This window comes from Paenibacillus amylolyticus, assembly GCF_003719335.1.
Lineage (GTDB): Bacteria > Bacillota > Bacilli > Paenibacillales > Paenibacillaceae > Paenibacillus > Paenibacillus amylolyticus_D.
The window spans coordinates 56,835-114,505 of record NZ_RIAS01000015.1; the positions used below are offsets into that span (position 1 = coordinate 56,835).

48 protein-coding genes, 1 pseudogene and 2 riboswitches (2 of these 51 cut by a window edge) are annotated in these 57,671 nt (G+C 45.8%); of the genes and pseudogenes, 39 read left to right on the plus strand and 10 right to left on the minus strand.

The genetic code is table 11. The annotated features are described in order from the left end of the window. The 11 genes from EC604_RS22720 to EC604_RS22770 form a co-directional block, all read left to right on the plus strand. On the plus strand, positions 1 to 848 hold the 3' portion of the coding sequence (locus EC604_RS22720; RefSeq protein ID WP_090915541.1) for an AI-2E family transporter. Its footprint begins 220 nt before the window's first position; 848 of the gene's 1,068 nt are visible here — the last part of the coding sequence; the start codon falls outside the window, past its left edge; its stop codon occupies positions 846 to 848. Positions 849 to 1,354: 506 nt separating this feature from the next. Next, a complete protein-coding gene (gene alaS / locus EC604_RS22725) occupies positions 1,355 to 3,976 on the plus strand; it encodes an alanine--tRNA ligase (RefSeq protein ID WP_123066320.1) in 2,622 nt (873 codons plus the stop codon). Between the two features lie 129 nt (positions 3,977 to 4,105). Next, a complete protein-coding gene (locus EC604_RS22730; protein ID WP_090915537.1) occupies positions 4,106 to 4,366 on the plus strand; it encodes an IreB family regulatory phosphoprotein in 261 nt (86 codons plus the stop codon). 125 nt (positions 4,367 to 4,491) lie between these two features. Continuing rightward, positions 4,492 to 4,908 (plus strand): Holliday junction resolvase RuvX, encoded by a 417-nt coding sequence (gene ruvX, locus EC604_RS22735; protein ID WP_240037125.1) that lies wholly within the window; start codon positions 4,492 to 4,494, stop codon positions 4,906 to 4,908. A 12-nt stretch (positions 4,909 to 4,920) separates the two neighbouring features. Then, on the plus strand, positions 4,921 to 5,220 hold the full coding sequence (locus tag EC604_RS22740; protein ID WP_090915532.1) for a DUF1292 domain-containing protein: 300 nt from the start codon (positions 4,921 to 4,923) through the stop codon (positions 5,218 to 5,220). After that, positions 5,221 to 5,535 (plus strand): DUF1292 domain-containing protein, encoded by a 315-nt coding sequence (locus tag EC604_RS22745; protein WP_090915530.1) that lies wholly within the window; start codon positions 5,221 to 5,223, stop codon positions 5,533 to 5,535. A 75-nt stretch (positions 5,536 to 5,610) separates the two neighbouring features. Then, a complete protein-coding gene (gene mltG, locus EC604_RS22750; protein WP_275670050.1) occupies positions 5,611 to 6,651 on the plus strand; it encodes an endolytic transglycosylase MltG in 1,041 nt (346 codons plus the stop codon). Positions 6,652 to 6,665: 14 nt separating this feature from the next. Next, the gene (locus tag EC604_RS22755; protein WP_123066322.1) at positions 6,666 to 7,595 is read left to right on the plus strand and encodes a peptidase U32 family protein; all 930 of its coding nucleotides are present in this window, start codon (positions 6,666 to 6,668) and stop codon (positions 7,593 to 7,595) included. Between the two features lie 17 nt (positions 7,596 to 7,612). Next, positions 7,613 to 8,941: a peptidase U32 family protein gene (locus EC604_RS22760; RefSeq protein ID WP_123066323.1), complete on the plus strand. Its 1,329-nt coding sequence runs from the start codon at positions 7,613 to 7,615 to the stop codon at positions 8,939 to 8,941. A 239-nt stretch (positions 8,942 to 9,180) separates the two neighbouring features. Next, positions 9,181 to 11,463: a methyl-accepting chemotaxis protein gene (locus tag EC604_RS22765; RefSeq protein ID WP_123066324.1), complete on the plus strand. Its 2,283-nt coding sequence runs from the start codon at positions 9,181 to 9,183 to the stop codon at positions 11,461 to 11,463. 128 nt (positions 11,464 to 11,591) lie between these two features. Then, entirely contained in the window at positions 11,592 to 13,385 is a 1,794-nt protein-coding gene (locus tag EC604_RS22770; protein ID WP_345789276.1) for a peptidoglycan D,D-transpeptidase FtsI family protein, read from the plus strand. Positions 13,386 to 13,418: 33 nt separating this feature from the next. On the opposite strand, the gene EC604_RS22775 is transcribed toward EC604_RS22770, so the two are convergent. After that, positions 13,419 to 14,567: an AI-2E family transporter gene (locus EC604_RS22775; protein WP_123066325.1), complete on the minus strand. Its 1,149-nt coding sequence runs from the start codon at positions 14,565 to 14,567 to the stop codon at positions 13,419 to 13,421. Positions 14,568 to 14,739: 172 nt separating this feature from the next. Here EC604_RS22775 and EC604_RS22780 point away from each other — a divergent pair, with 172 nt between their 5' ends. Next, a complete protein-coding gene (locus EC604_RS22780; RefSeq protein ID WP_123066326.1) occupies positions 14,740 to 16,158 on the plus strand; it encodes a polysaccharide deacetylase family protein in 1,419 nt (472 codons plus the stop codon). Positions 16,159 to 16,366: 208 nt separating this feature from the next. Here the strand turns inward: EC604_RS22780 and ilvD are convergent, their stop codons facing one another. The 3 genes and pseudogenes from ilvD to EC604_RS22795 form a co-directional block, all read right to left on the minus strand. After that, positions 16,367 to 18,052 carry a dihydroxy-acid dehydratase gene (gene ilvD / locus EC604_RS22785; protein WP_123066327.1) on the minus strand — a complete coding sequence of 562 codons (1,686 nt, stop codon included), beginning with the start codon at positions 18,050 to 18,052 and terminating at the stop codon, positions 16,367 to 16,369. A 327-nt stretch (positions 18,053 to 18,379) separates the two neighbouring features. After that, positions 18,380 to 18,613, minus strand: a pseudogene (locus EC604_RS22790) (KGG domain-containing protein); the annotation flags it as partial. A 135-nt stretch (positions 18,614 to 18,748) separates the two neighbouring features. Further along, on the minus strand, positions 18,749 to 19,789 hold the full coding sequence (locus EC604_RS22795; protein WP_123066329.1) for an acyltransferase family protein: 1,041 nt from the start codon (positions 19,787 to 19,789) through the stop codon (positions 18,749 to 18,751). A 236-nt stretch (positions 19,790 to 20,025) separates the two neighbouring features. Between EC604_RS22795 and EC604_RS22800 the strand changes: the two genes are divergently transcribed. The 6 genes from EC604_RS22800 to mgrA all read left to right on the plus strand — a co-directional run bounded on the left by EC604_RS22800 (position 20,026) and on the right by mgrA (position 25,318). Then, entirely contained in the window at positions 20,026 to 20,991 is a 966-nt protein-coding gene (locus EC604_RS22800; RefSeq protein WP_123066330.1) for a sugar kinase, read from the plus strand. Positions 20,992 to 21,081: 90 nt separating this feature from the next. Further along, the gene (locus EC604_RS22805) at positions 21,082 to 21,747 is read left to right on the plus strand and encodes a bifunctional 2-keto-4-hydroxyglutarate aldolase/2-keto-3-deoxy-6-phosphogluconate aldolase (protein ID WP_123066331.1); all 666 of its coding nucleotides are present in this window, start codon (positions 21,082 to 21,084) and stop codon (positions 21,745 to 21,747) included. An 86-nt stretch (positions 21,748 to 21,833) separates the two neighbouring features. Continuing rightward, the gene (locus tag EC604_RS22810; protein ID WP_429349652.1) at positions 21,834 to 22,607 is read left to right on the plus strand and encodes an alpha/beta fold hydrolase; all 774 of its coding nucleotides are present in this window, start codon (positions 21,834 to 21,836) and stop codon (positions 22,605 to 22,607) included. A 26-nt stretch (positions 22,608 to 22,633) separates the two neighbouring features. Further along, on the plus strand, positions 22,634 to 23,401 hold the full coding sequence (locus EC604_RS22815; protein ID WP_123066333.1) for an HAD family hydrolase: 768 nt from the start codon (positions 22,634 to 22,636) through the stop codon (positions 23,399 to 23,401). A gap of 49 nt (positions 23,402 to 23,450) precedes the next feature. Beyond that, the gene (locus EC604_RS22820) at positions 23,451 to 24,191 is read left to right on the plus strand and encodes an NAD-dependent protein deacylase (protein WP_123066334.1); all 741 of its coding nucleotides are present in this window, start codon (positions 23,451 to 23,453) and stop codon (positions 24,189 to 24,191) included. Positions 24,192 to 24,301: 110 nt separating this feature from the next. After that, positions 24,302 to 25,318: an L-glyceraldehyde 3-phosphate reductase gene (gene mgrA, locus EC604_RS22825; RefSeq protein ID WP_123066335.1), complete on the plus strand. Its 1,017-nt coding sequence runs from the start codon at positions 24,302 to 24,304 to the stop codon at positions 25,316 to 25,318. Positions 25,319 to 25,487: 169 nt separating this feature from the next. Here the strand turns inward: mgrA and EC604_RS22830 are convergent, their stop codons facing one another. Further along, positions 25,488 to 26,453 carry an AraC family transcriptional regulator gene (locus tag EC604_RS22830; protein WP_123066336.1) on the minus strand — a complete coding sequence of 322 codons (966 nt, stop codon included), beginning with the start codon at positions 26,451 to 26,453 and terminating at the stop codon, positions 25,488 to 25,490. A gap of 165 nt (positions 26,454 to 26,618) precedes the next feature. Here EC604_RS22830 and EC604_RS22835 point away from each other — a divergent pair, with 165 nt between their 5' ends. The 16 genes from EC604_RS22835 (at position 26,619) to EC604_RS22910 (ending at position 45,095) form a co-directional block, all read left to right on the plus strand. Beyond that, complete coding sequence (locus tag EC604_RS22835) at positions 26,619 to 27,800, plus strand: galactokinase (RefSeq protein WP_123066393.1); 1,182 nt, start codon at positions 26,619 to 26,621, stop codon at positions 27,798 to 27,800. A 1-nt stretch (position 27,801) separates the two neighbouring features. Continuing rightward, entirely contained in the window at positions 27,802 to 28,791 is a 990-nt protein-coding gene (gene galE / locus EC604_RS22840) for a UDP-glucose 4-epimerase GalE (RefSeq protein ID WP_123066337.1), read from the plus strand. 14 nt (positions 28,792 to 28,805) lie between these two features. Next, complete coding sequence (locus tag EC604_RS22845; RefSeq protein ID WP_123066338.1) at positions 28,806 to 30,404, plus strand: UDP-glucose--hexose-1-phosphate uridylyltransferase; 1,599 nt, start codon at positions 28,806 to 28,808, stop codon at positions 30,402 to 30,404. A 131-nt stretch (positions 30,405 to 30,535) separates the two neighbouring features. After that, positions 30,536 to 31,123 (plus strand): MSMEG_1061 family FMN-dependent PPOX-type flavoprotein, encoded by a 588-nt coding sequence (locus EC604_RS22850; RefSeq protein WP_123066339.1) that lies wholly within the window; start codon positions 30,536 to 30,538, stop codon positions 31,121 to 31,123. A 92-nt stretch (positions 31,124 to 31,215) separates the two neighbouring features. After that, a complete protein-coding gene (locus EC604_RS22855; protein WP_123066340.1) occupies positions 31,216 to 32,379 on the plus strand; it encodes an iron-containing alcohol dehydrogenase in 1,164 nt (387 codons plus the stop codon). Between the two features lie 306 nt (positions 32,380 to 32,685). After that, the gene (locus EC604_RS22860) at positions 32,686 to 33,222 is read left to right on the plus strand and encodes a protease (RefSeq protein WP_123066341.1); all 537 of its coding nucleotides are present in this window, start codon (positions 32,686 to 32,688) and stop codon (positions 33,220 to 33,222) included. Positions 33,223 to 33,306: 84 nt separating this feature from the next. Further along, positions 33,307 to 34,860 carry a flotillin family protein gene (locus EC604_RS22865; protein ID WP_123066342.1) on the plus strand — a complete coding sequence of 518 codons (1,554 nt, stop codon included), beginning with the start codon at positions 33,307 to 33,309 and terminating at the stop codon, positions 34,858 to 34,860. Positions 34,861 to 35,024: 164 nt separating this feature from the next. Next, positions 35,025 to 35,879 carry a glucose PTS transporter transcription antiterminator GlcT gene (gene glcT, locus EC604_RS22870; RefSeq protein ID WP_123066343.1) on the plus strand — a complete coding sequence of 285 codons (855 nt, stop codon included), beginning with the start codon at positions 35,025 to 35,027 and terminating at the stop codon, positions 35,877 to 35,879. 288 nt (positions 35,880 to 36,167) lie between these two features. Then, positions 36,168 to 38,222, plus strand: coding sequence for a glucose-specific PTS transporter subunit IIBC (ptsG, locus tag EC604_RS22875; protein ID WP_123066344.1), 2,055 nt, complete (start codon positions 36,168 to 36,170; stop codon positions 38,220 to 38,222). Positions 38,223 to 38,299: 77 nt separating this feature from the next. Next, positions 38,300 to 38,575 (plus strand): HPr family phosphocarrier protein, encoded by a 276-nt coding sequence (locus tag EC604_RS22880; protein ID WP_036617010.1) that lies wholly within the window; start codon positions 38,300 to 38,302, stop codon positions 38,573 to 38,575. Then, positions 38,568 to 40,280: a phosphoenolpyruvate--protein phosphotransferase gene (gene ptsP, locus EC604_RS22885; protein WP_123066345.1), complete on the plus strand. Its 1,713-nt coding sequence runs from the start codon at positions 38,568 to 38,570 to the stop codon at positions 40,278 to 40,280. Before EC604_RS22880 ends, ptsP begins: the two co-directional genes overlap by 8 nt. Before the next feature lie 206 nt (positions 40,281 to 40,486). Next, the gene (gene sunA / locus EC604_RS22890; protein WP_161557016.1) at positions 40,487 to 40,705 is read left to right on the plus strand and encodes a sublancin family glycopeptide; all 219 of its coding nucleotides are present in this window, start codon (positions 40,487 to 40,489) and stop codon (positions 40,703 to 40,705) included. Positions 40,706 to 40,871: 166 nt separating this feature from the next. After that, positions 40,872 to 42,992, plus strand: coding sequence for a peptidase domain-containing ABC transporter (locus EC604_RS22895; RefSeq protein WP_123066347.1), 2,121 nt, complete (start codon positions 40,872 to 40,874; stop codon positions 42,990 to 42,992). Continuing rightward, positions 42,985 to 43,401, plus strand: a complete 417-nt coding sequence (locus tag EC604_RS22900) for a thioredoxin family protein (RefSeq protein ID WP_123066348.1) — start codon at positions 42,985 to 42,987, stop codon at positions 43,399 to 43,401. Before EC604_RS22895 ends, EC604_RS22900 begins: the two co-directional genes overlap by 8 nt. 24 nt (positions 43,402 to 43,425) lie before the next feature. Further along, entirely contained in the window at positions 43,426 to 44,706 is a 1,281-nt protein-coding gene (locus EC604_RS22905; RefSeq protein WP_123066349.1) for a SunS family peptide S-glycosyltransferase, read from the plus strand. A gap of 14 nt (positions 44,707 to 44,720) precedes the next feature. Beyond that, entirely contained in the window at positions 44,721 to 45,095 is a 375-nt protein-coding gene (locus EC604_RS22910) for a disulfide oxidoreductase (RefSeq protein ID WP_345789277.1), read from the plus strand. A gap of 102 nt (positions 45,096 to 45,197) precedes the next feature. Here EC604_RS22910 and gcvPB read toward each other — a convergent pair whose 3' ends face one another. From gcvPB to gcvT, 3 genes are all read right to left on the minus strand, one after another. Continuing rightward, positions 45,198 to 46,706 (minus strand): aminomethyl-transferring glycine dehydrogenase subunit GcvPB, encoded by a 1,509-nt coding sequence (gcvPB, locus tag EC604_RS22915; protein ID WP_123066394.1) that lies wholly within the window; start codon positions 46,704 to 46,706, stop codon positions 45,198 to 45,200. Between the two features lie 86 nt (positions 46,707 to 46,792). Continuing rightward, the gene (gene gcvPA, locus EC604_RS22920) at positions 46,793 to 48,148 is read right to left on the minus strand and encodes an aminomethyl-transferring glycine dehydrogenase subunit GcvPA (RefSeq protein ID WP_123066351.1); all 1,356 of its coding nucleotides are present in this window, start codon (positions 48,146 to 48,148) and stop codon (positions 46,793 to 46,795) included. Then, a complete protein-coding gene (gene gcvT / locus EC604_RS22925; RefSeq protein ID WP_123066352.1) occupies positions 48,145 to 49,287 on the minus strand; it encodes a glycine cleavage system aminomethyltransferase GcvT in 1,143 nt (380 codons plus the stop codon). The genes gcvPA and gcvT overlap by 4 nt, the downstream gene beginning before the upstream one ends. Positions 49,288 to 49,518: 231 nt before the next feature. Further along, a riboswitch (glycine riboswitch) is annotated at positions 49,519 to 49,620 on the minus strand. 3 nt (positions 49,621 to 49,623) lie between these two features. Beyond that, positions 49,624 to 49,746: riboswitch (glycine riboswitch) on the minus strand. A gap of 346 nt (positions 49,747 to 50,092) precedes the next feature. Between gcvT and gcvH the strand changes: the two genes are divergently transcribed. The 5 genes from gcvH to EC604_RS22950 all read left to right on the plus strand — a co-directional run bounded on the left by gcvH (position 50,093) and on the right by EC604_RS22950 (position 56,144). Continuing rightward, the gene (gcvH, locus tag EC604_RS22930; protein ID WP_123066353.1) at positions 50,093 to 50,485 is read left to right on the plus strand and encodes a glycine cleavage system protein GcvH; all 393 of its coding nucleotides are present in this window, start codon (positions 50,093 to 50,095) and stop codon (positions 50,483 to 50,485) included. 442 nt (positions 50,486 to 50,927) lie between these two features. Further along, entirely contained in the window at positions 50,928 to 52,391 is a 1,464-nt protein-coding gene (locus EC604_RS22935) for a PTS mannitol transporter subunit IICB (RefSeq protein ID WP_123066354.1), read from the plus strand. 66 nt (positions 52,392 to 52,457) lie between these two features. Then, positions 52,458 to 54,566 carry a BglG family transcription antiterminator gene (locus tag EC604_RS22940; RefSeq protein ID WP_123066355.1) on the plus strand — a complete coding sequence of 703 codons (2,109 nt, stop codon included), beginning with the start codon at positions 52,458 to 52,460 and terminating at the stop codon, positions 54,564 to 54,566. Between the two features lies 1 nt (position 54,567). Continuing rightward, entirely contained in the window at positions 54,568 to 55,002 is a 435-nt protein-coding gene (locus EC604_RS22945; protein ID WP_123066356.1) for a PTS sugar transporter subunit IIA, read from the plus strand. Further along, on the plus strand, positions 54,999 to 56,144 hold the full coding sequence (locus EC604_RS22950) for a mannitol-1-phosphate 5-dehydrogenase (RefSeq protein WP_123066357.1): 1,146 nt from the start codon (positions 54,999 to 55,001) through the stop codon (positions 56,142 to 56,144). The genes EC604_RS22945 and EC604_RS22950 overlap by 4 nt, the downstream gene beginning before the upstream one ends. Positions 56,145 to 56,435: 291 nt before the next feature. Here the strand turns inward: EC604_RS22950 and EC604_RS22955 are convergent, their stop codons facing one another. Together EC604_RS22955 and EC604_RS22960 are read right to left on the minus strand one after the other, a co-directional pair. Beyond that, entirely contained in the window at positions 56,436 to 56,666 is a 231-nt protein-coding gene (locus EC604_RS22955) for a cysteine-rich CWC family protein (RefSeq protein ID WP_192895146.1), read from the minus strand. Between the two features lie 183 nt (positions 56,667 to 56,849). Next, positions 56,850 to 57,671, minus strand: the 3' portion of a protein-coding gene (locus EC604_RS22960; RefSeq protein ID WP_123066396.1) for an endonuclease MutS2. Its footprint extends 1,200 nt past the window's final position; the window shows 822 of its 2,022 coding nt (coding positions 1,201-2,022); its start codon lies off the right edge, out of view; it ends in the stop codon at positions 56,850 to 56,852.

A 57,671-nucleotide genomic window follows, 5' to 3' on the forward strand; every position in this document is an offset into this window, starting at 1 on the left:
CGGTTCTGTTAATCTATGCTTTTTTTCTGACCTGCATCGGAGTCATCTTAATGAATGTTATCCCTGTCTTGATTGAACAGCTGGAAGAGTTAAATGAACACATGCCGGAATTGTCCATGCGGGCGCAGAACCTAATGAACAATATGGATCACAAATTAATGCCGCCAAGCATACGCACAGGCATGAACAGTTGGTTTTTCCAGATGGAAGACCGGCTTACGCAGGGGATTACCGTGCTAATGGACAATATCGGTGCGACGATAAATGTGCTGTTTAACGTATTTATTGTGCCGTTTCTGATTTTTTATATGTTAAAAGATTTTGATGTATTTGAACGCACAGTTGTAGCTTATCTGCCTCGTTCTCGCCGTAAAGCCATTGTTTCTGTGATGAAAGAGATCGACACCGCACTCGGCAATTACATCCGGGGACAATTTATCGTCTGTGTAATTGTGGGGATCTTTGCTTATATCGGATATATTGTGATCGATATGCCTTATGCTTTGCTTCTGGCAAGCATCGTGGCTGTGTTCAACATCGTGCCTTATCTGGGACCTTTTCTGGGAGCAGCACCAGCGGTGGTGATGGCTTCAACAGTTTCTTTCAAAATGGTATTGCTGGTCATCGCGGTGAACACACTCTGCCAGGTGCTGGAGAGCAATGTAGTTTCCCCGCAGGTGGTGGGACGAACGCTGCACTTGCATCCACTCTCCATTATTTTTGCGCTTCTGGTCGGTGGAGAGCTGGCGGGTATCGTCGGTCTGATTTTGGCAGTACCGGTCTTTGCTGTTTTGAAGGTGATCGTGCAGCATTTTTTCGCCTATTACATCAAACGGAGAACCGAATGAACAAGTAGGCCAAGAGAGGCAGGGAGTCATCTGGAACCGCCTCAGAAGGCGCGTTGACACTCGCTGACTCTACCGATATAATGAGGGTGTATGTTTATTAAATTAAAATCGATGATGAAATGAAGTATGCCGAGGGTTCCTTTCCTCAGAGAATAGACTTCTTCGAATTCAGACATGCTCTGAGTTCGCTGGCTGGGAGAGTCTAGAAAGTTGAAGCGGCAGAAAGCTGATTTCGGAGTGCAGGACAACCCTGCCGGGCGCGACCGTTACTCGCATGAACGAGGCGATTGTTCGTTTATCCTTTCAATGATGGGAGATGAACCCTTTCAATAAGGGGAGATGAACAATAACCAGGGTGGTACCGCGATAACATCGTCCCTGATCATTCAGGGGCGTTTTTTGTGTTTATTTTTACAGACGCGTTACCAAAAAAATGTGCAAAACAATCTGTTAACCAACCGGGGCGATCTCGCTGCGGAACTTATAATTTGATGGGGGCAACCAGTATGAAAGCTAGTGAAATCCGTTCGAAATGGATCGAGTTTTTTGCAAGTAAAGGCCACAAAATTGAACCGAGTGCGTCGCTCGTGCCACACAATGACCCTTCCCTGCTGTGGATTAATGCGGGTATGGCACCGCTGAAACCTTACTTTGACGGACGGGAGAAGCCGGAGAACCCACGCCTGGCGAATTCGCAAAAATGTATCCGTACCAACGATATCGAGAATGTCGGCAAAACGCGCCGTCACCATACGTTCTTTGAAATGCTCGGCAACTTCTCTATCGGTGATTACTTCAAAGAAGAAACGATTACCTGGGCTTGGGAATTCCTAACGAGCAAAGAGTGGATCGGATTTGATCCGGATCGCCTGTCCGTTACCGTATACCCGGAAGATGAAGAAGCCTTCAAGCTGTGGAATGAAAAAATTGGACTGCCAGCTGAACGTATCATTAAGCTGGACGAAAACTTCTGGGATATCGGTGAAGGCCCATGCGGTCCTTGTACCGAAATCTTCTATGACCGTGGGGAAGCTTACGGTAACGATATGAACGATCCTGAAATGTACCCAGGCGGAGAGAACGAGCGTTATTTGGAAGTGTGGAACCTCGTATTCTCTCAATTTAACCATAACAAAGACGGTAGCTACACACCGCTTCCGAACAAAAATATTGATACAGGTGCGGGGCTGGAGCGTTTTGCTTCCATTCTGCAAAATGTAGATTCCAACTTTGACACCGACTTGTTCCAACCGATGATTCAGAAAACGGCTGCGCTTGCGGGCGTAAAATATAACGACAGTGTTGAGATCGATGTTGCGCTCAAAGTCATTGCCGATCATATCCGTACGGTGGCATTTGCTGTAGGTGATGGGGTACTGCCAAGCAATGAAGGCCGTGGATACGTTATTCGCCGTTTGCTGCGCCGTGCCGTTCGTTACGGTAAAGTGTTGGGTCTGGATCGTCCGTTCCTGTATGAACTGACAACTACTGTTGGTGAAGTGATGGGAATGTACTATCCAGAAGTGGTGGACAAGCAGGAGTTTATTGCTAAAGTGATTAAAACCGAGGAAGAACGTTTCCACGAAACGTTGTCAGACGGACTTGCCATTCTGGCTGATATCAGTGCTACAGCCAAATCCGAAGGACGCACAGTGATTAGCGGACCGGAGGCATTCAAACTATACGATACGTACGGATTCCCGTTTGACTTGACTGAGGATTACGCGTCTGAACATGGTCTGACCGTAGATCGTGAGGGCTTCGATGCATCCATGCAAGAGCAACGTGATCGTGCACGTGCAGGGCGTCAAGAGAATGAAAGCATGAAGATTCAAGGCGGACCGCTTGCTGACCTGGAGGTTAAAAGCGAGTTTGTTGGATATACTGACCTGTTGACGGAAGCAAAAGTGGTAGCGATTGTTACAGGAGATGCTCTTGCAGATTCTGTAGGAGAAGGGCAGACTGCTCAAGTTATTCTGGATCAAACCCCATTTTATGCAGAAAGCGGTGGTCAAGTCAGTGACCAAGGCTTGCTTCGCAGTGCAAGTGCGGTAGCAACTGTTCAAGGTCTGTTCAAGGCTCCGCAAGGGCAGCATGTGCATGTGGTGACGATTCAGTCTGGTGAGCTTCGTGTGGGCGATGTCATTCAAGCAGAAGTGGATGCAACCAAACGCGGAGACATCATTAAAAACCATACGGCAACACACTTGCTGCACAAAGCATTGAAAGATGTGCTGGGTACCCATGTTAATCAGGCTGGTTCCTTGGTGGAACCGCAGCGTCTGCGTTTTGACTTCTCTCACTTCGGCAGTATCACACCAGAAGAGTTGACCGAAATTGAACGCCAAGTGAATGAGCAGATCTGGAATCGTCTGAACGTAAACATTGAGCTGAAAGGCATCGATGAAGCGAAGGAAATGGGAGCTATGGCTCTTTTCGGCGAAAAATATGGAGATATCGTGCGCGTCGTGCAAATTGGAGATTACAGTTTGGAACTTTGTGGCGGCTGTCACGTAAATAATACTTCAGAGATTGGTATTTTCAAACTGGTAAGCGAAAGTGGAATCGGCTCCGGTGTACGCCGGATCGAAGCTGTAACAGGCCGCGGTGCTTATCTGTATGTGGAAAGCCAGTTGGAACTGCTTAAACAGTCCGCAACCCTTCTTAAAGCGAATGTAGCGGATGTGCCGAAGCGGATTGAAGGTCTGAATCAGCAACTGAAAGAAGCTGCGAGAGAGACTGAATCGCTGCAAAGCAAACTCAGTGCGATGGAAGCAGGTCAGCTGACGGATCAGGTGGTACAAGCAGGTAATACGCAATTGCTGGCCGCTCGTGTAGATGCACCGAATATGGATGCACTTCGTACCGTTGCAGATGAGCTGAAAGTAAAACTGCCAGATGCAGTTCTCGTACTCGGCGCGCCGGCTGATGGCAAAGTGAATTTTGTAGTCGCAGTACCTGCCGAGCAGGTAAAACAAGGTCTGCACGCCGGCAAGATTGTGAAGGAAGTTGCTGCAGTATGCGGCGGCGGCGGCGGCGGACGTCCGGATATGGCTCAGGCCGGAGGCAAGGACGCAAGTAAGCTGGATGAAGCACTGAAACTGGCAATTTCCATTGTCAGCCAGTAAAGGACAAGCAAAAAACACAATTGCCTTATCCTTTGTGTACTTGTGGCAGTCAGAATATGTTATTATATAAACAGAAATCAATTCGGCAGGACATGGTCCCCATGTTCATGCAGGAGCGAGGTGTCATCAATGGACTCCATGGATAAGACGGTTAAATTTAATGTGAAAGGTGACGAACAGGAGGCATCTTCACAAGAGATTCTTCTCACGGTATATGACGCACTGGTCGATAAAGAGTATAATCCCATTAACCAGATCGTTGGATATCTGATATCCGGCGACCCCGCGTATATTCCGCGTCACAACAACGCACGCAGTCTGGTCCGGAAAAAGGAGCGCGATGAGCTGATTGAAGAGCTTGTTCGTTCCTATCTGGCCAATCACCGGTAATATACGCCACTTCCGTTTGTCTGCAGCCGTGCAGGCAAACGGGCAATGAACCGACAGAAGACAGACTGAAGTCTGCACAGACGATTGCATATCGTTCTGAACAGGCTGCAGGATGGGAGAGCATGATGAAAAAATTAGGTTTGGACTATGGGGACCGCAGAATCGGGGTTGCCGTGAGTGACGCCTTCGGTTGGACTGCCCAGGGATTGGAAGTGCTTGAACGCCGCCGGGATGAAGGTGAGTTCACACGAATTGCTGAACTGGTGCGTGAGCACGAGATCACCGAAATTGTGGTTGGACTCCCCAAAAACATGAACGGCACCGTAGGGCCGCGTGGTGAAATATGTATTGCTTTCGCTGAACGCCTGCGGGGCGAACTGAATTTACCTGTTCACCTTTGGGATGAACGGCTGACAACGATGGCAGCCGAACGTACGCTGATTGAAGCGGATGTCAGTCGCAAAAAACGCAAACAGGTTGTGGATAAAATGGCCGCAAGCCTGATTTTGCAAAATTATTTGGATGCCAATAGTACAAGGTGAGGGGGATCAACAATGGCTGAAGATCAACTGGGTATGGAAGAAGAAGCTGAGATCATTTACATTGCAGATGACGAGGGTAACGAAGAGGAATTCGAAGTCATCATGAAATTCGAAGTGGACGGTTCGGAGGCCAAGTATATGATGGTTGCTCCGGTTGAACCTGAAGATGGCGAGACGGATGTGTATGCATTCCGTTATGAAGAAGATGGCGATGATATCAAACTTTTTGTGATCCAAGATGATGCCGAGTGGGATATCGTCGAGGAGACCTTTAATACATTTCTTGCTGAAGATGAAGAGGAAGCGAACTAAATGACGGAATATAATCGCAAAGACCTGAAATGGACAGATTCGCTGCGTCTGGCATTCGGTGCTCATGTGGAGCTCGAGGAAGAGAACGGTAAATCACATCCGTATGAATTGCTCGCTGAATTTGAGGTACATGGGCAACAGTACGCGGTGCTCCGCAGTTCATTGCGTCCGTATGATGAGGTTGAACTGCTACGGGTTGTACCTGGCAGCGAGGACCAGATCATGCCCGAATTAGTTACGATTGATGATGACGATGAGTGGGAGAGCATCTCGGAGCTCTATGATGAGTGCACACTCCCGATTGACGAGGATTAATCAGCTTCAAATTGAAAAAACCGGAAGGGCGGAGAAGTCCGCTCTTTTTGGTTGTGTAAAGGAGTTGTGTCTCTGTTGAAAGGCAAAGTCATAGGGATCTTACTGCTCGTACTGCTCATTCTGGCCGGAGGAGCTGGCGGGTATGTATGGAACATGATGCGTCCGGTTGAAGCTTCTTCTGAGCCAGTCGTATTTGAAATCAAGAGCGGCTCGGGTATATCCCAAATTGCGGATCAGCTGCAGCGGGAAGGACTTATCCGAAACAGTCTGGTGTTCAAAGGTTATTTAAAGTGGAAGAAGCTGGGCAGTAATTTTATGGCGGGTAAATATGCCATGAACCCAGGTGTGACGTACGATGAGATCATTCACAAACTGAGTAGCGGCGAGGTTGTCCCTGAGGAGATGGTGAAGTTTACGATCCCGGAAGGTTACACCGTTTTACAGATGGCGGACAAGCTTTCAGCTGAGGGTATTGTGGATAAAAAGGAGTTCCTTAAGCTGGCCAATGATCCTTCAGCCTTCGATGTGGATATCATCAAAAGCATCCCGGTGGATGAAGAATTGAGATATGTGCTGGAAGGTTATCTTTTCCCTGAAACCTACGAAATGAAAAAAGGCAGCAACACGCATGATGTGATGCAGCGAATGCTGGAAGAGTTTCAGACGAAAGTGAATTCCATTCCAGATTTGCAAGCGGGACTTGATGAAAAGAAACTTTCGTTGCATGAACTGCTGACGATTGCATCGCTGGTGGAACGGGAAGTTGTCGTAGATCAGGAACGTGCACTGGTAGCAGGGGTAATCTATAATCGGATTAATAAAGATATGAAGCTGGAGATCGATGCTACGGTGCAGTATTTGCTTGATAAACCGAAGGCAAGGTTGTTGTTTAAGGACCTTAAGGTACAAAGTCCGTATAATACGTACTTAAACAAGGGTCTACCACCTGGCCCGATTGCCAGTCCGAGTCTTGCGTCCATCAAGGCAGCATTGAATCCGGAAGCTTCGGAATATCTGTTTTATGTAACGAAAAAGGATGGAACTTCAGGGCATCTGTTTGCCAAGACATACAAGGAACATCAGCAAAATATAGCCAAAAGTAAGGCTGCGCAATAAGCGGAGGGGATTAGATGAGTACAAAACATGAACTGCTCGTGACAGCAGCAAATGTAAGAGAAGCAGAAGCATTGCTTCAAGCCGGAGCTGACGCTTTATTAATTGGGGATGATCGCTTTGGCATGCGTCTGCCGGGCAACTTTAGCCTGGACGAGACTGCAGAGGTGGCGGCCATGGCTGCCAAACATGAGGCTCGGATTATTGTTTCTATGAACAACCTGATGTCGAATGAATTATTGAAAGAATTGCCTGAATATGTGCAAGCTTTGGGCCGAATTGGCGTGCACGCGGTCGAGTTTAACGATCCATCCGTACTGGCAGCGATTAAGGAGCATGCACCGCATATTCATTTGCATTGGAATGCAGAGATGACGTCCACAAACTATGCAACAGCTAACTACTGGGGAACCAAAGGGGCCAGCCGCGTTGTCCTTGCCCGTGAGTTGAACATGGACGAAATTACGGAGATGGTTCCATTTTTAAAAGTGGAGGCGCAGGTGCAGGTTCATGGCATGACCAATATTTATCACTCCAAGCGCAGCCTGGTTCAGAGTTACATGGCTCATCAAGGACGTCCTGTGGAGGGAAATCTCGGTAAGGAACGCGGTTTGTTCCTGATTGAAGCGGAGCGACGGGATGAGAAGTTTCCGATCTATGAGGACATCAATGGGACGCATATTATGAGTTCTGAGGACATTTGCATTTTGGAAGATCTTCATCTGATGATGGAGGCAGGTGTACACAGCTTCAAAGTGGAGGGAATCCTCAAGCCCTTGGCATACAACGAAGCGGTCATTCGTGCTTACCGTAAAGCAATAGATCTGTATGAAGCAGACGCAGAGGCTTATGCATATGACGAAGAATGGTTGCGTGAGGTTCGTGAGCTGCAGGACCCTGAGCGGGAATTGTCATTTGGATTTTTCTATAAAGAACAAGTGTATTAATAGACGAGGTGAACAAGATGGAAACAGTGGCGGTCAAACGGAAGTTTTCTGGTAAACGTAACCGTCTGGATAAACCGGAGCTCTTGGCTCCGGCGGGAAATCTGGAAAAATTAAAATTTGCGATTCACTATGGGGCTGACGCCGTATATATCGGCGGACAGGCTTATGGACTTCGTTCGAATGCGGATAACTTCAGTTTTGAAGAAATGCGTGAAGGTGTAGAATTTGCGAAAAAATATGGAGCTAAAGTATTCGTAGCAACGAATATCTATGCCCATAACGAAGATGTGGCAGGTATTGAAGAGTACTTGCAGAACCTGTATGATGCAGGCATCTCCGCGGTTATTGTTGCCGATCCGGCTATCATTGAAGTGGCTTTGCGTGCAGTACCGGGCCTGGAAGTGCATCTTAGCACACAACAATCCACATTGAACTGGCAAGCCGTGAAGTTCTGGAAGGACGAAGGACTGCCACGGGTTGTGCTTGGTCGTGAGACAAGCTTTGAAGAGATTGAAGAGATCAAGGCGAATGTGGATATCGAGATTGAGGCCTTCATTCACGGAGCGATGTGTTCCTCCTATTCGGGACGTTGTGTATTGTCTAACCATTTTACAGACCGAGACTCCAACCGTGGAGGTTGCTGTCAGTCTTGTCGCTGGAAGTATGATCTGTTTGAAGATGCGAGAGAAGATACGGTCTGGGTAAGCGAAGAGGAAATGCAGATGAAGGCTCCTGCACCCTTTAAACTGGGAGATAATCAACTGCCTTTGTTCCAGGAACAGGATAATTCTTTCTCCATGGGCTCGAAAGACCTGTGCATGATCGGTCATATCCCGGAATTGATTGATGTGGGTGTAGACAGCTTCAAAATCGAAGGACGGATGAAATCGATTCACTACGTTGCGACTGTTGTGAACGTATATCGTCAGGCTATTGACTCTTACATGGCTGATCCTGAAAATTATGTGCTTAAACCGGAGTGGGTGGAAGAAATGAATAAAGCGGCGAACCGGCCGCTGAATACCGGTTTCTTCTACGATACGCCTGATCATGAAGATCATATCTATGAGCCGGAAGAGAAAGCAGTGCCTTACGACTTTGCTGGTCTGGTTATGGGATATGATGAAGAAACGGGCATGGCAACGATTCAGCAGCGTAATCACTTTAAGCCGGGACAGGAAATCGAGTTCTTCGGTCCCAAAGGTACTTTTTTCAAACAAGTGGTAGGTGAAATTCAGGATGAACAAGGCAATATTCTTGATGCTGCCAGACATCCGTTGCAGCTGGTGAAGATGAAAGTCGATCAGCCAGTCTCTTACTTTGACATGATGAGAAAAAAGAAGTAGGCTTATTTACCTAGTGTGAAACAACATAATGTTAATGAATCACAAATTTGTGTTATAAAGTGCAGAAATGGACCTCCGTATATCGGTATATGGGGGTCTTTTTTTTATAGAAAAATAGGAAAAAAGTTGTAATATATTTCTGAGGAATTGGAGGGAAAGCAGGAAAGCTGTCGAATACTACATATTTATAGGGGAGAGATTGAAAAATCTAACAAGAAAATTACTGGCAGGTGATTGGGATGGTACAAAAGAAGGATAAAGACAGTGGGGAACACATTACACAACCCGAGCAGGCTAAGCCTGATAAGACACAGAATGTAAAAAAAATTAAACCGGTCAAAATCAAAAAAGAAGGGATACATAAAAAACCTTTCAAATTTGATCGCAGTAAGATCCGGTTTGATTGGATCAAAGTGGATTGGTTGAAGAAGCAACTGAAGAATCGTGATTGGAAAGGACTTGGAGGCAATTCCTTCAAACAGATTAGAAAGGTGAATCCAGTCAAATCTGTAGGAGTTAAACTTTTTTTGATCTTTTTTGCAGCCATTATGATTGTTGTTATTAGTCTGGGCCTATTATCCTATTCCAAGGCTAAAAATACAATCGAGGCTAATGCATCCAGAGCAAATCAGGAAACGATTGATCAAACCAAGCAGAAGCTGGATATTATTTTGGAACGTTTTGTGGATACGTCCACACAGATCTTTTTTGATCCAGAGATGCAGTCATTGCTTCAAAAAATGTCTGATCCGAATCTGACAGCATATGATACGTTCGTCAATTCGAGTTCAATTAATAAACAGTTATCGAATGTAGCTTTTACAAACAAATCTATGGAAGCGATTTATTTGGTGCCAACAGATGAATCAAAATCCGTTATGGGAACTGGGAACAGCAGTTCAACGATGGGAAGCATTCGCCAGGAAGCCTGGTACAGTGATCTCATTGCACAGGGAGGATATCGCTGGCTCCCAACAGAAGAGAAAACGGATGGTACGACACCGACTTTCCGAATTGCACGTTCTATGAAGAACCTGCAAGGTACGACACAGTCTTACGTACTGATCATTGAATTGAAACTGGAAGTGCTGGAAGAGCAACTGAAATCACTGGATCTGGGGGCAGGTGCGGTGCTTCAATTGATTGCTCCCGACAACAAAGTGGTTGCATCATCCATTGCGGGGCGTACAGGAAAAGAGACAGATCTTGCCTTTGTTAAAGATTTAAAGGAACCGGCAGGAAGTACAAATACCGAATATGATATCGAAGGCAAGTCGACGAATATGCTGGCTGTATATAGCACGCTGGATTCATCCGCGTGGAAACTAATCGGTATGGTTCCAACTTCAATGCTGGTTAAAGATGCAAAAGGCATCTTAACGATGACCTTGTGGATGGCGCTCGCATTTGCAGCCCTTGCTGTGGTAATCGGTGTCTGGATGGTTCGTATGATTGCTCGTCCGCTCAGCGGATTGAAAGATCTTATGCAGGAGGGTGCAAAAGGAAATCTGAAAGTACGAACTCCGTATAGTTCCCAAGATGAGATTGGGCAACTATCCGCTGCATTTAATACGATGATGGAACAAATTACGAAGCTGGTCGAGCAGACCAATCGTTCTGCACAGGAAGTATTGGATACAGCTACAGAACTGAGCAATGCTTCGAAGAAAACAGCCGTATCTGCTTCTGAGATTGCTGTAGCTACTGAAGAAATTGCTGGTGGTGCAGGTAGTCTGGCAACGGAAGCGGAACGTGGCAATGAGTTGACGGATAATATCTCTCGTCAGATGGAAAGTGTGATTGCAGCGAATGAAGAGATGGGCAGTTCTGCCCGTCATGTTGAAAAATCCAGTCAAACAGGAACACAGCATCTGAATCAGTTGATGACCAAAACGCAGAAGACCGAAGAAATGATTGGAGCGTTGGTTAACAAAGTTGATTCGTTAAAAGAGAGCACATCCTCTGTATTGAAGGTGCTCGATGTTATGCAAAATATTACGAAACAGACCAATATTTTGTCTCTAAATGCAACGATTGAAGCAGCGCGGGCTGGTGCAGCTGGACGTGGTTTTATGGTCGTAGCGGACGAAGTACGTCAACTTGCTGCACAGTCCAGACAGTCCATTGATATGGTTGGGGAGATTACCGACAAAATCATGTCAGAGATGAATGAAACGGTAAAAGCCCTGTCCGATGCATATCCTTTGTTTAAGGAACAGATGGATGCTGTAAAAGATACGAATGTGATCTTTGCTTCTGTACAGGACCAAATGGGTGCTTTCGTTGAACGTCTGGGTATGGTTACAGGCTCCATTGGAGAGTTGAGCAAATCGCAAGCAACCTTGTCTGAAGCGATGAGCAATGTCAGCGCTGTTGCTGAAGAGTCCTCGGCAACTTCAGAGGAAGTGGCTTCTTTGAGCAGTGAACAGCAAAACATCAGTAATCAACTCGTTAGCCTCTCTGGCAAGCTGGAGAATGTGTCGACTGAACTGAAAGAAACACTCTCACGTTTTACCGTGTAACCAGCAGACAACAAGCTGCAAATTACAAACGAACCTGCCTCTTCATCGAGGCAGGTTTTCTTTGGCTTTCCGGATAATTCCAGAGAGGACAACGCATAATACACGAAAAAGGTGAGGGTGGAACAGGTGTGCAGTTGCAACTTGTGTGGAAACGTCGTATAGCCATAATTAGCGCCGGACTTACTCTTCTCTTCGCAGTGTTGGTGCTGAGGCTAGGCTGGATTCAAATGGTTCAAGTGAACCGAATCATGCCCGGGTTTCAGCGAACCGTGCGTGAGATGTCAGTGCTGCAACGTGAACATGGTGTGATGCTGGATTCTGGACGTGGGCAGTTTACGGATGTTCACGGCCGTCCATTAACAGGGAAGATGCAATGGGGGCTGGTGCTTTATCCATCCATCGGGAAAAGTGAGCATGATTTCAAGCTCAAACAACTAGCCTCCTTCCTTCATACAGATGTGAACCAGTTAAAAAGGGAATGGCACAAGGAGAACACGCCACATCTTTGGACTAGAGGCGGTTCAGAGCCTATTTTGTTAACGGATGCTCAAGTTGTAAATGTGCGGAACCTGCACCTCCAAGGAGCGGATGTGTATCCTGTCATGACCAGGTATTTCCCGAAGGCTAGTGGAAGCCAGTGGCTGGGTTATTTGAGTGAGCATTCCGAAATTTATGGAGGAAATCACAGGCATCAAGATGAAGTAAAACAACCTTTTGCCATGAAATCGGGAGCAGCTGGACTGGAAAGAACGCTGGAGCCGTTGCTAAGAGGTGTAGGACCGACGTTAATAACGCGCATGGTATCAGGGAATGGACAGGTTATCCCTGAGATGGATCCGCGCGTGATTGCACCTACAAATTCGCACTATCCATTAGTGGTGGAAACCACCATTGATGCACGTATACAGCAGGGCATTGAAGAATTGTCAGAAGCATCCGGTCTAGAGGAAGGAGCCATAGTAGTTCTTGATGCTGCAAATGCAGATGTACGCGCAATGGTATCACGTCCCTTTTATCAACCGCAGCATGTCGATCCACAGCACTCCTCCTGGGGGAACAGAGCTATACAAGCGGTTGCACCAGGCTCTATATTCAAAATCGTAACGGCTGCAGCAGCCCTGGAAAATCAGGTTGTTTCTCGTGATGAGAAGTTTCACTGCGAAGGAGCTTATGGAAAATATGGCCTTTCCTGTTGGAAGGAGCATGGACATGGTGAATTGAATTTGGAAAAGGGATTCGCGGAGTCATGTAACGTTGTTTTCGCTGAAACTGCACGTAGGCTTCACATGGAGCAGTTGGAACAAACTGCGGATCGCCTAGGGCTTTCACGTTCTGTTGGCTGGCAGGCACAACATATTGCGGGGATGCCGGTTTTAAAACATTTTGACCATGAAGAACCGGGGCGTATTCGGACAGAAGCCGTGAAGTCTGCAGATGAAGGCGCCAAAATCCAGACAGCCATTGGACAGCGGGATGTACGGGTCACTCCGCTACAGGCAGCGAACTTGATTGTGACACTGTTACATGATGGAAAGGTAAACGCTCCCCGGCTTGTGCAACGAATCAGGTACGCGGATGGAGACACGATGTTAGATATGCCTTTGCATGCATCTCCTTCAGCAGCAGGACAGATTTCTCCGACCACAGCTCACCTGCTGTTAAGCTGGATGAATACCGTAGTACGGGAGGGAACAGGAAAATCCCTGCAACACGCGAGATGGCACGTCGCAGGGAAGTCAGGGACAGCTCAGGTACAACAAAAAGGGAAAGCCAAAAACAACCAATGGTTCATAGGATATGGGCCCGTAGAGAAGCCGAGATATGCTGTTGCTGTGTTGGTACAGAATGTCTCTCCGGAAGCTTCCCATCAGGCTACAGCTCTATTTCGCAAAATTACGGACTATCTGGCAGAGTTCTCGTGATTTGTTCACATGAGAGGATCACGAGTATGTCATCTACTGATGTTCTGTCCTCTCTGAAACATCAGGAGCAGGAGGATCAACCACTAATGGTGACGATTCGAATTCGTCAGTGGGCAGATGAATCCATTTTTGCAGATAACCTTGCTGTAGTAGTTCTTTTAACAAAATCAGAAGCACAGGAGATAACACGACACCTGCGAGTCCGAAGATCGACAGGGAAATTAACATAAACGAAAGCATCAAATAAGCAGAGGAAACACCAATGGAATTCCCTGAAATTTTCGGTTCAAGCAGTTGTCTTGTTAGCATGGTCACAGCTAAAACCACAATCAAGCCAATGGCGAGCGTACTATTGCCTACGATAAACAAATAAACAATCCACGGAATAAATATCACTGGAACACCGAGTAGCGGCACCAGATCAAAAATGGCGCAGATCGCTGCGATTGTAAAGGCATTGGAGGTTCCCAGAATCAATAACCCCGCATATATCAATACAAATGTAATGAGCATCATGATCAATTGTGCCTTCATATAGGAACGGATCGTTTTGAACACGTGTGTGCGCATAAATTCATTCGCCGTTTTTAATGTTTTGGGCGTTTTGGCACGAGCAAATTTGCGCCAGGATTCAATCTCAATACTGAGAAAAAATGCTAGAATGATCGCAATCCCGAAGTTTGTAATGAATGTGGAGAATGAGCTGAGAAAGCCGATGATGAATTGTGCTCCACTAGTGACCCAACGGGAAAGAATCCCGGATAGTGTGGCGAAATATTCGTTTACTTTATCCAGTATTCCGTCAGGAAGGGCATTGGACTTGTCCTGGATGAGCAAGACCAGATCCGTGAATTCACGCTGGATCATCTCAACATACACCGGGAAATTGAGCTGAAGATCGGAAATCTGTGAAATGATAAAAAAGCCTAGACCAAAGAAGGCAGCCACAATGAGCCCGAGAAACAACAACACGGATATGGCCGTTCCGGCTGTTTTGGGCAATCCTTTTCGGTGAAGGAATTTGGCTAACGGCTCAATCATCCAAAAGACAATAAATGAAAGAAAAACGGGTGCAGCGATATGATACAATTTACTAAAGGCAAACATGATCACATACACGGTTAACACAAGCAGAGCGATATCAAAGACGGTGCGCCCATACTTTTTATAAAGCGGCAACATGGACATAGACTCCTTTACAGGCAGAAATTAGATTGTATTCATTGTACATGATAGTGGGGATTTGAGGAAACAGCATTTAATAAAAGAACTAACTATGATAAAATTAAAGGCGGTTTATTTTAGAAAGTGCCATATGGCCGTAAATTAGCAGGAGAAGTGGGGAATCGACATCATGACAACGATGCTTCAGAGTATTTTACTGTGGTTATTGTATCTGTCCTCTTTTTATGCTTTTATTCCAAGTCTGATCAGCCGACTGTTCGGATTTCGTGTGTTCAGGAGGGGGAAAAGTGAAGCACACTATGCCCTGACATTTGACGACGGGCCTGACCCTATTTATACGCCCAGGTTGCTTGAACTGTTACGTAAGTACAATGTCAAGGCAACTTTTTTCGTTGTGGGGGAGCATGCAGCAAGTCATCCGGAGTTAATCAGACGTATGCATGAGGAAGGCCATTTAATCGGAATTCATAATTATATTCATAAAACAAACTGGTTGATGCGTCCACGAACGGTTCGGGATCAGATCCATCGAACAGGTCAGATCATTCAAGAAATCACGGGTGAGAAAACTTGTTATTATCGTCCGCCATGGGGCATTATGAACCTGTTTGATTTTTTCAGCAAAAAAGATCGTAAGATCGTTCTGTGGTCCGCCATGTTTGAGGATTGGAAATGCAGTGTAGGTGCCGAACAATTAAAAAAACGTATGCTGAACAAATTAAAGGGCGGAGAGGTTATGCTGCTCCATGATCGCGGCACAACCTTAGGAGCAGATGCACACGCACCAGAGCAGATGCTTGAGGCGCTGGAGGCCGTGCTGCAGGAAGCCAAGCGACGTGACTTGGAAAGTGTACGTGTGGACACGTTGATGAATGGTAGCGAAATTACCGAATCGTCATCAGTGGTTTCAAAGAGAGAAGTGGAAACACGCTTGAAACTAAAGCTTTGGAAACGTGCCGTGGTTGCTTTGTGGTTAGGCTGGGAAAAATTATTTCACTGGGTATACCATCTGCGAGCCGCTTCACCTAAAGATCCGATGCTTCATTTTCGTTCCCGTGTGTACCACGGTGCACGAGTGGAGATGGAACATGGTTATGTGATGCAGAACGGAGATCCGATTATAGAGTTACATTTTGACAATCAAACATTATTCGAACTTGGTGTTACATCCCGTTCAACGATGCACTTAGCGATTCGTATGATTCGTACGATGGAACAACAACTGCCAGACCTGGCACAGGTTGTTGCTACAGATCCTGAATTACGTTCAGCAAAGGCTCTTTATGGGGTGAGTATGATTAACCGTGGTCCTGAAAAATTTGGATTCACTGTGCAAGAGCTGGCACCAGGCCCGTTCAGTCTGGCCTCCAAGTTATATCTAAGGCTGTTACTTAGCGTTATTCATCCAGCAGGCCAAAAACGCTTGAAACAGCGGACAGATCAATTGGTGCCTAAAATGATTGTGATGCCGGTGGAGGAACTGTTGAAACGTTACGGGCAGCATCATACGATCGCTTCAGGTGTAACTGAACAAGCAGAAGACGATTCCTTTGTTATAGAAAATGAGGTTTTAACGGAACAGAATTGAATTCATTGATGAAAACTGAATTAAATGATGATGTTGTAACGGATTTATACGCGAATTTAATTATTCATTTGAATAGCGCAATTTTTCTGAGAAGAGCGTTTGTACGCAATTCCGATGCAAAAAAAGGATGCGCTTTGCCAGTGTGGCAAAGCGCATCCTTTTTCATTTTTATATACTCGGTTTAGTATTTATGGCTTCATCATGCAAACTAGATCTTCAGAACGCCACCGTTGCTTGCATTGGTTACAAGTTTGGAGTAGCGAGCCAGCAAGCCGGTTTTGACTTTTGGTTCAAAACCTTTCCAGTTCGCACGACGAGCTTGGAATTCTTCTTCGCTAATTTGCAACTCAATAGTGCGGTTGTTCAGGTCGAGTTCAATGATATCTCCTTCTTCAACAAAGGCAATTGGGCCGCCTTCCGCTGCTTCTGGAGAGATGTGGCCGATACTGATTCCTCGGGATGCGCCAGAGAAACGTCCATCTGTGATCAGACCGACTTTGGCACCAAGTCCCATACCTACGATCTGGGAAGTTGGCGCGAGCATTTCAGGCATACCCGGTCCGCCTTTTGGTCCTTCATAACGAATGACAACAACATGTCCTTCTTTGACTTTGCCGTTAGCAATGCCTTCAAGTGCCTGTTCCTGAGAATCGAAGCAGATTGCAGGACCTTTATGGTATCCACCAACCGAAGCATCAACCGCTCCAACTTTGATGATCGCACCTTCTGGTGCAAGGTTACCGAACAATACAGCCAGTCCGCCTTTTTCGGAGTGCGGGTTGTCAAGCTTGTGGATTACGTTTGTATCTTTGATCTCTTGTCCTTCTACGTTTTCACGGATGGTTTTACCTGTAACTGTAATACAGTCCGCGTGGATTGCGCCTGGTTTCTTAAGCAATTCATTAAGAACCGCACTTACGCCACCTGCATTGTGAACATCTTCGATGTGTAAGTCAGAAGCAGGTGCCAGTTTCGCCAGATGCGGAACGCGGTTAGCAACTTCATTGATACGCTCAATCGGATATTCAATGCCAGCTTCGTGTGCCAGAGCCAATGTGTGAAGTACCGTATTCGTAGAACCGCCCATCGCCATGTCGAGAGCAAACGCATTGTCGATGGCTTCTGCAGTTACGATATCACGTGGTTTCAGATCCAGTTTGATCAATTCCATCAGTTGTTTCGCCGATTGTTTAACAAATTCGCGGCGCTCAGGTGCTACAGCCAGAATGGTTCCGTTACCCGGCATTGCAAGTCCCATCGCCTCTGCAAGACAGTTCATGGAGTTCGCGGTGAACATACCGGAGCAAGATCCGCAAGTTGGACAACCGAACTGTTCAAGCTCAAGCAAGCTCTTGTCGTCGATTTTACCCGCTTGGAAAGCACCAACGCCTTCAAATACTGAAGTCAGCGAGAGAGCTTTACCATTGCTGTCACGGCCTGCTTTCATCGGTCCACCGCTTACGAATACGGTAGGGATGTTACAACGCAATGCGCCCATCATCATACCTGGTGTAATTTTGTCACAGTTCGGGATACATACCATGCCATCGAACCAGTGAGCAGATACAACCGTTTCTACGGAATCCGCAATAATGTCACGGCTTGGCAAGGAGTAACGCATGCCGATGTGTCCCATCGCAATTCCGTCATCAACCCCGATGGTGTTGAATTCGAACGGAACGCCGCCGGCTTCACGAATGGCATCTTTAACAATTTTACCAAACTCCTGCAAGTGAACATGACCAGGTACAATATCGATGTACGAGTTACATACCGCGATAAACGGCTTGCCAAAATCCTCTTCTTTTACGCCCGCTGCACGGAGCAAACTCCGGTGTGGTGCGCGGTCAAACCCTTTTTTGATCATATCGGAACGCATTTTATTGGCTGACATGGTGTATTCCCCCCAAATATATAATATTGAGCAACATGAATGGAAAAATAAATGGCAGTACATCTGTCGTTTAATTTCATCCGTACTCTACAAAAAAATAACCCGTGGGCTGGTGTCTCGCTCCCCGTAGTTTGTGAATTTCTTTGCTGCTTTAAACCCGTGAACACCCGGTTTTTCTATAGAGTCTATCACAACCATCGTCATATTTCTACATTCAATAGACATATAAAAAGAAGCCACATTCCATTGACCTGGAGATTGGCTTCTGAATTCAACGAAAAGCGGGGATGCTTTTAATGATATAGACATTTTAAAAAGCTTAGTTTAACTACTTCCGCCTTTGCGACCGATTTCGCGATAAAATTCCTTGCTATGGTTTTCAGAAGTGGCTTCGCCGCCCTTACGTCCAATTTCCTTGTAGAAATCTGCATCATGGGCGTCGGAAGTAGCTTCACCGCCTTTTTTACCAATCGTCTGGTAGAAGCTCCGGTCATGGTTTCTGGATGTAGCTTTCCCGCCTAACCGTCCGGCTTCTTCTCTGCTCATTTTGCGTTCTGACATTTGCCCTCGTGCCATTACAAATCACTCCTTACCATGTTAAGTTGTTTTTTGCTTCGTGTATGCTGAATTACCACGGTTTTTCCAGTATGAAACAACTAAAATGGAAACAGTTGGATATTAGGCGTGAGGGAAACCTCAGGCAGAACGCTTGAAAACACCATGTCGGTGAAATGAAATCCGTGAGATGTCCGGCTCGATGAGTACTTTAAAGGTATGCCGTACAAGAGGGTGAGCCAGAGTAACCGAGAAGAGCACAGCAATACCAAGGATAACTGGTATGAACAGTGCATTACCCATATAACTGTAGATCCCTGACCAGATTGCAAGCCGCACAAGAAAGCCGTGCAAAAGGAAGACGTACAATGTACGACGACCCATGTCTGTCAGTTTGGAGGTCAAGTTCGGAACCCAGGCAAGGAAAAGTGTGGCGGAGATGATCTCCAGCAGATACACGCCAAGCCGGAAAATCCCTGCATACCACTCCTGATGCCCCAGTTCAGCATAAGTCTTGCTTCCAAACAGCCATCCTTGCGGAATGTTTAAACCGCCATATGCAATATAAATCAGCAGAGCAACGGATAGGATTGCGGCTACTCTACGGCCCCAGCCTGGGAGCAGGCGCGCACGGATGGCTGCACCATAGTCATATCCAATAACGAAGAAAGGCAGAAACACAAAGGTGCGGCTACAACTGAGCCAAAAACCGTCGACAGGCAAATAACCGGCAATGACTCCCAGTGCGATTGAAGCAATCAATCGATACACAGGTTGCCAGGAGATGGTGAGCCGAACAAGTAACCTCCAGCAGAAATGGCTGGCAAGGAACCATAGCAACAGGTACGGTGCAAAGAAGGATAAGCGCATATGAGGTGTATGAAACACGGTCGCATCCATCAATGCATATAACGTTTGAAACAGAAGATATTGTAATGCAATCTGTTTCAGCACGTTGCGCCCCGAGACACCCTGGATAGAAGGTTTGGCAAAATATCCCGTCACCCATACGAAGAGTGGCATATGAAACGTATAAATCCACAGAAACAATGCCTCTGCTCCGGCAAAGCGGGTAATGAGTGGTTCCAGTGCATTTCCCGCAAGTACGCACACAATTAACATAAAGCGAAGATTGTAAAAGAAAGATTCCTGATCATGCTGAATCAGTATCTGTTTTCTCATGATGTAGCCCCCTCGAAAACTTCGTTGAAAAATAGTCTATCTGTATTCGTTGTATACATCTGTACTAAGGTTAATATGAATTCGATCCAATCATTGTGATTTATTTCACATTAGTAAACGTTATCTTTTCTCAAAGATGTGACAACAAAAAGAATGCTTCGGGATTGACAACGGTTGCATACGGGATGACAATGGTAGAAGAAGATGAGGTAGTCAATATTAAGGAGGAAGGCAATATGTCAACGAGTCCCTTTCAAAGCCCTGATATTATTACATTCGGGGAGAGTATGGGGTTGCTGACGGCCAGAGATACGAGAGGGCTTGAATATGCAGCTACACTAGACAAGACGTTCGGAGGTGCTGAAAGCAATCTGGCTATTGGTGTAGCACGCCTTGGACATACCAGCGGCTGGTTTGGACGGCTTGGCAACGATCCGATCGGGAACATGATTCTAAAAGCTATTCGCGGCGAAGGTGTGGATGTATCCCGGGCCAAATTAAGTGATCATGAACCTACAGGTTTGATGATTCGTGAGAACGCTTCCGGGAAAGCTTCGGTGCATTATTATAGGAAGTTATCCGCGGCAAGTGCGATGACACCGGATGATCTAGATCCGGAATATATTGCCGGGGCCAAGATTTTGCACGTCACAGGTATTACTGCAGCAATCAGCGAATCAGGTCTTTCCACGGTTGAAGCCGCCATACATATTGCCAAGCAGGCAGGGGTGAAAGTGAGCTTCGATCCGAATCTGCGCCTGAAGCTTTGGTCAGCAGAGAAGGCTCGCCCTGTATTACTGCGTTTGGCTGAACAGGCTGACTACTTTTTACCAGGTTTGGATGAGATGAAACTGTTATATAACGAAGAAAGCGATGAGAAGGTGCTTGAACGCTTAGCTGCCATGGATGCCGTGTGCATTGTTAAGGGTGGGCCTGATTTGACCTACGTACTTGCGGATGGTACCCTAACGGAAGTTCCGTACTTTAAAGCAGATCAGGTTCTTGACACTGTCGGAGCTGGAGACGGATTCTGTGCAGGTTTTTTAGCTGGTCTGTTAAAAGGATACACTCCGCAGGAAGCGACCAGGCTTGGTAATTTGAACGGATCAATGGTTATCCAGGCCGTCGGGGATTGGGAAGCACTCCCGACATGGGCACAGGTCGAGGCCAAGCTGAATAATGTTGCTCACGTCGAGCGTTAAGTGGCGTTAAAATCAGGATGACTCATCTTCGTTCTTTAAAAATGTAAAGTTTGTATACACAACCACCACATGGACAAGGGAGAGAATGAAATGAAGAAGCTTCAACTGTTGCAAAAGATGACGGACAATGGTGTGGTGGCGGTTCTGCGCGCAGATTCAGCTGACCAGGTCATTGCTATGGCCGAGCAAGCAATTGCGGGTGGGATCAAGGTTATCGAAATTACGATGACCGTTCCGGGTGCGCTCAAAGCGATCGAAAAATTAAGCCGTGTGTATCATTGGAATACGCAAGACCCGGAGAAATTCGCGATTATTGGCGCAGGAACTGTGCTTGAGGCGCAAACGGCGAGAGCTGCGATTATGTCAGGTGCTGAGTTTGTCGTAGGGCCATCTCTTAACCCCGAGACCGTTCAGATATGTAATTTGTATCGCGTTCCGATCCTGCCGGGTGTCATGACCATTGCTGATGTGCAGCGTGCACTGGAGCTTGGCGTGGATATTATCAAGCTGTTCCCTGGCAATCTGTATGATCCATCTATTATCAAAACGATGAAAGGCCCTATGCCACAGGCGAACTTCATGCCAACAGGCGGTGTGTCTTTGTCCAATCTGGGTGAGTGGATCAAAGGTGGAGCAGTAGCTGTCGGGATCGGCTCTGATCTGACGTCGGAAGCTGTGAAGACGGGAGATTTGACTCATGTCCGCCGTAAAGCGGAACAATATATGGAAGCTTATCGCAAAGCCAAGGCTGAATAATGTTTCAACATGGAAGGGAGCCTGTGACATGCAGGCTCCCGCTTCCATAAGCCGCGGCAATTTGCGGAAGTGTAGAAAGGTGAATGATGTTGAGAAATCGTTATAATACAGGGCGCAAGAAGAGGGGCATTGGCAAGTTTCTGCTCGTACTTTTGGCGCTCATTGTTATTGGTTGCGGATATGTTGCATGGAAGTTGCTCACGCCTTATGGCCCGCAGGAAGTAGCACAGGCTGCGATGGAAACATCCGGCGGGGTTACCGTCAGTGAGCAGGAGAACTGGATTGATTTTAAACCGGATAAACCTAAAGCAAATGGGAAAAGTGTACTTTTCTATCCTGGCGGTTTAGTTAAACCAGAAAGCTATGCTCCTCTTGCTCATGAGCTTGCTGCAGCTGGTCATCATACCATTATTGCTAAGATGCCGGTAAATTTGGCTGTGATTAAACCCGATCTGGCCGATGATATTTTGGCAGCATACCCTGAAGAGCAGTTCGTCATGGGTGGTCACTCGTTAGGGGGCTCCATGGCTGCACGATATGTAGTGGCACATCCAGATGCCCTTCACGGCATTTTTTTCCTGGCGTCCTATCCGGATGAAAAAGGAAGTGTACAGCAGCTGGATATTCCAGCCCTATCCATTCTCGGCACGAATGATGGAGTTGTGAATATGACCAAGTATCAGGCAGGACGCATGTATTTGCCACCAGATACCGTGTATTACACCGTTGAAGGAGGGAACCACGCTCAGTTTGGTGACTATGGTCATCAGAAGGGAGATGGTGAGTCCTCAGTTAGTGAAGAGGATCAGCTGAAGCAGACGGTCAAAACGTTGTTATCTTGGTTAGATACCATCAAGTAGTCTTATTTTCAGCGGAGGTGAAGGAAGTGGCTTTGCTACAGGTGCAGGGAGAAAAGATTCCCTGCAGGGCAATTCTGTTTGACAAAGATGGAACCTTGCTGGATTTTCTTCAATTATGGGGCCCTTGGGCTGAGAGTATGCTCGTGCAAATGCAAGCATGGATGCGAGAACGTGATGCCTCTTTTACCGTGGAACTCGAACATGTGCTGGGTACGGTTCATGATTCGGAAGGTCATCTCAGCGGCTACGATGTGCAAGGGCCGCTTGCCATTGCAACTGTAGATGAATGTAACGGCTGGCTGGCAGGACAGCTCTATGCTGCCGGTACGCCATGGAACGAAGCCATTACAACGATACGCCAGTTTTCAAGTATAGCGATGAAGTCTGTAAGAGAGCGGAAATCCGCTGAACCTATGCCTGGCTTACTGGATCTACTGAAACGTTGTAAGGAAGCAGGCATTCAGCTTGCAGTGGTGACTTCCGACAGTACATCAGCGGCTGAAGCACATCTGGACTGGATGGGCATCCGTTCCTTTTTCAGTTCGATTGTAGGCTGTGACCGGGTAACGCGTGGCAAACCCGATGGTGAATCATTCCTGCTGGCATGCCGGGAATTAGCGGCTGAACCTCATGAGGCTGTAGTCATTGGAGACAGCAACGGTGATATGCAAATGGGACGCCATGCAGGAGCAGCATATACTTTGGGGTACTGTCCTCAATTGGACCAGAGTGCGCATTTGCATGATGCAGACGCCGTCATTTGTCATTATGATGAGTTAGGTATTGTGTTATAGATCCTGCTCGATGTTCGTATGTATAAGGGAAATCAAAGGAGGAGAGAGGATGAACGCAACAGAGCAACTGGCTGCCTGGATTCAGGAAAGCTCACGCATCGTTTTTTTCGGAGGAGCCGGAACTTCAACGGAAAGCGGGATTCCCGACTTTCGCTCGGCTGCGGGACTGTACCAGACGGAGCAGCATTCCCCTTATCCTCCAGAGGAACTGTTAAGCCGACATTTTTTTGATCAGCACGCTGATATTTTTTATGATTTTTACCGGGGGAAAATGCTTCATCCCGATGCGGAACCGAATGGTTGTCATCGTTTGCTTGCCAGGCTGGAGCAGGAGGGAAAACTTCACGCTGTCATTACGCAAAACATAGATGGCCTGCATCAAAAGGCAGGCAGCAGTCATGTGCTGGAGCTTCATGGTTCGGTTCATCGCAATGCTTGCATGGATTGCAAACAGTTCTATTCGCTGCATGACATTATGCAATCGAAAGAGGTTGTACCCCGTTGCTCGTCATGCGGAGGTGTAGTCAAGCCTGACGTAGTCTTGTACGAAGAAGAACTGGATCAGACAACGTTATATCATGCCATCGACGCCTTGTCTTCAGCAGATTTACTGCTTGTAGGTGGGACTTCGCTGACGGTATATCCTGCAGCCCAATTAATTACGTATTTTCAGGGAAAACATACGGTGTTACTCAATGCTACACCAACTGCTTATGATCACCGGGCAGATTTGCTGATTACAGAGCCGATTGGCGAGGTAATGAAGGGTGTAGACCAGCTAATTGGTTGATACAAAGTTGTGAACCAGCTTTTATTAAATGCATTGAACGGAATTATGGGCATCCTCTGGCTCAGGCTTGGAATCAGGATGCGCGAACCTGTGGAAAGAAGGGATTCATGATGGTCTATGTAGCTGCTGAAACACGCTATGAAACGATGAAATATAACCGCGTGGGACGTTCGGGCCTTAAGCTGCCAGCGATTTCACTTGGACTGTGGCATAATTTTGGTGGAATTAACAGTATAGAGAATGGACGCAACATGATTACACGTGCGTTTGATCTCGGGATTACACATTTTGATTTGGCAAACAACTATGGCCCACCTGCAGGTTCAGCGGAGGAACTGTTTGGTCAGGTGCTGGCTCAGGATCTGAAACCATACCGGGATGAACTGATTATTTCCTCCAAAGCCGGATATTATATGTGGCCAGGGCCTTACGGTGAGTGGGGGTCCCGCAAATACTTGATTTCCAGTCTGAATCAGAGTCTAACTCGAATGGGACTGGATTATGTGGATATATTTTATTCACACCGTTATGATCCAGATACACCACTGGAAGAAACAATGATGGCACTCGATCATATGGTTCGTTCAGGCAAGGCACTCTATGTTGGCATCTCCAATTATCCTGCAGAGCAAACGAAACAGGCGGCTGAGATTTTAAAAAGCCTCGGTACACCGCTGCTGATTCATCAGCCAAGGTACTCCATGCTCGATCGCTGGATTGAGGATGGACTTCAGGATGTACTGGATGAGTATGGAGCAGGCAGCATTGCGTTTTGTCCATTGGAGCAAGGCGTACTTACAAACAAATATTTGAATGGCATTCCGGAAGATTCACGTGCCAAAGGCCCTTCTGTATTTCTGAATGAAAATAATATCTCTCCCGAAACACTTCGTAAGGTACGTGCTCTGAATCAGATTGCAGCAGCCCGCGGCCAGAGTCTTGCCCAGTTTGCACTGGCATGGGTACTGCGCAATGGAAGAGTCACGTCTGCGCTAATTGGCGCAAGCCGTCCGTCTCAGATTGAAGAGAACGTAGCTGCGCTTAGTCAGCTGGAGTTTTCCGCAGAGGAACTAGAGCGGATTGAGTCGATTTTGCGACCAGAGTCTACGAATAAAAACAAAGATTAGCATCCGTCCCATATATGGGGAAGCTCGTACAAATAAATCACAACCCAAAAGTGCATCTTAGCCATACAGGCAAGATGCACTTTTTTAACATGTGATCATAATTCAGTTATTCCGTTTTTTTGTTCATACTTACGAGGTGAGGCTCTCTCTTTTATTTGAAGAAGTGACTTTACGTACCTTTTGAGCGTAACGGACGCGCGAGCAGTTTCTCTCGATAGAGAGTAGGGGCTTCGCCGTGGAAACGTTTGAATTGCCTAGAAAAATACAGAGCATCAGGCATACCAACAGAGGCAGATACCTGTTCAATCGACAAATCTGGCCGTTCCCGCAATAGTTGACGTGACTTGTCGATCCGTAGTTTCAACAAATAGGTCACAGGGGTGAGTCCGGTTTCCTGTTTGAAAATACGCGATAGATATGCACGGTTATATCCGAGACTCTCCGACATTTGTTCAATGGATACAGGGTAAGCGTATTGAGTGGACATATATTGAATCATCTGTTTCACCGTCCGCCGGATGGAGGATTCTCCTGAAGTTAATGTCTGTCCCTCCGAGAGATGAGTCTGGGCCTCGGCTAAAATCATATACAATGTACCGAGTGATGTATAATGGGCGCTCTCTTTCCGCTCGGCAAAAGCATCTTGCATGACCGACAGCCAATTGGATATGTCACAGGCTGTACCTGCATGAAAAACAGATTTCTCGGGCCTAAACCCGGCCTGTTCGACGTGCCGGGCAGCTTCACTGCCTGTGAAGGCAATCCAGCGGTATTGCCATGGCTTGCGGGCATGGGACTGGTAGCTTACCAGTTGTCCCGGATGGATCAAAAAACAATCCCCCGCGGCAAGGTCGTAGGTGTGCAGTTCCGTACGGAACGTACCGGCTCCTTTTTCTACATAATGCAAAAGATAATAATCATATAGCTTCGGTCCAAGTGCATGTCCGGGGAGGGTCTGGCTTGCGCCGGCAAACAGGACATGCAGTGCCCCTCGGTTATCATAGGTGGGATTGGAGGCAACCGAATAACTAAGTGCTCCGCTTTTGCTTATAGGTGATTCCGGTGAAAGCCTGGAGCTGGACGAGCCGGTTGTATTATGGGATGCTTCTGCTGGATTTGATTTGGAATCTTTCATATGGAATCCTTCTTTCCATTATTAGAGCTTCAGTCGTTAGAATCATTATATAATTAAAGGTCACATTTATCCATATGAATCACACATGGTTTCATTTCAAGAGAGGTGGCTTCCTTGTATAATAACATTAAGAAAACCACAACAAAGAGGCGAGGTGCATCAGCTTTGAATGTAACTGATTTGCAACAAAAGTTTATTGAGAAGTACGGAGAAAGTGGAGCGGACATCCGTGTATTTCATGCCCCTGGGCGTGTGAATCTGATCGGTGAACATATCGACTACAACGGTGGTTATGTGCTTCCGGCCGCGCTTGAGTTTGGCACAACGTTGCTCATTCGTGAACGTACGGATAATCAATTGCAACTGGCTTCGACCAATATGTCTTACGAGGGAACACTGGACACGGCCTCCATTGGTCAAGAGAGAACGGGAGAGTGGACAGACTACCCTGTTGGCGTTATGGTCGAACTGCAAGGCAAAGGAATCAAAGTCAAGAAAGGGTATGATTTCCTCTATCATGGCGAAATTCCAAATGGCGCAGGGCTTTCCTCATCTGCATCTCTGGAGGTGCTTACCGGATATGCGATTCAATCGATGGAAGGGGTCACGGACATCGATACCGTGGAACTTGCGCTTTTGTCCCAGAAAGCAGAGAATGAGTTTGTTGGTGTAAACTGCGGCATCATGGATCAGTTCGCTGTAGCGAATGGTGCTAAGGATCATGCGATTCTTCTGATGTGTGATACGCTCGAGTATGAGAAGGTTCCTTTCCGCACAGGTGCTTACAAACTGATTATCGGTAACACCAATAAGCGTCGTGGATTGGTCGATTCGGCATACAATGAGCGGCGCTCTCAATGCGAGCAGGCACTTGCCACTTTGAAGGAACAGCTGCCTGCACTGAATTACCTGGCTCAATTGAAGCCGGAACAGTTTGATACCTTACAGGATCAGATCAAAGATGAGAAAGTCAGACAGCGTGCCCGGCACGTTGTGGAAGAAAATGCACGCGTCCTTGCATCCGTAGAAGCGCTGCAGAATAATGACTTGCAGACGTTTGGACAGTTGATGAATGCTTCGCATGAATCTCTACGCGATCTGTATGAAGTTAGCTGCGATGAGCTGGATGTCATGGTCGAGGAAGCACAGCGGATTCCAGGAACACTAGGTGCACGTATGACGGGTGCAGGTTTTGGTGGATGTACGGTGTCTCTGGTACACGAGAATGATGTTGAGCGTTTTGTGAGTGAAGTGGGTGCAGCGTATGAAGCACGTACGGGTCTCAAAGGTGATTTTTATGTATGTGGTGTAGGCGAAGGTGTTAACGAACTCAAGGAGGCGAAGTGAAATGGCAATTTTGGTGACAGGTGGAGCAGGATATATTGGTTCGCATACGGTGGCAGCATTGCTTGAACGTGGCGAGGAAGTCGTTGTACTGGATAATTTGCAGACAGGGCATCGCGAGGCATTGCTTGGCGGTAAGCTGTATGAAGGTGATTTACGTGACAAGGAAATCTTGACGAAGCTGTTCGCGGAAAATTCAATTGATGCCGTCATTCACTTTGCGGCGAACTCGCTGGTCGGCGAGAGCATGAAAGAACCGGCTAAATACTATGACAATAACGTATTCGGCACACTTTGCCTGCTCGAAGCGATGAATGCGGCGAACGTTCGTCGCATCGTCTTCTCATCTACAGCAGCAACTTATGGTGAGCCTGAGAAGGTGCCGATCGAAGAGAGCGACCGTACGGAGCCTACGAATGTATATGGTGAAACCAAATTGATGATGGAGCGCATGATGTCCTGGTTCGACAAAGTGCAAGATATCAAATACGTTTCCCTGCGTTACTTCAATGCAGCCGGTGCACACGAAAGTGGCAAAATCGGTGAAGATCACCAGCCGGAAAGTCACTTGATTCCGCTTGTATTACAAACAGCACTGAAACAACGTTCGCATATCGCCGTATTTGGTGATGACTATGCAACAGAGGATGGCACATGTATCCGCGACTATATCCACGTTAGCGATCTGGCTGATGCGCATCTGCGTGCCGTGGATTACCTGCGCAAAGGGGAGAACAGCAACGTGTTCAACCTGGGTAACGGCACTGGATTCTCGGTAAAACAAGTCATTGAAACAGCAAAAAAAGTGACCGGCCTGGATATCCCGGTTGTTCAGGAACCACGTCGGGCGGGTGACCCTGCTGTATTAGTAGCCTCATCTGCAAAAGCCAGATCCGTTCTGGGCTGGAATCCGAAATGGACAAATCTAGAAGATGTCATTCAAAGTGCATGGAACTGGCATCAATCACGCCCGGAAGGCTACGGAAAAAACTAGGAGGCGAACATCTTATGTCACAGACTCAACCTGGAGCAGAGGCCACAGAGCGTACACCCGAGCAGCAGGAAGCACTGCATGCCATTGAGCGTCTGGTCGCATTTGCCTTACAGAAAAAACTGATCGAGGAAGCGGATTACGATTATAGCCGCAATCTGCTGATGGAACAATTCGGATTCTCAGAGCCATACGCCGGTGAACCGGATGCTACAATCCCTGAGAGCCCGCAGAGCATGCTGGACACGTTAATTGATTATGGATATACCATTGGACTCATTCCTGAAAATAGCGACACGTTCCGTGACCTGCTGGATGCGAAAATTATGGGTCATCTGATGGCGCGCCCATCAGAAGTTGTGCGTGCTTTCCGCCATACGGAGCAGACGGAAGGCATTGAGGCGGCAACATCGCAATTTTATGACTTGTCCATTAACTCGAACTACATCCGAATGGATCGCGTATCCAAGAACGTCTATTGGACACAGGATACCGCTTATGGCGAGATGGAGATCACGATCAACCTTTCGAAGCCGGAGAAAAGTCCAAAGGAAATCGCTATGGCGAAGTTGCTTCCACCTCCGGTATATCCGAAATGTCAGCTATGTCGTGAAAATGTAGGTTATGCTGGGCGGGTGAATCACCCGGCCCGCCAGAATCTGCGTGTCATTCCGCTGCAACTTAATAACGAGCCGTGGTTGTTCCAATACTCACCGTACGTGTACTACAATGAGCACTGCATTATTTTCCATCATGATCATGTGCCGATGAAATTGACGAAGGATACCTTGCGCAGATTGCTTGCCTTTGTTCAGGAATATCCGCACTACTTTATCGGGTCTAACGCCGATCTTCCAATCGTGGGCGGTTCCATTCTGACCCATGACCACTTCCAGGGTGGACGTCATACGTTTGCCATTCAAAACGCACAGCCAGAAGCGGTCTTCCGTCATGCGGATATGCCGGGGCTGACACTTAGCCTTGTCAAATGGCCCATGTCCGTGATGCGTCTGCATTCACATGATCCTGCGGAATTGCTAGAAGCGGGTAATGCGGTCTACGAAGCATGGAAGGTGTATAGTGATTCCACGGTGGAGATCGAAGCCTTCAGCGAAGTAGACGGAGAGAAGGTCCCTCATAACACGGTAACTCCGATTGTTCGCCGCAGTGCGGATGGTGGGTTTGAGATGGATCTCGTTTTACGTAACAACCGTACAAATGACGAGCACCCAGAAGGCATTTTCCACCCACATCGCGAGATGCATCATCTGAAAAAAGAAAACATCGGCTTGATCGAAGTCATGGGACTGGCTATTTTGCCGGGACGTCTGAAGCAAGAACTGGACGGCATTGCCGATATCTTGGCGGGAAATACAGAGCTTGCAGAAGCTGCCCAGACAGCTGATCATGAACTGAACAAACATTTACCGTGGACAGAAGAGTTGAAGCAGGGGCGTCGCTCCAGCTTGACGAAGGAAGAAGCGGTTACACTTGTACAACAGCAGGTAGGTTTGAAATTCTCCGAAATTCTGGAGCATGCAGGTGTGTACAAACATGATGAAGCTGGACGTCAGGCATTCCGTCGCTTCGTAAGCAGCATGGGCTATACCGAGTAAGGAGACCATATGGCATCCGTTCAATTGAGAACGGGTGCTTTTTGGCATGGTTAGAGATGTATAATGGAGTAAGGAACGAAAGAAGAACAGTTAGAATGACCCACACTACATATGGAAAGGGGACAATTCATATGGAAAAGCAGCCGCTTCATCTTCCATTTATCTCAGATGCCAAGGAACTTAAAAGCATGGTTGGGGAATCCAGCGAACGTGTGCGCAATAAAGTCATCTCGTTTGTCGATTCGCATGTTCAGTCGTTTATCGCAAAGTCACCGTTGTTCTTCTTGTCCACTTCGGATCAGGATGGAAAATGTGATGTATCACCGCGTGGGGACGAACCCGGCTTTGTTCGTGTATTGGACTCTTATAGACTGGTATACCCGGAACGCCCGGGCAATCGCCGAATCGATTCCTTGTTAAACATTTTGTCAGATCCAGGTGTGGGCATGTTGTTTGTGATTCCAGGATTAAATGAAGTACTTCGCATTAATGGAACAGCTCGGATTACAAAAGATGAGGCGTTTATTACAAGCATGAACTGGGATGGTAAAACCATTGGAGCAGCTGTCCTTGTGGAAGTGGAGGAATGCTTCATCCATTGTCCACGAGCGTTTCATCAGGCAGGATTATGGGATGCCGAAACATGGGCAAAATCCGAAGAGTTGCCATCGGTGAATGAGCTTCTTCAGGCACATCTGAAGATCAATGGATTGAACTAAAGTGAGCGGCTATCGATTTGTTTTTCTATAAAAGGGGGACTATAATTGAGGTTGCACTAAAAACTAAACTCCATTGGAGGCGATTATAGATCATGAGATCTTTTCAATTTTATAACCCAACTCGTCTAATCTTCGGTAAAGGCCAGCTCGAAGCGTTGAAAACCGAAGTGCCGAAATATGGCAAACGGGTTCTGCTTGTATATGGCGGTGGAAGCATCAAACGCAGCGGACTGTATGAGCAAGTGCTTGGGTTGCTCAAGGAAATCGGAGCAGAAGTAACGGAGCTTGCAGGTGTAGAGCCGAATCCGCGTCTGTCCACTGTACATAAAGGCGTGGACTTGTGTAAAACGAATGGCATTGAGCTCATTCTTGCTGTTGGCGGCGGTAGTGTACTTGATTGTGCCAAAGCGATTGCCGTTGGGGCGAAATACGATGGAGATATGTGGGACTTTGCACAGCGTAAAGCTGTTGCACAAGATGCACTTCCACTCGGCACAGTGCTTACCATGGCAGCAACCGGTTCAGAGATGAACTCCGGTTCCGTAATCACAAACCAAGAAACACAAGAGAAGCTCGGTTGGGGCAGTGCGCATTCTTTCCCAGCATTCTCGATTCTTGATCCAGTAAATACCTACACGGTGCCGAAGGATCAAACGGTATACGGTATGGTGGACATGATGTCTCACGTGTTGGAACATTATTTCCATCTGGACCCAAATACACCTGTTCAACTCGGTTTCTGCGAGACGATTCTGCGTACCGTCATGGATGCAGCGCCTCGTTTGGTGGATGACCTTGAGAATTATGAGTTGCGTGAAACGATTCTGTATTGTGGAACAATGGCGCTTAACGGCGTGCTGAACATGGGACTTGCAGGAGACTGGGCAACGCATAATATCGAACATGCAGTATCTGCGGTTTATGATATCCCGCATGGCGGCGGACTTGCAATCCTGTTCCCGCACTGGATGAGACATAACGTCGATGTGAAGGTAGATCGTTTCAAACGTCTTGCGATCAACGTGTTTGACGTGAACCCAGAAGGCAAATCCGACAGACAGATTGCCGAGGAAGGCATTGATGCTCTCAGCAAGTTCTGGACATCCATTGGTGCACCAAACCGTCTGGCTGACTATGATATTGATGACAGTCAGATCGAGGTTATGGCGGATAAAGCGATGCTATTTGGGCCGTTCGGTAACTTCAAAAAGCTGCAACGTGAAGATGTGGTATCCATCTACAAAGCTTCGCTGTAAATGAAATAAGGAACTTGGTGTATAAGCTTAATATTCATTGGACTACTGATATAAACGCAAGTCTCCTGTTGGAGGCTTGCGTTTTTTTAATGCCTAAACTACTACGAATCACTTCTGTATCCCACACTGTGAATTCGCATGGAATAGAAAAATGGAGCAATCCTGAATATTATGATGCTAATACCCATTAGCGGTTTCTCGATACAACTCAGGAAAGATTTTGAAACATTATGCCTAGATGTACGTATTTATTTACATGTGGGATGCACAGTTGGGAGAAATTGCAGCGGAGAGGAGGAAGAGGGGATGGAAGCAATCTATTGGGGATGTCTCATCGGAGGAGCCGTTTTTGCCATTGTGAGTCTGGTGCTAGGTGACTTGATTGACGGTTTGCTGGATGGTGCTTTCGAAATGCCTGGTGTTGATTTTTTTAAACCTGTTGTACTGGCGGGATCCATCACTGCTTTTGGTGGAGCAGGCATACTACTGACGCGGTACAGCTCTCTTAGTGTGATGTCGAATCTGATCTTATCCCTGCTGATCGGTATTGCTGCAGCCATGCTGGTATTTTTCGCATATATCAAGCCGATGCGTAACAGTGACGTTTCAATTGGTTTTTCCATGAAGGAGTTAGCGGGCAAAATTGGTGAAATCACGATTCCGGTACCGGCAAACGGATTTGGTGAAGTCATGATTCGTTTTGCATCGGGCAACACCATTCAGACAGCGTCCAGCTTCGAACAGCTTCCCATTGCGGTGGGGGCACGAGTGGTTGTCATCGATGTGGTGGACGGCGTATTACGCGTATCCGAGTGGGAAGAAGATGTACTTAAGGATGTCTAGGTCAGTGAAATTTCCTAATCATGTCGGGAACTGACGGTAGCGGAAATGATTTTTTATACTTACGAGATAAGGGGAGAGATGTGAATGGGGAATCTGGATTGGGATGTATTGTTAATTCCTGTCGTGGTTGTTGGTGTGATTTTGATTCTGGGTTTAGCTTTCTGGGCCAGATACAAAACGGTAGGTCCTGATGAAGCGATGATTGTAACCGGTTCATTCTTGGGTAGCAAAAATATTTCAGAAGATGAGTCTGGACGTAAAATCAAAATCGTGCGCGGTGGCGGTGCGTTCATCCTGCCTGTGTTCCAGCAGTCTGAATTTATTTCGTTGCTGTCACACAAGCTCGATGTCTCCACTCCTGAAGTATACACGGAACAGGGTGTTCCAGTTATTGCTGACGGGGTGGCGATCATCAAGGTCGGAAGCGCTGTAGAAGACGTTGCAACGGCTGCTGAGCAATTTATCGGCAAACCGGTTGATGCGCTGAGGGGCGAAGCACAGGAAGTGCTGGAGGGGCATTTACGGGCCATTCTCGGTACGATGACAGTGGAAGAGGTATACCGGAACAGAGATCGTTTTGCTCAAGAGGTTCAAGGCGTGGCAGCCCGGGATTTGAAAAAGATGGGTCTGCAGATCGTTTCCTTTACCATTAAGGATGTCCGTGATAAGCAAGGGTATTTGGATGCACTTGGTAAACCGAGAATCGCAGCTGTGAAACGGGATGCCGAAATTGCCGAAGCGGAAGCGATGCGGGATGCACGGATTCAGAAGGCAAATGCTGAAGAGCAAGGACAAAAAGCAGAGCTGCTTCGTGATACCAATATTGCTGAGGCAGCCAAAGAGAAAGAACTGAAAGTCGCAGCCTTTAAACGTGATCAGGATACAGCCAAGGCGGAAGCCGATCAGGCGTATCATATCCATGAAGCGCGTGCTAGACAAACGGTTGTTGAAGAACAGATGAAAGTTGAACTCGTACGTAAAGAGCGTGAGATTGACCTGCAGGAAAAAGAAATTACGGTGCGTGAAAAACAATATGATGCGGAAGTGAAGAAAAAAGCGGAAGCAGATCGATATGCCGTTGAGCAGGCTGCGGAAGCGGATAAAGCAAAACGGATGCGTGAAGCCGACGCAGTTCAATACTCCATCGAAACCCAAGCCAAAGCAACAGCCGAGCAGAAACGACTTGAGGGTCAGGCCATTGCGGATGCTGAACGGGCTAAAGGTACAGCTGATGCAGAAGTTATTCGTCTGCGCGGTCTTGCCGAAGCCGAAGCCAAAGAAAAATTGGCTGAGGCGTTCCAGAAGTTTGGCGAAGCTGCGGTACTCGATATCATTGTCAAAATGTTGCCTGAACTGGCTGGTAAAATCGCTGAGCCAATCTCCTCGATTGACAAGTTGACGGTAGTAGATACAGGTAAAGGTGAGGGGGCTGCGCGTGTCAGCAACTACGTCACGGAACTGATGGCGACTGCACCTGAGATGTTGAAAAGTGTGTCAGGCATCGATGTGGAGCAACTGATCAAAGGGTTGACCAAATCGAAAACAGCTTCACCAGTCGCCGTGCATTCGAGTGAATCAGTAAAACAGACGTCACCTATTATCGAGAGCATTGTAGAGCGTAGTGATAGTAAAGAGTAAGAACTGGCAACGTAATTACATGGCGGGTCTATTGACCTTAAGGCGAATTTTTGTTACTTTTTAAGCGAGACGTCCGGCGCGGTTTGCCCGCTCCGGATGTTTTTTGGTTTGGTTGAAGATGTGTTAGGCACATCCAAGATGGTGTGAAAAAAAGAGGTGCAAAAATGAGCAGCCTGCATGTAGATAAAGCGTTAAATAATAATGTAATTATTGCACAGCATCCTGAGCACGGCGAAGTTGTGGTCATCGGAAAGGGCATCGGATTTAACCGGAAGCCGAATGATGATATCCCACTGACGGCTGTGGAGAAGATGTTTATTTTGAAAAACCAGCAGGAGCAGGAGCAATACAAGCAACTCCTTCCGCAGGTGGATGAGGCTTTAATCGAGATTATTAACGAAGTCATTACGTATATCGCAGAGCATACGGACGTTCCGCTTAATGAACATATTCATATTGCCTTAACGGATCATATCTCTTTTGCGCTGAAACGCAAAGAGCAGGGTATTATCATTCAAAATCCTTTTTTATATGAGACAAGAGAGATTTATCCAGACGAGTACCGTATGGGAGAATATGCAGTTCGTTTAATTAAGGAAAAGATGGACGTAGATCTCGGCCAGGATGAGATCGGGTTTGTTGCTTTGCATATCTATAGTGCGATGACAAACCAGAATATCTCCCAGGTGCGGGAGCATTCTCAATTAATTACGGATCTGGTGAACCTGGTTGCAGACCAACTCGACTATTCCTTCGAAACGCAGTCTTTGGATTATTCCCGTCTGTTAACTCATCTTCGGTTTGCCCTGGAACGTGTGCGCCGTGGAGATAAGGTGGAGGAACTGCACAAACTGGATTCCTTGCTCAAATTAGAATATCCCGAAATGTACTCGCTTGCATGGAAGCTCACTAAAGTGATGGAAAAGCGCTTGAAGCTGCCTGTATATCCGGCAGAAGTTGGTTATTTAACCATTCATCTGCAACGGCTGAATCAGCGGAAAGAAGAAGAGAATAAGTGAAATCATGTCAGAAATTTTAGCGGAATTACGTTTTTTTCTGTAAAGGCTTGCAATGCGTTTGAAGTGGTGCTACAATGGTGACCGTAATCAAGCAACTGAATAAACATAAGCGACGTGTTACTGACTCGATCAGGCATGAGTTAATTAGAGTGTGATTGTTCTACCTTATTAGGGGTATGCTATACCCCAAGGTTAGCACAGTTCACTTTTATTAGTTCATGCCTTTTTTGTGTTCCCTTGCTTGCATCACGACCTACAGATTTGAAACGAAAGGAAGAATACAACGCCATGTTTAAGAAGCTTTTTGGTGTATTGCAAAGAGTAGGTAAAGCTCTTATGTTGCCTGTAGCGATTCTGCCAGCTGCTGGTTTGTTGCTCGGAATCGGTAACATGCTGGTGAATCCTAACTTTTTGGAGTATGCACCGATATTAGATCATCAATGGGTCAACGGCTTCGCAACAATTATGATGAATGCAGGACAAATTGTATTTAACAATCTTGCACTGTTGTTCGCGGTTGGAGTTGCGATCGGTCTCGCTGGTGGAGAAGGGGTTGCTGGGTTAGCTGCGATAATTGGATACCTAGTAATGAATGTAACTCTTGGGACAGCTGTTGGTGTTACGCCTGCATTAGTTAATTCTGGAGCAGGGTACGCTAATATTTTGGGAATTCCTACACTTAGTACAGGAGTGTTTGGAGGTATTATAGTTGGTGTGCTAGCTGCAACAATGTATAATCGATTCTTCAAAATTGAGTTGCCTTCTTATTTAGGGTTTTTCGCTGGGAAAAGATTTGTGCCTATTGTTACAGCAGTAGCCTCAATGTTCCTAGGGTTATTGTTAGTCGTCGTTTGGCCGCCAATTCAACAAGGTTTGAATGCAGTCTCATATCTGATGGTTGATTCAAATCCAACACTGGCAACGTTTATTTTTGGTGTCATTGAAAGAGCGCTGATTCCGTTTGGACTCCACCATATTTTCTATTCACCTTTCTGGTTTGAATTTGGTGAATATGTAAACAAGGCGGGGCAAATTGTAAAAGGGGATTACAATATCTTTTTTGCACAATTAAAAGATAACGTAACCTTGACTGGAAGCACATTCCAAGTGGGGAAATATCCTTTTATGATGTTTGGACTTCCCGCTGCTGCTTTAGCTATGTATCATGAAGCTAGACCCGAGCACAAAAAATATGTTGCAGGTATCATGGGTTCAGCTGCTTTAACATCGTTTCTAACAGGTATAACTGAACCATTAGAGTTCTCATTCCTGTTTGTTGCACCTGTATTGTTTGGTATCCATTGTTTGTTTGCAGGATTGTCATTTATGACAATGCAACTCCTAAATGTTAAAATTGGAATGACTTTCTCAGGTGGGTTAATTGACTTCTTAATCTTTGGTGTGTTCCAGAACCGTACACCATGGTGGGACGTTATTATCGTCGGTTTGATCCTTGCAGTGATTTATTATTTCGGTTTCCGATTTATTATCCGCAAGTTCAACCTCAAAACACCTGGACGTGAAGAGGCATCTGCAGAAATGGCATCCGGCGGTTCTTCAGGTTCCACGGACGATCTGCCTCACAATATCCTTGAAGCCTTTGGCGGTAAGGAAAATATTAAACATCTAGATGCATGTATCACTCGTCTGCGGATTGAAGTGAATGAGAAATCCAACGTGCAAAAAGATCGTCTGAAGCAATTGGGTGCATCTGGTGTGCTTGAAGTGGGTAATAATGTTCAAGCCATCTTCGGAACACGTTCCGATACGATCAAGTCCCAAATGCAAGATATCATTGCAGGACGTACACCTTCACCAACTCCAGCCGCTGACGTTAAACCGACTCCTGAAGAGGAGAAGGCACAAGGAGAACAAGGTGAACGCATTGTGGCAGAGGATATCGTGATGCCAGTCAATGGTGAACTGATGGATATTACGAATGTACCTGACCCGGTCTTTGCTGAAAAAATGACAGGTGACGGGTTCGCCATATTGCCACATGACGGAACGATTACATCCCCTGTGTATGGTAAAGTGTTTAATGTATTTCCAAGCAAACACGCTGTAGGCATTATGTCTGACGGCGGTAAAGAAGTGCTTGTACACATAGGTGTCAATACGGTGAAACTGAAAGGCCAAGGTTTCAACGTACTGGTTCAGGAAGGTGACCTGGTATCTGCAGGGCAACCGATCATGGAAGTGGATCTGGAGTATGTCAAAGCGAACGCTCCATCCATCATTTCTCCGGTGATATTCACCAACCTGCCAGAAGGCTCTACCGTCACTTTGAAGAAGAGTGGCGTGCTCAAAGTTGGCGATCAGCCGATCATTGAGATAAAATAAGAACTGTTCCAACGATGGCAAGCAAGTGTAAATATACGCAATGCCTAAACTAAACTACCGAAAGCGAGATGATTGTAATGCAACAAACATTCAGAATTACAGACGAAGATGGTATCCACGCACGTCCGGCAACTGCCCTGGTTAATACAGCAAACAAATTCAAAGGTGCTGAATCCTTCGCAGAAGCTAACGGCAAAAAAGTAACATTGAAATCCATTCTGGGCGTTCTTTCCCTCGGTCTGGAGCAAGGTGACACCATCAGCATCATCGTTGAAGGTGAAGGCGAAGCTGAAGCACTTCAAGCTTTGACAGACGTTATGGTTAACGAAGGGTTGGGCGAAATTAATGCTTAATGTTTCCGGGATCGCGGCTTCGGCGGGTATTGCTATCGCCAAGGCGTTTATCTTGGAGCATCCTGACTACTCTGTAGAAAAACGCCAGATTAACGACGTTGACGCAGAGATCGCTAAACTTGACTCGGCGCTGGGTAAATCCCGTGCTGAGCTTGAGGCGATCAAAGAGCGTACTTTACAAGAGCTCGGCGAGAAAAAAGCAGAGATTTTTGCATCGCATTTGCTCATCCTAGATGACCCGGAACTGATTGATCCGGTGAAAGCAAAGATTGCGGATGAAATGGTGAATGCCGAATTCGCACTGAATGAAACAGCTTCCCAGTTCATTTCGATGTTCGAAAACATGAAGAGTGCATACCTGCAAGAACGTGCTGCGGATATGCGTGACGTTACGAAGCGTGTGCTAAATCACTTGCTAGGTATCGACTTCATGAGCCCTGCTGAAATCAGTGAAGAAGTGATTGTGCTTGCAGAAGATTTAACACCTTCTGACACAGCCCAATTGAACCGTCAATATGTTAAAGGGTTTGCTACCAACATTGGTGGACGTACTTCTCACTCTGCCATCATGGCTCGTTCCCTTGAGATTCCGGCTGTTGTTGGAACAAAAGACATTCTGGCTCAAGCGAAACAAGGAGACCTGATCATTGTTGATGGTCTGGATGGTCAAGTCCTGGTTAACCCTACGGACGACGTCGTTGCTGAATACCGTGCCAAACAGGAACAGTATGATGCACAGCGTGCGGAGTGGAGAAAACTGCGCGACGAACCAACCGTTACAGTGGACAACGTTCATGTGGAACTGGCTGCTAACATCGGTACACCAAACGATGTTACAGGTGTTCTGGAGAACGGCGGGGAGGCTGTAGGCCTGTACCGTACAGAGTTCCTGTACATGGGCAGAGACAAGCTTCCTTCCGAGGATATTCAGTACAATGCTTACAAAGCGGTACTCGAAAAAATGGAAGGTAAACCTGTCGTAGTTCGTACTCTCGACATCGGCGGAGACAAAGAGCTTCCTTATCTGGATCTGCCAAAAGAAATGAATCCGTTCCTCGGCTTCCGCGCAGTTCGTCTGTGTCTGGACCGTCTGGATATCTTCCGTACCCAATTGCGTGCATTGTTACGTGCAAGTGTACACGGAAACTTGCGTGTCATGTTCCCTATGATCGCAACACTGGGTGAATTCCGTGAAGCCAAAGCTGTCCTGCTCGAAGAGAAGGAAAAGCTGGTTGCTGAAGGTATCGCTGTTTCAGACAGCATTCAACTCGGGATTATGGTCGAAATTCCATCAACAGCTGTAATGGCGGATCAATTCGCCAAAGAAGTGGACTTTTTCAGTATCGGTACCAACGATCTGATTCAGTACACGATGGCTGCTGACCGGATGAACGAGCGTGTATCTTATCTGTACCAACCATACAACCCAGCAATTTTGCGTTTGGTCAAAATGGTTATCGATGCAGCGCATCGTGAAGGTAAGTGGGCTGGCATGTGCGGTGAGATGGCAGGAGACGAAACAGCAATTCCATTGTTGCTTGGTCTTGGACTGGATGAGTTCAGCATGAGCGCAACTTCCATTCTGCCAGCGCGTAGCCAGATCACCAAATTGTCCCGTGCGGACATGCAGGAACTGGCTGCCAAAGCTTTAGAAATGCAAACCGCTGAACAAGTGGTTGAACTCGTTCAAAGCATTCAAGCGTAATTTTGCCGGGGGTTCCTCCGGGTTTAAGGTCTTTCTTTTTCCATAAAGGGCTGCGTACATGCAGCGATATTGCCGGTATCTACGATTCAGTGGATATCGGCTTTTTTTTCTATAAATGTCATAATATAAAAATTTATAATTGAATTTTTAAATTTTATATGGTATATTATAGGAGGTTAATTATTAAATATTGGGAGGTAAGTATGATGAAGGAATTAATGAGAGAATTGGATTTGAATGAATTAGACCTTTTTGAAGGTGGAGACAATGCAGCTGGAGCTGGTGTTGGTGGTAGTAGCGGCGGTAGTGGTATTGGAGCAGCTCAATGTGCATATTTCTGGACATTGTGTGCGAGCACAGCAAGTGAAAGATGGGGATGTGGAAGTACTGCAGCAAATTGTGAATACTTCCGTAAATACTGTTAAAACCATATAGTCATAATAACTAAAAAGAAATTTCATTTAATATGAAATTTCTTTTTAGTTATGAATTTTAATATTGATTGATTTGCGGTTAATTAATAATTTGATAAATAAAAAATTTAAATTTATATATGAGCACTAGAGTTCTATGTCATAAAGGAAGTGTACTGTGTCCAAAGTAAAATTTTTTCATACCAAGCAAATAGGAAAGTACGACTGTGGCATAGCTTGCGCTTCTTCAGTCTACCGATATTATGGATATGATTATAGTGTTGATTATCTTTCTGATTATTTGCCCTCAGAGAATAGATACTCTTTAAGAGAAATGGTAATTTTATTAAGTATTGAAAATCATCTAAAAACTCGAATTGTTGAAGTAGACAAAAACAGAATGTCCGAGGTTCTTGAGAATATAAAATTTCCTTTTATATCCTTATGTAGTGTAAATAACCAAGGTCACTACGTGGTAGTTTATGAATGGAATTCTAAAACGAATAAATTGAAAATAAGTGATCCAAGTAATGAAGGGATTACAAACATATCACTATCTCAATTTCAGAAAATGTCAAATGGGATTTTTCTGTTGATAGAAGGTCAGTTTTCTTCAGTGAAATCTGAATCTAGTAAGAGTTCTTTTTTTATTTTGATTAAGGATATTGTAAGGAACAATTTGCTGAGTATACTATTTTCCTTTTTAATCTCAGTGATCATTGTAATTTTAGCCATTGTAGGATCTTTTTATTTTAAATTAGTTGTAGATTATATTATTCCACGCAGTTTAGATAATTTTATATTTCAGTTATGTCTTGTTTTCGTAGGAGTAGTGCTACTGCATGGGTTGTTCATTTATCTACGAGGAAAGCTTATTATCAAACTATCTAATAATCTAGATAAATCATTATCTAATAAATATTTCGAAAAATTAATTAAGTTAAAGATTAATTTTTTTGAGAACAGGGCTGATGGGGAAGTTATCTCTAGGTTTAACGATGTTTCTTTTATAAGAGGTTTTATAAGTGTTACATTTGTGTCTGCTCTTTTAGATTTCGTAATTGTTCTTTCACTTGGTTTTATTATTTACAAATTTAATTCGATTCTTTTTATTGTTCTATTAGCTTTTATTCTTATACTGGGAGCACTGACCGTATTATTTTATGGTTCTATTCAAGTCCGAAGTAGAGATTTAATGCTCACAAAGGCTGAAACTAATTCTTATTTAGTACATTTTTTAAAATTTATGCCTACAATATTCTCCCTAAATAAAAAGAAGTATTTCATAAATCGATTTCAAGGTGTATTTGGAGAACAGCTAAAAGCGCTCTTGAAAGATCAGAAGAATGATAATCTCTTTTCGACGTGTAAGTTTTTAGTTCAAGGCATTTTTTTTGTAGTATTCATTTCTATAGGTGCACAGCAGATCATAGCAGACTCGTTGACATTAGGAGACTTACTATTTATTAATTCTTTAGTTAGTTTCATGATGGGTTCCTTAGAAGGCTTGTTAACACTACAATCTGATTTTCAAAAAGCTGTTGTATCTGTTTCGAGATATACGGATATTTTAAAATACCCAGAGCGAAAATTAAGTGAGCATAAATTAAATTTAGAACATGTCAATACGATTAACATCAACGATCTGTCGTACCAATTTCCAAATAACAAAACTGTGTTTGAAGAAGTTGACCTTAATGTTAATGCTGGAGATAAGGTGGTTTGCGTAGGAGAGAGCGGTGCAGGAAAAAGTACATTTGCCAAACTTATTGTTGGTTTGTATGAATCCAAACCAAATCAAATTCGGATTAATGGTAAGGATATTACAGATTATTCTGAAGAAAGTCTTCGTAAAGAAATGATGTTAATTGGTGAAGCTCCTTTCTTATTTAAAGGTTCCATTAGAGAAAACTTGGTAATGGGAGAGAATATAAGCGATGGAGAAATACTAAATGCGTGTCGATTAGCTGAGTGCCTTGAAATTATAGAAACTCTACCAGGCGGTTTAGATTATCTGATCACTGAGAATGGGACTAATCTATCTTCTGGTCAGAGACAAAGACTTGCCTATGCTAGATTGATTCTGTTAAATCCTTCTGTAATTATACTAGATGAAGCTTTAAGCAATGTAGATGAAGTAAGTTTGAAAAGAATATATGATCATATGATCGATATGAAAGCTACAATCATTTATATAACACATAATACTAATTTAATTGAACAATTTGATCGTAAAATTATTTTTAAAGATAGACGTATCTACGAAACTGTTAATAGAAAGGACTTTAATTATGAATAAAAAATTAATATCCATTACGCTTGCTGTCGTTGCTGTATTTATGTTGGTTTGGGTACTAAACTCAGAAGCGTTGGAAAAACCTAAGTATAGCAAAATATCACTTCAGAACTATGAAGAAAATATTAATAATAAAAATGATTTTATGATATATGTTTATAAAGCTAGCTGCGCAGTTTGCCATGAAGTTAAGCCATTTATCAACGAAGTAATTGAGACTGAAAAATTCGATATGTTAGCTATGGATGCGGATGAGGAAGGAAACCTCAATGTGAAGTTTTTTGAAAACCAAAAGTTGGAGAAGTCCCCTACAATAATCTATTATGAAGCAGGAAAAGAGAAAGATCGTTTGGAAGGGTATCAGACAAAAGAAGAAATAAGAGAATTCGTAACAAAATATAAGAAAAGTTAATCTGCTAAAGAGGAGGCTTGTACAGTGTATCTAAATGAACTGAAATCTTCTCTTAATTTTTCGGTTTTAGAGAGTAAATTGAGCGAGGATCTAAAATTAGTATCTGGAATCCCTGAAGAATTCAATATTGACTTAAATGGACAGCAACTTAAAGACTGGGTTGATTCCTACAACAGTTATTCATGTCCGACCATTGCATGTGGAATATTAACTTATAATGAAGAAAATAGAATAAAAAGATGTTTGCAAAGTGTAATGAATGAATTCGATGAGATTATTGTACTGGATTCTTTATCCTCAGATCAGACGGTTGAATTAATTAAAGAAAACTATCCCAAAGTGAAGGTAATTACTGAGAAATGGAGGGATGATTTTTCATTCCATCGTAATTTACTAAGATCCTCTACGAATTCTGAATGGATATATTATATTGATTCTGACAATACTTACGATCCCACCAATGAAGGTAAGATTCATAGAATTGTAAGATTACTCAGTTATATTGGATTTAACGGTGTTGTAAGCCCAGTAATAAAAGAACATGATGGTCATGTCTATACAGATAATCGGAAACTTTTTCCGATTAATAGCGGAATACGGTACTTCGGAAGAGTTCATGAAGAACCTCTGTTAGAGAATGGTCAGTCTCCAATTCATGCTACTATGGACATTCTAGTTCATCATGATGGTTATGATCCTCTAAAGGTCAATATGAACGATAAAACAAACCGAAATTTGAGACTAACTCAAATGATGCTAGAAGATGAGCCTGGACATCCTAAATGGTTATACTTTCTAGCAAAGGAAGTTTATCATACTCAGAATAACTTAAATATCGAAGAGGTAAAGTCTATTCTTATAGAAGCTATTAGAAGATACGAATCTTCAGAGTATAAAAGATATTTACCGGAAGCTATATTGTTTTTGTGTGATTTATCAATTAGAACTAATTCCTACTCACAATTGAGTAAGTATGTAGATTTGTTAGAACAAATCTCGCCAAATTGTGTTGATGTTGACTACTACAGAGCCGTGCTTGTTCTACAGGACATAACTGTACGCACTGCAAAGTTGGCTAACTATGTTAAAGAGTCTTTACAGGATAATACAAAGTATAGCTATATTAACTCTACCAAAGACCATATTAGACTGATGTTAACTAATATAATGTGGCTAATGAATAATTGGGATGAGGCTAACAAAATAAATCATGAAATAAGAAGTGAGGACAAAAAAATCATCTTCTCAAATATGTTAAATGAAATAAACGATTGGTTAAGCACTCTGAAGGAGGAAGAACGTTGATTCCAGTAAGTTTCTTGGTTTCTTTAGTAGCAATGCTTGGAAGTTTGTACTTTAGTGAGATTGCAGGGTTAATTCCTTGCAAGTTATGCTGGTATCAAAGAATCCTAATGTATCCTCTACCGTTAATTATCGTAATTGGTGCAATAAAAAATGATCCATATCTTAAATATTACACTCGTTGTTTTTCAGCAATTGGCATAATTATCGCGGGTTACCACTACCTTATTCAACTAAGTGTGGTGAAAAGTACATCGTGTGGATTTGGTACCGTTTCTTGCGATCAAGTCCATGTGGAATATTTCAACTTTCTTACAATCCCACTAATGTCATTGATAGCGTTCATATTAATATTTATAAGCTCTTTTATAAAGGATAAAGTCAAATCCTAGTGAGGAAATTGTGAAATAACTTAAGTGTATCAATTAAAACTAAAACAGCAACGACTTTTCCGTCATCTGGATAATTTCGTTGCTGTTTTTTTATTCTCTTATTTAGCTACAAGCACAGTTTAATACAGGTTTACGTGCTGCGGTCGTTTCATCGAGACGAGTTACCGGTGTGCCGTACGGAGCATTGAGCACCAATTCCGGTGTTTCTTCTGCTTCCTTGGCAATACGGATCATTGTATCGATAAATCCGTCCAGCGTTTCTTTGCTCTCGGTTTCCGTTGGCTCAATCATAATGCACTCTTCCACATTAAGCGGGAAGTAGATGGTTGGCGGGTGATAACCAAAATCCAGCAGGCGCTTTGCCACATCCAGCGTGCGCACACCATACTGTTTCAGGCCGCGGCCTGACATAACAAATTCATGTTTGCATACACCCGGATACGGAATCTCGTAATGAGGTGCCAGGCGAGCCATCATATAATTGGCATTCAGCACAGCGCATTCGGATACACGGCGAAGCCCTTCTGGTCCATAAGTGCGGATATAAGCATAAGCACGAACAAGAATACCGAAGTTGCCATAATAGGCTTTGACCCGACCGATCGATTGATCTCCTTCGTAATCCAGAGCGTACATGCCTTGATCATTTTGAACAACCATCGGTTTAGGTAAGAACGGGATCAGGCGGCTCTTCACACCGACAGGTCCAGCACCAGGGCCACCACCACCGTGAGGCGTGCTCATCGTTTTATGCAAGTTCAGATGCACCACATCAAAGCCCATATCTCCCGGACGTGTAATGCCCATAATGGCATTCGAGTTGGCTCCGTCATAATACAACAATCCGCCAGCTTCGTGCACGATGGACGCAATCTCTTGAATATCCTTTTCAAACAACCCGAGCGTATTCGGATTCGTCAGCATGAGTGCTGCGGTATCTGAGCCGACTGCTGCACGGAGGGCATCCAGATCCACCAAACCGTCCGTCCGCGACGGGATTGTCACCGTTTCGAATCCGGCCACGGTTGCGCTGGCCGGGTTCGTGCCATGAGATGAATCCGGTACGATAACCTTGGTACGCAGTTCGCCACGGCTTTCGTGATAAGCTCGAATCATCATAAGTCCGGTCCATTCCCCGTGTGCTCCGGCAGCAGGCTGCAGGGTTACGGCATCCATACCTGTCAGACCTGAAAGATCATTTTGCAAGGTATGGAGCAGTTCGAGAGCACCTTGAAGACTGGATTCATGCTGATATGGATGGATTTTGGCAAAGCCGTTGTAACGTGCTACATCTTCATTAATCTTTGGATTGTATTTCATCGTACAGGAACCGAGCGGATAAAAGCCGTTATCTACCCCGAAGTTGCGGCGGGATAATGCCGTGTAGTGACGAATAACATCAACCTCGAATACTTCCGGCAACGCTGCCGCTTCCGAGCGCAGCATTTCCCGGGGAATCAACGTGTCTGCATCCTGACGGGGAACATCACATTCCGGCAAGGAATAGGCCACACGCCCAGGACTGCTCAACTCAAAAATCAGAGTTTGTTCGGGAGCAACGGATGGTGTAAGTTGCGTAATGGTTGAGGTTCCTTGGGCTTGAGAATCCATTCCAGTCTGCTGATTGACTGACTGATGGAGGTTAGATGTTTCCGGTGAAGTACCCGCAATGTTTGCTTTTGTAGTCGTTTCCTGAGTCACAGCGATCCCTCCAATACACGTGCGAATTCATCCATCTCTTCTTTGCTGCGTCGCTCGGTAACAGCAATGAGCATATGTCCAGCAAGTTCTGGATAATCACGTCCGAGTTCGTAACCGCCGATGAATCCTGCATCCAGCAGTTTCAGCTGAAGAGCATCCACATCGGTTCCTTCAGGGAGCTGGATAACGAACTCGTTAAACGTAGGGGCATTAAAAGTGAGTCTAACCCCAGGAATGGCTTTTAACGTATTTAGAGCGTAATGACTCTTTTGCAAGTTCAGATCAGCAACATCAATCATGCCCTGTCTTCCCATGGTAGACATATAGACGGAAGCACTAAGTGCTAACAACGCCTGATTTGAACAGATGTTAGATGTCGCTTTTTCGCGGCGAATATGTTGTTCACGTGCTTGCAGCGTCAGCACGAAGCCGCGTTTGCCGTTGCGATCGGTCGTCTGACCGACGATTCGACCAGGAATCCGGCGCATGTGGGCCTGGGATACGGCGAAGTATCCGCAAGTGGGTCCGCCGAGCGAAGCGGCGATTCCGAGGGGCTGCGCATCGCCTACAACGATGTCGGCTCCCAGCTTGCCTGGGGCTTCCAGCAAACCTAGCGACAGCGGGTTGGCGCTCACCACGAGCAGTCCTTTGTGCGTGTGCACAAGGTCGGCAGCCTGTTTTACATTTTCCACGGCACCAAAGAAGTTCGGGCTTTGAATCATAACCGCCGCAGTATCGTCCGAAATGGCTGCTTGCAGCGCATCCCAATCGGTAACCCCATCTTTATAACCAATCTCTACAATCTCCAGACTCAGGCCATGTGCGTACGCCTGCAATACTTGACGGGCTTCAGGGTGAACGGTGCGAGATACGATAAGCTGTTTGCGACGGGTAGCTGCGGCGGCAAGATTGCCTGCTTCCGCAAAAGCTGTCGCACCGTCATACATACTCGCATTGGCTACCGCCATACCTGTCAACTCGCAAATATACGACTGAAATTCGAAGATGGCTTGTAATTCTCCTTGGCTGATCTCAGGCTGATAAGGGGTGTAAGCCGTATAAAACTCCGAACGGGAAATGACATGGTTGATGACAGAAGGGATGTGATGGTCATAGATGCCTGCGCCAAGGAAACTGGCATGTGTCTCAAAGTTGGCATTGGAGCCAGCTTGTTTCGACATATGGCGTGTTAATGCGTATTCGTCCAGCTTGGAGGAGACAGGCAACTCGCCCTGATAACGAATCTCCTTCGGGATATCTTTGAATAAATCTTCAAGCGTATCCACGCCGATCGTGGCCAGCATTGCGCTCTGGTCTTGTTCTGTCATGGGGATGTAGCGGTGCTTGCTCATGCTTGCTCAGCTCCTTGGATAGGTGTCTTTAACGTACGTGTCCGTTTATGAAAAGGAGTCTTGACGACCTCGCCTTTTAGCTTTTTCCCACGAATCTCAATCTCCAGTGGTGTACCCAGTGCAGTATACTTGCTGTCAATCAAGGCAAGCCCCAGATTACGTTTCAAGGTCGGCGACTGTGTACCGGTTGTCACTTCACCGATCTGAACGCCGTCCGCATAGATCGGGTAATGTGGCCGCGGAATGCCGCGCTCCAGCACTTCGATGCCGATCAGCTTGCGGGCAGGGCCGTCATTTTTTTGTTGCAACAAAGCTTGATGTCCGATAAAAGGTCCGGTATTTAATTTCACAAACATGCCAAGTCCTGCCTCCAGCGGAGAGATGGTTGGTGACAGCTCCTGACCGTACAAAGGCAGCTTCGCTTCGAATCGCAGTGTATCACGCGCACCGAGTCCTGCTGGAACGAGGCCTACATCAGCACCGGCTTCCATCAGCCCGTTCCATACGAGAGCCGCCTGATCTGCTGCAACATACAGTTCAAAGCCATCTTCACCTGTATATCCGGTGCGCGACAGTAGCAGCTTTACTCCGCATACCTCGGCATGCTGTACGAAGCGGAAAGGTTCAATAGCGCCCGCATCCACGTTCGTATCTATAACCTTAGCCAAAATATCAACCGACAGGGGGCCTTGTAGCGCAAGCAGTGCCGTTTGCTCGGAATCATTGGTCATGTTCACGCCCGGTATAATGTGCTCCTGCAACCAAGCCCAATCCTTGTCGATATTAGAGGCATTAACGACCAGCGTGTATTGTTGCTCCGCCAGCTTGTAGATCAGCAGATCATCAACTACACCGCCATCGGGATAACACATCAGCGTGTATTGTGCCTGACCTGGTACAATTGCGGTCACGTCGTTGGTCATCATGTGTTGTAAAAAGGCTTCCGCCTGTTCACCCGTTACAGTGAATTCACCCATATGGGATACATCAAACAGCCCGGCGCGCTCGCGCACGGCTTCATGTTCCTTTTGAATCCCACTAAACTGCACGGGCAACTCCCAACCGCCAAAATCAATGCAACGTACACCTTCATATTGCGCATATAGGGGAAAGAGTGGTGTTCTTAACAAATCAGACATCGGATCACCTCATCATAGACCGTTAGTAGGCCAAGTATAGAAACATGGATCTGTGAGCCAAGTAATTAATGCTTAAATCATTTTAGTCATCAAGAGTCAATAGCCGACCATTTTACATTTTTTCATTTGTTATGTTCAGTACGATTCTAGAACCTGCAATTCATTTTTTGGGAAAAAGGAAAAGGACAGGCCAAAGAACCGGCATGCCAAGTAGCACGCTGTATTCTTAGGCTCTGTCCCTTGTACCTGAGAGTTACCCCGCCGTTTATTCAGACAGGTTTCCCCTTGGGTGATCATAACGTCCCGAAGTGGACGATTAGATGCTCTCCAGAGTTGCGTCCTGTAAAAGTCCTTTTGCCTGAGAGATTCACCCCCGCTTGTCGGTGGTTTACTCCTTCGGCGCCGCCCCATGCACATCCCCAAACCGGGTGTACGGGCAATCTCTCCCTTTACATTCATCCGCGGTTCATACGTAGTCCAATTAACTTCAGTTGCTCTTCTCATTAAAACGTGAATCCACTCCTGATGTCAAGAACGATATCATTGAAATTGTGTGAAATACGAATATTTAATACTGATTATTCATTAATGTTCGTTTATTTTAAAAGAGTGCGCTTACTATTCTAATATTAACCATTATATGCAGAAAGAGTAGTGTGAGGTTACACACGTTGAGATCTCGAAATTGAAATAAACTGTGAGCTAACTTGACATTTGAATCTGAAATATCATACGCTATTGTTTGGGAAAAAGGTGAAGGTCAAAGAACGCATGCACTCATTAATGAAAAGCGAGGCGGATATCGATGAGCGAATTGAGAAATGATTTCCTGTACAGTAAAGAGCACGAATGGGTGCAAACCGTAGGGGAGGATACCGTACGTATTGGCATTACCGAGTTCGCACAGCATCAGCTGGGTGACATTGTGTTTGTAGAATTGCCTGATCTTGAAGCCAGTGTAAAAGCAGAAGACAGCATCGGTACGATTGAATCCGTCAAAACGGTGTCTGATCTGTTCTCACCCGTCAGCGGCACCATTGTTGCAGTGAATGAAGCTTTGCAGGACTCGCCAGAACTGGTGAATAGCTCTCCTTATGAAGAAGGCTGGATGATCGAAATCCGTGTCGATGGTGATGTAACAGCTGCATTATCCACATTGCTGAATGCGGATGCATATCTTAAACATACCGAAGAGTAGGAAAGAATGGATCGTTTAGTTGATTTGTACTTATTGACATATGTGTAATCCCACTTGAATATAAAAATCTTGTTCTTTAAACCTGCGTGAGCTATGGAGCTTGTGCAGGTTTTTTGCTGTTTTTTTGCGCATAATGGAGGGGGTTAAGTAGGAGTGACATAAAATCATGAATAAAAAAAATTCAAAAGGACCAAGCTATTCTATTGCTCTGCATATTGTATATGAACAAAGTCATAGGCAAGAAAAACCTTGTGTATCAACGGATTGAGCATATATTCCTGATTAAAAGCGATTACATAATCCAATCTTGTCATCATTGTTCATGACGAAAGTACGCTTTCATTTGATTGAAGAGGAAGGGTTTCTCGCTTAGGATTACAGCAGGGGATCGATGATACCCCTTTCATACGAAATAATGACTTGATTCAAGGAGGATAAACCAATGAGTAATTTGGATCAAACATCCAATTCCAAAGGTGGGTTACGTGTTGGTGTGCAACGCTTCGGACGATTCCTGAGCGGTATGGTCATGCCTAATATGGGGGCATTTATTGCTTGGGGATTAATTACAGCGATGTTTATCAAAACAGGATGGTTTCCGAATGCGACAATAGAGCAGCTTGTAGGTCCGATGATTACTTATTTGCTGCCGCTGCTGATCGGTTATACCGGGGGTACGATGGTGCATGGCACACGTGGGGGTGTCGTCGGGGCGATTATGACCATCGGTGTCATTGTCGGAACGGATATTCCAATGTTCCTCGGAGCCATGATTGCGGGGCCTTTCGGTGCTTGGGTGATCAAGAAGTTTGATAAATCCATTGAGGGCAAGATCAGAGCCGGTTTTGAGATGCTGGTCAACAATTTCTCGGCAGGAATCATCGGTGGTATTTTGGGCATCTTTGCTTTGCTAGGTATCGGGCCGGCAGTTGAGGCCATCAGCAAAGTGTTGTCTGCCGGCGTACAGGGTTTGATGAACCTGGGATTGCTGCCACTCGTCAATCTGATTATTGAACCGGGTAAAGTACTGTTCCTGAACAATGCCATTAACCACGGGATTTTAACACCAATCGCAACAGATCAGGCAAGAGAACTAGGCAAATCCGTTCTTTACATGCTTGAGTCTAACCCGGGACCGGGACTGGGTATTTTGCTCGCTTACTGTTTCTTCGGACGTGGAGTAGCAAAATCTTCTGCACCTGGTGCGGTGGTCATTCATTTCTTCGGCGGGATTCATGAGATTTACTTCCCGTACATCCTGATGAGACCGATTCTGATTCTGGCAGCCATTGCAGGCGGTGTAGCGGGTACGTTAACGTTCATGCTAACTGGCGCAGGACTGGTTTCGGCACCATCACCAGGCAGTATCATTGCCTATTTCCTGTTGACACCTAAAGGCGGATATATCCCGATGCTTGCAGGGGTTATTGTGGCAGCGGTGGTCTCCTTCCTAATTGCCTCTCTACTACTCAAAACCGGTAAACAGAAGGAAGAAGATCTGGAAGCGGCCTCCAGCCGAATGAAAGATATGAAGAGCCAAGGCAATACAGCAAATGCAGCCATCACAGCGGATAACCAGGAAGCGAACAGAGCGGCAGATATCGCAAGTTCCGTTGCATCCAAGGCAAAAGCAGATGTGAAAAAGATTGTTTTCTCCTGCGATGCAGGTATGGGTTCCAGTGCAATGGGTGCTTCGATTCTGCGCAAAAAAATGAAAGCCGAAGGAATTGACGTTGCTGTAACTAACACGGCGATTAGTGAAATTCCGCAAGACGCAGACGTTGTGATTACGCAAAAAACACTAACGGATCGTGCACGTTCAGTAGCACCTAATGCAGAGCATATATCCATTGACAACTTCCTAAAAAGCCCGGAATACGACGCACTTGTTGAACGTTTGAAGTAAACGGGGGCAGACTGCGAACCATCTTCAAACAAGGGCAGCCGTTTTCCCAGAGCCGGAGGCTGAGATATGAGTATTACGAAAAGACAACGTGAAATCGTGGAATTCCTGTTGGAGCATCCCCATGAAGTCACGGCGGGTGAAATTGCCGTTGAAGTAAAAGTGAGTACACGTACCGTGCATCGTGAGCTGCTGATGATCGAGCAGTGGCTTGAACCACTCGGTATGCGCCTCGAAAAAAAGTCGGGAACCGGAATACGCATTGATTCCGGTTCAGATGACCTCAGTGCATTACGCCAGAAACTGGAGGGTAATGAATATGTAGAGTTTACGCCTGAAGAGCGTAAGCTCTTCATGCTTTGCATCCTGCTGGATGAAGCTGAGCCGGTCAAACTGATCGCTCTCGCTTCGGATCTGAAAGTGACCGTTTCGACGGTCACCAACGATCTGGATGATCTGGAATCACGCATTCGGCAGGCGGGTCTGAAGCTTGTTCGAAGGCGAGGCTATGGCGTGAAAATTACCGGAAGTGAAGCGATTCATCGCAGAGCCATTGCAGCGCTTGCTTTGGAAGTACTGGATGAGTCGGATCTCTTTGGCAGACAGCCTGAGCAAGGGGGCTCCATCGTTAATCAAAAGTTGCTCAGTATGATCGGTCATAGCGACGTACTTACCATTGAAAATGCATTATGGCAACCGGATATCGAATGGCTTGAAAAAATACCTGAACGGCAGTACATGAAACTGCTCATTCAGTTATCAGCAGCTGTGGTTCGGATACGTAAAGGTTTTAATATAGAACGTTCTTCCTCAGGGATAAGAACGATTGCAGGCACTGGAACCGTGGCGGAGCAACATGAAGAGAGAGTGCCAGTTTTCATGGCTTCGCGCCTTTGCAGTGTTCTATCCTCACAGCTTGGAGTCGGCTTCCCGGATGAAGAGCAAGCTTATTTTCACCAATTGCTTACGGAGACAGAGCAACAGATTCATTCTTCACGCCTGCTCCCGATCGATGATCTGATTCTGATGGACAGAGTGCATTCGCTTACGGACCAGATGCAGGAAAGAACAGGTTATGACTTTCATGAAGACCGCTTGCTGCGCGAAGGATTAATTGGACATATGGTGCCGGTTATGGAGCGACTTGAGGGGCATCAGATGATACGTAATCCACTGCTACAGCAGATTCGCAAGGATTATGACACCCTTTTCGAACAAGTTAAAAGGTCTGTGTTACAGGCATGGCCCGGGGCAGAAGTTCCGGATGAGGAGATCGGTTTTCTTGTCATGCACTTTGGTGCATCCATTGAACGGTTGCGGGCGTTAAAGCAAGATATTCGAGCCATCGTTGTATGTAACAGTGGCATTGGCTCCTCGCGCATGCTATCCAGTCGTTTATCCAAGGAGTTTCCAGAGATTCAGATTATAGACAGCGTCTCTTGGTACGAAGCCGCGCGAATGCCAACCGAAGAATATGATCTGGTGTTGTCTACGGTCGATTTGCCAATGGAGGAAGATCAGTATTACAAGGTCAGTCCGCTATTGACAGCGGAGGAAAGTGAAAGTCTACGGCATTTTATCAAAACCACAACGTTAAAGCGGCAGCATCGCAAATCCCGTGACCTGGGCAATGAGACAACCACTCGTAAAATCTCCGATCCGGACGGAATGGAAGCAACATTGCTTGAAATTGTACGGATTATCGGTAAGTTTCAGGTACATGCGATGGATAACACTCATCTTGATTTTGCTCAAAGTGTGCTTGAGATGTGTAAGGTTGCACATCGCTCAGGCATATTGAAAGACCCGGGCGAGGTTGCCAAGTTACTTGAGGTTCGTGAATCGATGGGGAGTCAAAAGATTCCGGGGACTCAGCTCGCTCTTTTCCATACACGGAGCGAGAGTATCTACAAGCCGTCCATCAGTCTTTTTCAACTTGAGGAACCTCTGCTTCGAACAGTGGAGGATCCGGAAGGTGTCAGTCATGTATTGCTGATGCTGGGGCCAAAGGAGTTGTCCAAGGAAAGTCTGGAGGTACTCAGCGAGATTAGTGCACTGCTTCTGCAAGAAGAGATGATTACACTGCTGGGCAAAGGAAACAGGGATGAAATCATCCATTACCTGTCCCGTGAATTGGTTGGATTCTATCGTAGTAAAAATGAAATCGGAGGTATATAACATGAGTATGTTAACACAAGACAAAGTCATCATGAACGCTACGGCTCAGGATAAATATGAAGCGATTCGTATGGCAGGACAGATTTTGAAGGATGCAGGCCATATCACTGCGGATTACATTGACAAAATGATTGAACGTGAAGAGATTGTATCCACTTACGTCGGCAATGGGCTGGCTATTCCGCATGGTACAAAAGAGTCCAAAGCGTTCATTCTCTCCACCGGAATCTCGGTGATTCAGTTCCCGCAGGGGGTCGATTTTGGAGAGGAAAAAGCTTATATGGTCATTGGCATCGCGGCACAGGGCGGCGAACATATGGAGATTTTAACGAGCATTGCGGTGATCTGTGCCGAGGAAGAAAATATGGAAGCACTGCGCTATGCGAAAACCGCTGAGGAAGTAATCACCATTCTAGAAAGTGAAATGGAGCTATGAAGGCCCTCCACTTTGGCGCAGGTAACATCGGACGCGGATTTATTGGCTTGATTCTGTCCCGTGCCGGATATGAAGTGACGTTCTCGGATGTAAATCAGGAATTGGTGAATGCTCTTCGGGAGCGTGGGGAGTACACCGTCGAACTTGCCAATGAAAGCAAAGATCAAGAGACCGTAACCGGAGTAACAGCGATTGATGGGCGAGAGTTGCAGACGGTTGCTAAGGCCGTGGCGGATGCTGATCTGGTTACAACCGCAGTTGGTGTAGGCGTGCTAAAGCATATTGCACCCGGAATCGCAGAAGGTCTGGAGCAGAGAAGACGTGCAGGTTCTGTGCAAAAGCCGCTTCATATTATCGCTTGTGAAAATGCAATCGGCGGAAGCGCGCAGCTGAAAGAGCATGTATATGCTCTGCTGGACGAGAAGGCTCGTGCATTTGCTGATGAATATGTTTACTTTCCGAATTCAGCCGTAGACCGAATTGTACCCATCCAGAATCATGAAGACCTGTTGCATGTTCAGGTAGAGCCTTTTTACGAGTGGGTTATAGATCGCTCGCAGATGGCACCTGCTTTCCAACCAATGGATGGTGTCGTTTATGTGGATGATCTGGAACCGTACATTGAGCGGAAGCTGTTTACCGTCAATACGGGACACTGCGTAGCCGCATACATCGGCTATGTGCACGGATATGATACCATTCAGAAGGCCATTGCCGATGAAAAGGTGAAATCCGTTGTATACGGGGCATTGCAGGAAACGGGTCAGGTGCTGGTAAAACGCTTTGGCTTCAACCCGGAAGAGCATGAGCAGTATATTGTAAAAATTCTGGGGCGGTTTGTTAATCCTTATCTGACCGACGAGGTAACCCGTGTGGGGCGCTCGCCCCTGCGCAAGCTCTCCCCGAATGATCGTCTCGTTCGCCCGGCGCTTCTGGCGCGTGAAGACGACATGCCGGTGACACATCTCGCCATGGGCATGGCGGCGGCCTGCAAGTTTGATGTGCCTGATGATCCTGAAGCGGTCGAGCTGCAAAGCATGATCCGTGAAAAAGGCGTCGCAGCTGCACTATCACACTATACTGGTATGGATGAGAACCATCCGGTACTGGTGGAAGCAGTCAAGCAGTACAATCAGATGTAATCGGTTTGTATAACAGTAATCGAAGTCTGGCAAAGTGTATTGAAAGCTCAGCGTGGATCCACTAAGGCTGGGACGTTAGTAAGTTTATCTATCTGTTTATACAGAAATATAGATGAAAATATAGATGCCAAATCGTAATAACGAACTTAAGTCCGAATATAAAGAAACCATCCCTTCAAATTCATGATGCAGTTCCATTTGAGAGGGAATGGTTTCTTTTATTTTTCGATCCAGTTAACAATCGGCTCTTCATATCGCTTTAGCGAATAAGAGCTGGTTATAGCAAAAGAGTTACTCATGCTCACGTACATCATTCTTCAAACATCGTTGACAAATGCATGATTTGCCGCGTTGCTCGGCTGGAATGCGTTCAAACACACCTTCGGGGAAGGAAACATGGCCGCACCAACATTCCGAATGTGGTTTACCTTCAGCATAGGCACAAGCATTTCTTTCCCCGCAAAGTGGACATATCAGCGCATTGAGCGTTTGGCTAGGAGTGCTGTCTTGTTGATCAGACACTGCTTATCTCCCCCCTTTTTCATGGTTTTGCAATCCGGGCAGTGACCTTTTGTTGATTTTAGTATAACAAATACATTAGTTATGCACCCGCCTTTTATAATAATGACTTACTCCATCTGCACCGTAAGTAATTCGTATGAGTGTAACGTATACGCGGTTTGTTTTTCGTTGTAGGGCGAGCCTTCATTCTTCCGGTGGCAGCTCAATTTGTAATCCCTCGACATGTTTGCGTCCCATAAGTTTGCGTTTTTTACGGTTTTCTTTGCTTTCCAGCACAATGTCGAGATCATAATTGTCTGGATACAACTCATCAGCAGAAATGTGCAGACGCAGGCGTTTCTTATGAATTTTTAGTTTGCGTCCTCGAATCATGACTCCGATCTGTCCGTGGTTATCCTCTTCTTCACTTACTATGCCTGCCTGATCCAGATAGGCTGCATAGACACGGTCCCCTTTACGAAAAGCACGTATTGGTGCCGGTGCCGGATCGGAGACGGGAGACCTATCGTTTGAAGAGATAGTCTCACTTGGGACGGACTTATGTGCATCATGTTCTATAGATCCATTGTGTTCCATAGAGACAGGCACGGTAGTGTGAAGTTCACCATCTGTTTGTGATTGCGGTTCTTCTGCAACATCTTGCATCTTGTTCTTCGTGAGAGCTTCACCCACAACAGATTTGGAACGATCGATGATATGCTCGGGCATGCCCAGCTTCAGCGCAATGGAATATGCATAACTTTCACCGGCTTCTCCGATCCGAAGTCGATACAGAGGTTGGAGAGATACGGTGTCAAACTCCATGCGTGCATTTTCAAATCCAGATGTGGCTGAGGCAAAATGTTTAATTTCCCCAAAATGTGTTGTAGCCACCACGGTTGCTCCCCGGTGATGCAATTCCTCCAGCATGGCAATGGAAAGTCCTACGCCCTCTCCAGGATCTGTGCCTGACGCCATCTCGTCAATCAGTACAAGCGTGGAAGGATTCGCCTGCTTCAGAATAGT

Bases quoted from the DNA above. Each gene is read 5' to 3' on its own strand.
- alaS (WP_123066320.1), top strand. From the start codon at position 1,355: ATGAAAGCTAGTGAAATCCGTTCGAAATGGATCGAGTTTTTTGCAAGT.
- EC604_RS22730 (WP_090915537.1), top strand. From the start codon at position 4,106: ATGGACTCCATGGATAAGACGGTTAAATTTAATGTGAAAGGTGACGAA.
- ruvX (WP_240037125.1), top strand. From the start codon at position 4,492: ATGAAAAAATTAGGTTTGGACTATGGGGACCGCAGAATCGGGGTTGCC.
- EC604_RS22740 (WP_090915532.1), top strand. From the start codon at position 4,921: ATGGCTGAAGATCAACTGGGTATGGAAGAAGAAGCTGAGATCATTTAC.
- EC604_RS22745 (WP_090915530.1), top strand. From the start codon at position 5,221: ATGACGGAATATAATCGCAAAGACCTGAAATGGACAGATTCGCTGCGT.
- EC604_RS22755 (WP_123066322.1), top strand. From the start codon at position 6,666: ATGAGTACAAAACATGAACTGCTCGTGACAGCAGCAAATGTAAGAGAA.
- EC604_RS22760 (WP_123066323.1), top strand. From the start codon at position 7,613: ATGGAAACAGTGGCGGTCAAACGGAAGTTTTCTGGTAAACGTAACCGT.
- EC604_RS22765 (WP_123066324.1), top strand. From the start codon at position 9,181: ATGGTACAAAAGAAGGATAAAGACAGTGGGGAACACATTACACAACCC.
- EC604_RS22775 (WP_123066325.1), bottom strand. From the start codon at position 14,567: ATGTTGCCGCTTTATAAAAAGTATGGGCGCACCGTCTTTGATATCGCT.
- EC604_RS22780 (WP_123066326.1), top strand. From the start codon at position 14,740: ATGACAACGATGCTTCAGAGTATTTTACTGTGGTTATTGTATCTGTCC.
- ilvD (WP_123066327.1), bottom strand. From the start codon at position 18,052: ATGTCAGCCAATAAAATGCGTTCCGATATGATCAAAAAAGGGTTTGAC.
- EC604_RS22795 (WP_123066329.1), bottom strand. From the start codon at position 19,789: ATGAGAAAACAGATACTGATTCAGCATGATCAGGAATCTTTCTTTTAC.
- EC604_RS22800 (WP_123066330.1), top strand. From the start codon at position 20,026: ATGTCAACGAGTCCCTTTCAAAGCCCTGATATTATTACATTCGGGGAG.
- EC604_RS22805 (WP_123066331.1), top strand. From the start codon at position 21,082: ATGAAGAAGCTTCAACTGTTGCAAAAGATGACGGACAATGGTGTGGTG.
- EC604_RS22810 (WP_429349652.1), top strand. From the start codon at position 21,834: ATGTTGAGAAATCGTTATAATACAGGGCGCAAGAAGAGGGGCATTGGC.
- EC604_RS22820 (WP_123066334.1), top strand. From the start codon at position 23,451: ATGAACGCAACAGAGCAACTGGCTGCCTGGATTCAGGAAAGCTCACGC.
- mgrA (WP_123066335.1), top strand. From the start codon at position 24,302: ATGGTCTATGTAGCTGCTGAAACACGCTATGAAACGATGAAATATAAC.
- EC604_RS22830 (WP_123066336.1), bottom strand. From the start codon at position 26,453: ATGAAAGATTCCAAATCAAATCCAGCAGAAGCATCCCATAATACAACC.
- galE (WP_123066337.1), top strand. From the start codon at position 27,802: ATGGCAATTTTGGTGACAGGTGGAGCAGGATATATTGGTTCGCATACG.
- EC604_RS22845 (WP_123066338.1), top strand. From the start codon at position 28,806: ATGTCACAGACTCAACCTGGAGCAGAGGCCACAGAGCGTACACCCGAG.
- EC604_RS22850 (WP_123066339.1), top strand. From the start codon at position 30,536: ATGGAAAAGCAGCCGCTTCATCTTCCATTTATCTCAGATGCCAAGGAA.
- EC604_RS22855 (WP_123066340.1), top strand. From the start codon at position 31,216: ATGAGATCTTTTCAATTTTATAACCCAACTCGTCTAATCTTCGGTAAA.
- EC604_RS22860 (WP_123066341.1), top strand. From the start codon at position 32,686: ATGGAAGCAATCTATTGGGGATGTCTCATCGGAGGAGCCGTTTTTGCC.
- EC604_RS22865 (WP_123066342.1), top strand. From the start codon at position 33,307: ATGGGGAATCTGGATTGGGATGTATTGTTAATTCCTGTCGTGGTTGTT.
- glcT (WP_123066343.1), top strand. From the start codon at position 35,025: ATGAGCAGCCTGCATGTAGATAAAGCGTTAAATAATAATGTAATTATT.
- ptsG (WP_123066344.1), top strand. From the start codon at position 36,168: ATGTTTAAGAAGCTTTTTGGTGTATTGCAAAGAGTAGGTAAAGCTCTT.
- EC604_RS22880 (WP_036617010.1), top strand. From the start codon at position 38,300: ATGCAACAAACATTCAGAATTACAGACGAAGATGGTATCCACGCACGT.
- ptsP (WP_123066345.1), top strand. From the start codon at position 38,568: ATGCTTAATGTTTCCGGGATCGCGGCTTCGGCGGGTATTGCTATCGCC.
- sunA (WP_161557016.1), top strand. From the start codon at position 40,487: ATGAAGGAATTAATGAGAGAATTGGATTTGAATGAATTAGACCTTTTT.
- EC604_RS22900 (WP_123066348.1), top strand. From the start codon at position 42,985: ATGAATAAAAAATTAATATCCATTACGCTTGCTGTCGTTGCTGTATTT.
- gcvPB (WP_123066394.1), bottom strand. From the start codon at position 46,706: ATGGATTCTCAAGCCCAAGGAACCTCAACCATTACGCAACTTACACCA.
- gcvPA (WP_123066351.1), bottom strand. From the start codon at position 48,148: ATGAGCAAGCACCGCTACATCCCCATGACAGAACAAGACCAGAGCGCA.
- gcvT (WP_123066352.1), bottom strand. From the start codon at position 49,287: ATGTCTGATTTGTTAAGAACACCACTCTTTCCCCTATATGCGCAATAT.
- gcvH (WP_123066353.1), top strand. From the start codon at position 50,093: ATGAGCGAATTGAGAAATGATTTCCTGTACAGTAAAGAGCACGAATGG.
- EC604_RS22935 (WP_123066354.1), top strand. From the start codon at position 50,928: ATGAGTAATTTGGATCAAACATCCAATTCCAAAGGTGGGTTACGTGTT.
- EC604_RS22940 (WP_123066355.1), top strand. From the start codon at position 52,458: ATGAGTATTACGAAAAGACAACGTGAAATCGTGGAATTCCTGTTGGAG.
- EC604_RS22945 (WP_123066356.1), top strand. From the start codon at position 54,568: ATGAGTATGTTAACACAAGACAAAGTCATCATGAACGCTACGGCTCAG.
- EC604_RS22950 (WP_123066357.1), top strand. From the start codon at position 54,999: ATGAAGGCCCTCCACTTTGGCGCAGGTAACATCGGACGCGGATTTATT.